Annotated in this window: 48 protein-coding genes and 1 pseudogene (1 of these 49 cut by a window edge); 7 read left to right on the forward strand and 42 right to left on the reverse strand. The window is 38.8% G+C overall.

What is annotated here, in order from left to right:
• From AC25Y5_RS11365 to AC25Y5_RS11415, 11 genes are all read right to left on the reverse strand, one after another.
• Positions 1-599: the 5' portion of a tetratricopeptide repeat protein gene (locus AC25Y5_RS11365; RefSeq protein ID WP_488140391.1), read on the reverse strand. Its footprint begins 373 nt before the window's first position; the window shows 599 of its 972 coding nt (coding positions 1-599); its start codon is at positions 597-599; its stop codon lies beyond the left edge, outside the window.
• 194 nt (positions 600-793) lie between these two features.
• Positions 794-1,402, reverse strand: coding sequence for a protein kinase family protein (locus tag AC25Y5_RS11370; protein WP_488140392.1), 609 nt, complete (start codon positions 1,400-1,402; stop codon positions 794-796).
• Between the two features lie 473 nt (positions 1,403-1,875).
• Complete coding sequence (locus AC25Y5_RS11375) at positions 1,876-2,643, reverse strand: 3-hydroxybutyrate dehydrogenase (RefSeq protein ID WP_488140393.1); 768 nt, start codon at positions 2,641-2,643, stop codon at positions 1,876-1,878.
• A gap of 48 nt (positions 2,644-2,691) precedes the next feature.
• Positions 2,692-4,020 (reverse strand): GntP family permease, encoded by a 1,329-nt coding sequence (locus AC25Y5_RS11380; RefSeq protein ID WP_488140394.1) that lies wholly within the window; start codon positions 4,018-4,020, stop codon positions 2,692-2,694.
• Between the two features lie 38 nt (positions 4,021-4,058).
• Positions 4,059-4,724 (reverse strand): 3-oxoacid CoA-transferase subunit B, encoded by a 666-nt coding sequence (locus AC25Y5_RS11385; protein WP_488140395.1) that lies wholly within the window; start codon positions 4,722-4,724, stop codon positions 4,059-4,061.
• Between the two features lie 19 nt (positions 4,725-4,743).
• Positions 4,744-5,436: a CoA transferase subunit A gene (locus AC25Y5_RS11390; protein WP_482100894.1), complete on the reverse strand. Its 693-nt coding sequence runs from the start codon at positions 5,434-5,436 to the stop codon at positions 4,744-4,746.
• Between the two features lie 230 nt (positions 5,437-5,666).
• A complete protein-coding gene (locus tag AC25Y5_RS11395; RefSeq protein WP_488140396.1) occupies positions 5,667-7,022 on the reverse strand; it encodes a sigma-54 interaction domain-containing protein in 1,356 nt (451 codons plus the stop codon).
• A gap of 377 nt (positions 7,023-7,399) precedes the next feature.
• Positions 7,400-7,840 (reverse strand): SRPBCC family protein, encoded by a 441-nt coding sequence (locus AC25Y5_RS11400; RefSeq protein WP_488140397.1) that lies wholly within the window; start codon positions 7,838-7,840, stop codon positions 7,400-7,402.
• 671 nt (positions 7,841-8,511) lie between these two features.
• Entirely contained in the window at positions 8,512-9,078 is a 567-nt protein-coding gene (locus AC25Y5_RS11405) for a 5' nucleotidase, NT5C type (RefSeq protein ID WP_488140398.1), read from the reverse strand.
• Position 9,079: 1 nt separating this feature from the next.
• Positions 9,080-10,192, reverse strand: a complete 1,113-nt coding sequence (ribD, locus tag AC25Y5_RS11410) for a bifunctional diaminohydroxyphosphoribosylaminopyrimidine deaminase/5-amino-6-(5-phosphoribosylamino)uracil reductase RibD (protein WP_488140399.1) — start codon at positions 10,190-10,192, stop codon at positions 9,080-9,082.
• Entirely contained in the window at positions 10,185-10,940 is a 756-nt protein-coding gene (locus AC25Y5_RS11415) for a GTP cyclohydrolase II (RefSeq protein WP_482100898.1), read from the reverse strand. Before AC25Y5_RS11415 ends, ribD begins: the two co-directional genes overlap by 8 nt.
• A 475-nt stretch (positions 10,941-11,415) precedes the next feature.
• Here AC25Y5_RS11415 and AC25Y5_RS11420 point away from each other — a divergent pair, with 475 nt between their 5' ends.
• Both AC25Y5_RS11420 and AC25Y5_RS11425 read left to right on the forward strand, forming a co-directional pair.
• The gene (locus tag AC25Y5_RS11420) at positions 11,416-11,751 is read left to right on the forward strand and encodes a 2Fe-2S iron-sulfur cluster-binding protein (protein ID WP_488140400.1); all 336 of its coding nucleotides are present in this window, start codon (positions 11,416-11,418) and stop codon (positions 11,749-11,751) included.
• 447 nt (positions 11,752-12,198) lie between these two features.
• Positions 12,199-13,143 (forward strand): 3-hydroxyacyl-CoA dehydrogenase family protein, encoded by a 945-nt coding sequence (locus AC25Y5_RS11425; protein WP_488140401.1) that lies wholly within the window; start codon positions 12,199-12,201, stop codon positions 13,141-13,143.
• A gap of 98 nt (positions 13,144-13,241) precedes the next feature.
• Here the strand turns inward: AC25Y5_RS11425 and AC25Y5_RS11430 are convergent, their stop codons facing one another.
• The 5 genes from AC25Y5_RS11430 to AC25Y5_RS11450 form a co-directional block, all read right to left on the reverse strand.
• Entirely contained in the window at positions 13,242-14,687 is a 1,446-nt protein-coding gene (locus AC25Y5_RS11430; RefSeq protein ID WP_488140402.1) for a GMC oxidoreductase, read from the reverse strand.
• Positions 14,688-14,924: 237 nt separating this feature from the next.
• On the reverse strand, positions 14,925-16,118 hold the full coding sequence (locus AC25Y5_RS11435) for a chromate transporter (protein ID WP_488140403.1): 1,194 nt from the start codon (positions 16,116-16,118) through the stop codon (positions 14,925-14,927).
• Between the two features lie 410 nt (positions 16,119-16,528).
• The gene (locus AC25Y5_RS11440) at positions 16,529-17,971 is read right to left on the reverse strand and encodes a VWA domain-containing protein (RefSeq protein WP_488140404.1); all 1,443 of its coding nucleotides are present in this window, start codon (positions 17,969-17,971) and stop codon (positions 16,529-16,531) included.
• Positions 17,972-17,986: 15 nt separating this feature from the next.
• Entirely contained in the window at positions 17,987-19,162 is a 1,176-nt protein-coding gene (locus tag AC25Y5_RS11445) for an AAA family ATPase (RefSeq protein ID WP_488140405.1), read from the reverse strand.
• 709 nt (positions 19,163-19,871) lie between these two features.
• Positions 19,872-20,087, reverse strand: a complete 216-nt coding sequence (locus AC25Y5_RS11450) for a hypothetical protein (RefSeq protein WP_488140406.1) — start codon at positions 20,085-20,087, stop codon at positions 19,872-19,874.
• A gap of 578 nt (positions 20,088-20,665) precedes the next feature.
• Between AC25Y5_RS11450 and AC25Y5_RS11455 the strand changes: the two genes are divergently transcribed.
• The gene (locus tag AC25Y5_RS11455) at positions 20,666-21,844 is read left to right on the forward strand and encodes a beta-ketoacyl synthase N-terminal-like domain-containing protein (RefSeq protein WP_488140407.1); all 1,179 of its coding nucleotides are present in this window, start codon (positions 20,666-20,668) and stop codon (positions 21,842-21,844) included.
• Between the two features lie 12 nt (positions 21,845-21,856).
• Complete coding sequence (locus tag AC25Y5_RS11460; RefSeq protein WP_488140408.1) at positions 21,857-24,253, forward strand: EAL domain-containing protein; 2,397 nt, start codon at positions 21,857-21,859, stop codon at positions 24,251-24,253.
• 472 nt (positions 24,254-24,725) lie between these two features.
• On the opposite strand, the pseudogene AC25Y5_RS11465 reads toward AC25Y5_RS11460, so the two are convergent.
• Together AC25Y5_RS11465 and AC25Y5_RS11470 are read right to left on the reverse strand one after the other, a co-directional pair.
• Positions 24,726-25,298, reverse strand: a pseudogene (locus AC25Y5_RS11465) (aldehyde dehydrogenase family protein); the annotation flags it as partial.
• A 38-nt stretch (positions 25,299-25,336) separates the two neighbouring features.
• Positions 25,337-26,785, reverse strand: a complete 1,449-nt coding sequence (locus AC25Y5_RS11470) for an RNA-guided endonuclease InsQ/TnpB family protein (protein WP_488140409.1) — start codon at positions 26,783-26,785, stop codon at positions 25,337-25,339.
• Positions 26,786-27,069: 284 nt separating this feature from the next.
• Here AC25Y5_RS11470 and AC25Y5_RS11475 point away from each other — a divergent pair, with 284 nt between their 5' ends.
• Positions 27,070-27,870, forward strand: coding sequence for an IclR family transcriptional regulator (locus AC25Y5_RS11475; protein ID WP_488140410.1), 801 nt, complete (start codon positions 27,070-27,072; stop codon positions 27,868-27,870).
• Between the two features lie 367 nt (positions 27,871-28,237).
• Here the strand turns inward: AC25Y5_RS11475 and AC25Y5_RS11480 are convergent, their stop codons facing one another.
• Positions 28,238-29,656, reverse strand: a complete 1,419-nt coding sequence (locus tag AC25Y5_RS11480; protein ID WP_488140411.1) for a purine-cytosine permease family protein — start codon at positions 29,654-29,656, stop codon at positions 28,238-28,240.
• Between the two features lie 964 nt (positions 29,657-30,620).
• A complete protein-coding gene (locus AC25Y5_RS11485; RefSeq protein WP_488140412.1) occupies positions 30,621-31,595 on the reverse strand; it encodes an NAD(P)H-dependent flavin oxidoreductase in 975 nt (324 codons plus the stop codon).
• 84 nt (positions 31,596-31,679) lie between these two features.
• Between AC25Y5_RS11485 and AC25Y5_RS11490 the strand changes: the two genes are divergently transcribed.
• Positions 31,680-32,207 (forward strand): gamma carbonic anhydrase family protein, encoded by a 528-nt coding sequence (locus tag AC25Y5_RS11490; protein ID WP_488140413.1) that lies wholly within the window; start codon positions 31,680-31,682, stop codon positions 32,205-32,207.
• A gap of 59 nt (positions 32,208-32,266) precedes the next feature.
• Here the strand turns inward: AC25Y5_RS11490 and paaX are convergent, their stop codons facing one another.
• The 14 genes from paaX to AC25Y5_RS11560 form a co-directional block, all read right to left on the reverse strand.
• Entirely contained in the window at positions 32,267-33,145 is an 879-nt protein-coding gene (paaX, locus tag AC25Y5_RS11495) for a phenylacetic acid degradation operon negative regulatory protein PaaX (RefSeq protein ID WP_488140414.1), read from the reverse strand.
• 86 nt (positions 33,146-33,231) lie between these two features.
• On the reverse strand, positions 33,232-34,008 hold the full coding sequence (locus AC25Y5_RS11500) for an enoyl-CoA hydratase-related protein (protein WP_488140415.1): 777 nt from the start codon (positions 34,006-34,008) through the stop codon (positions 33,232-33,234).
• 286 nt (positions 34,009-34,294) lie between these two features.
• Positions 34,295-35,500, reverse strand: coding sequence for a 3-oxoadipyl-CoA thiolase (locus AC25Y5_RS11505; protein ID WP_488140416.1), 1,206 nt, complete (start codon positions 35,498-35,500; stop codon positions 34,295-34,297).
• Positions 35,497-36,369: a 3-hydroxyacyl-CoA dehydrogenase gene (locus tag AC25Y5_RS11510; protein WP_488140417.1), complete on the reverse strand. Its 873-nt coding sequence runs from the start codon at positions 36,367-36,369 to the stop codon at positions 35,497-35,499. Before AC25Y5_RS11510 ends, AC25Y5_RS11505 begins: the two co-directional genes overlap by 4 nt.
• 337 nt (positions 36,370-36,706) lie before the next feature.
• Positions 36,707-38,224 (reverse strand): aldehyde dehydrogenase family protein, encoded by a 1,518-nt coding sequence (locus AC25Y5_RS11515; protein ID WP_488140418.1) that lies wholly within the window; start codon positions 38,222-38,224, stop codon positions 36,707-36,709.
• Positions 38,225-38,237: 13 nt separating this feature from the next.
• Positions 38,238-39,011 (reverse strand): enoyl-CoA hydratase-related protein, encoded by a 774-nt coding sequence (locus AC25Y5_RS11520; protein ID WP_482100956.1) that lies wholly within the window; start codon positions 39,009-39,011, stop codon positions 38,238-38,240.
• A 12-nt stretch (positions 39,012-39,023) separates the two neighbouring features.
• Positions 39,024-39,803 (reverse strand): enoyl-CoA hydratase/isomerase family protein, encoded by a 780-nt coding sequence (locus AC25Y5_RS11525; RefSeq protein WP_482100957.1) that lies wholly within the window; start codon positions 39,801-39,803, stop codon positions 39,024-39,026.
• Entirely contained in the window at positions 39,803-40,105 is a 303-nt protein-coding gene (locus AC25Y5_RS11530) for an EthD family reductase (RefSeq protein ID WP_482100958.1), read from the reverse strand. The genes AC25Y5_RS11525 and AC25Y5_RS11530 overlap by 1 nt, the downstream gene beginning before the upstream one ends.
• A 17-nt stretch (positions 40,106-40,122) precedes the next feature.
• The gene (gene paaD / locus AC25Y5_RS11535) at positions 40,123-40,623 is read right to left on the reverse strand and encodes a 1,2-phenylacetyl-CoA epoxidase subunit PaaD (protein WP_482100959.1); all 501 of its coding nucleotides are present in this window, start codon (positions 40,621-40,623) and stop codon (positions 40,123-40,125) included.
• A 25-nt stretch (positions 40,624-40,648) separates the two neighbouring features.
• On the reverse strand, positions 40,649-41,461 hold the full coding sequence (paaC, locus tag AC25Y5_RS11540) for a 1,2-phenylacetyl-CoA epoxidase subunit PaaC (RefSeq protein WP_488140419.1): 813 nt from the start codon (positions 41,459-41,461) through the stop codon (positions 40,649-40,651).
• The gene (gene paaB, locus AC25Y5_RS11545) at positions 41,458-41,805 is read right to left on the reverse strand and encodes a 1,2-phenylacetyl-CoA epoxidase subunit PaaB (RefSeq protein WP_488140420.1); all 348 of its coding nucleotides are present in this window, start codon (positions 41,803-41,805) and stop codon (positions 41,458-41,460) included. The genes paaC and paaB overlap by 4 nt, the downstream gene beginning before the upstream one ends.
• A gap of 18 nt (positions 41,806-41,823) precedes the next feature.
• Positions 41,824-42,729 (reverse strand): 1,2-phenylacetyl-CoA epoxidase subunit PaaA, encoded by a 906-nt coding sequence (gene paaA / locus AC25Y5_RS11550; protein ID WP_488140430.1) that lies wholly within the window; start codon positions 42,727-42,729, stop codon positions 41,824-41,826.
• A gap of 271 nt (positions 42,730-43,000) precedes the next feature.
• Positions 43,001-43,240, reverse strand: a complete 240-nt coding sequence (locus tag AC25Y5_RS11555) for a ferredoxin (RefSeq protein WP_482100962.1) — start codon at positions 43,238-43,240, stop codon at positions 43,001-43,003.
• A 43-nt stretch (positions 43,241-43,283) separates the two neighbouring features.
• Entirely contained in the window at positions 43,284-44,309 is a 1,026-nt protein-coding gene (locus AC25Y5_RS11560; RefSeq protein WP_488140421.1) for an NAD(P)/FAD-dependent oxidoreductase, read from the reverse strand.
• 393 nt (positions 44,310-44,702) lie between these two features.
• On the opposite strand from AC25Y5_RS11560, the gene AC25Y5_RS11565 reads away from it, so the two are divergent.
• Positions 44,703-45,152 carry a PaaI family thioesterase gene (locus tag AC25Y5_RS11565; protein WP_488140422.1) on the forward strand — a complete coding sequence of 150 codons (450 nt, stop codon included), beginning with the start codon at positions 44,703-44,705 and terminating at the stop codon, positions 45,150-45,152.
• Positions 45,153-45,302: 150 nt separating this feature from the next.
• Here AC25Y5_RS11565 and AC25Y5_RS11570 read toward each other — a convergent pair whose 3' ends face one another.
• From AC25Y5_RS11570 to AC25Y5_RS11605, 8 genes are all read right to left on the reverse strand, one after another.
• Complete coding sequence (locus AC25Y5_RS11570) at positions 45,303-46,481, reverse strand: ABC transporter substrate-binding protein (RefSeq protein ID WP_488140423.1); 1,179 nt, start codon at positions 46,479-46,481, stop codon at positions 45,303-45,305.
• Positions 46,482-46,496: 15 nt separating this feature from the next.
• Positions 46,497-47,237, reverse strand: a complete 741-nt coding sequence (locus AC25Y5_RS11575) for an ABC transporter ATP-binding protein (RefSeq protein WP_488140424.1) — start codon at positions 47,235-47,237, stop codon at positions 46,497-46,499.
• Entirely contained in the window at positions 47,234-48,019 is a 786-nt protein-coding gene (locus tag AC25Y5_RS11580; protein WP_482100967.1) for an ABC transporter ATP-binding protein, read from the reverse strand. The genes AC25Y5_RS11575 and AC25Y5_RS11580 overlap by 4 nt, the downstream gene beginning before the upstream one ends.
• A 16-nt stretch (positions 48,020-48,035) precedes the next feature.
• The gene (locus AC25Y5_RS11585; protein WP_488140425.1) at positions 48,036-49,067 is read right to left on the reverse strand and encodes a branched-chain amino acid ABC transporter permease; all 1,032 of its coding nucleotides are present in this window, start codon (positions 49,065-49,067) and stop codon (positions 48,036-48,038) included.
• A complete protein-coding gene (locus tag AC25Y5_RS11590) occupies positions 49,067-49,945 on the reverse strand; it encodes a branched-chain amino acid ABC transporter permease (RefSeq protein ID WP_482100969.1) in 879 nt (292 codons plus the stop codon). Before AC25Y5_RS11590 ends, AC25Y5_RS11585 begins: the two co-directional genes overlap by 1 nt.
• Before the next feature lie 30 nt (positions 49,946-49,975).
• On the reverse strand, positions 49,976-51,265 hold the full coding sequence (locus tag AC25Y5_RS11595) for a phenylacetate--CoA ligase family protein (protein WP_482101017.1): 1,290 nt from the start codon (positions 51,263-51,265) through the stop codon (positions 49,976-49,978).
• Between the two features lie 1,205 nt (positions 51,266-52,470).
• Complete coding sequence (locus AC25Y5_RS11600; protein ID WP_488140426.1) at positions 52,471-53,127, reverse strand: carboxymuconolactone decarboxylase family protein; 657 nt, start codon at positions 53,125-53,127, stop codon at positions 52,471-52,473.
• A gap of 213 nt (positions 53,128-53,340) precedes the next feature.
• A complete protein-coding gene (locus tag AC25Y5_RS11605) occupies positions 53,341-54,726 on the reverse strand; it encodes an LLM class flavin-dependent oxidoreductase (protein WP_488140427.1) in 1,386 nt (461 codons plus the stop codon).
• Positions 54,727-55,359: the final 633 nt, after the last annotated feature.

Genomic DNA, 55,359 nt, shown 5'->3' on the forward strand with positions numbered 1-55,359 from the left:
AGTGGTGCAACGTCGTCCTGTACAGCTATTTCCTTCAGTAAAGGAGCAAGATCTGATAAATCACTACCTTCAAGTGAAGCAAGTGCATACTGTTGTGTCATAGCATCCATCTTCATGAATTCGTCGAATTCGAAAGATTCCATTTTAAAACCCGGCTCATCAAGTGCATAGCGTTCTGACAAACGAGCATTCAATTCCCTTAGGTAATTGAATTTGTTGAGCATATTTGGCGGAACAATTCCTTCATCGAGCAGCGCATCAATGGTCATTTCGACTTCATCATATTCCTCTAGCTGAATACTGATTGTCAAATACAGTTCCATTGCATCGACGTAATCTGCAGTTCCACTATGAAGTAGCCTTGCCGCAATTTCCTTAGCTCGCCGAAATTCTTTTGTTTCGTAAAGGGCAACAGCGTAAGGTCCTAGAAATTCCGGATTATCAGGTTCATAAACAATTGCCTGATCAAATGCTTCAACCGCTTGTTCGTAGTCCTCTGTCTCAACGGCAACATGCCCTTTTTCAACAAGCTTTTCAAAAGTTCCCGGGAAGACGATTAGGTTTTCTTTTTTCCTGAGTCTTCCGTATTTCTTTCTCAATACGCTCACCTTCTTTCATCATTTCTCACTATATCATAGCGTTTTATAATTTAACATTAATTTCCGAAGTGTTTTGTAGAAACGTTATTTGTTTCACGGATAAACAAGGACGAAAATAGTGTCTTACACCTCTGTGGAGTAATGCGGTTTTCTCTACCAAGCACCTCATCCCAGTGCTTGCTAAGAATTGATCTTCATTGTTGAAAAAACGGGATGAATCGTTTCTTATATAGGAAAGCAATGATATTCAAGATCGAGCTAGGAATTTTCTTGCTACTGAAAAATTTGCGATAAAATTGGGGGTAAGCTTTTTTCAGGTTATTCCACTGCTGACAGTCTTTCTTTTGCCTATAACGTGCCACGTCAATGAGCTTTATTTCGTTATTTGAAGTGATGAAAATATTGCGCAAGTGAATGTCAGATGGATTTAAGCCCAAATTCGAAGCCAAGGATAGTGCGTGATCAATTTCATCGATATGCGCGGTTGTTATAACTTTTCCATGTGTTAGACATTCAAAAAGTGTATAACCATCAATATAGTCCATGACAAGATAATTTAATCCAGTCTCATAAATCGAAGGGAAATAAGGAGTATCTTGAAGTACTTTATAAATTTCAGCTTCTTCTTTTGCGATGTGTATATATATTGGAAAGAACACTTTAATTGATATATTTGATGATTTGATCCTGAATACAAATGCACTTCTTCCTGTTCCGATGTGTTCTAAAGATTTATCGTATCGAACCAGTTGATTTTTCTCGTTAATGATGACCGTATTTACAAGCTCTTGATAAGTAGTCAAATATTAACCTCCAATAATTTTATAGAATGACCAGGGCTAAGCGCTAGAGTTCGAAAGTGTAATATCACTATTTGTAGGATATCCTGAGCCTGATAGTTTATGATTAAGCCAAGAAAACTCGTAACTTCAGTTGTGGGAGGCTCATAGTGCTCATAAAAATAAAAAGAAACGCCATAACCATTACTTGGTTAAAGCGTCTCTAAAGAAACAAAAGACCTCACCAAATAAATGGTAAGGTCTCGCAAACAACGATTGTCGCCAATAAAGCCGAGGAACCAGTCCTGTGTTGACGACTTTACTGTATTAGCTACTCCCCTTAACGGAAATTGACTAGTTTAATTTGTAGTATCACTATAAATATAAACCACTTAAATGTCAATATTGAATATGTTATCAAGTTAGAAAGCAGCCGTTCTTCCTTTTAATCATAGAATAGTTACAAACACGCTTATTTTAGTTTACATCCCATTTATTTATTGAACCGTATATCCTCCATCTAGTACTACCGCTTGCCCAGTTATTCCTTTCGCGCCTTCACCTGATAAGAATAAAACCAGTTCTGCAATTTCTTTTACATCTAGAAGACGTTTTTGTGGAACCAAAGGATAAATCACTTCTTCAAGTACGGACTCAAAGGGAACATTTCTCAAACTCGCTAAGTCTTGAAGCTGATTGCGCACTAAAGGGGTATCTGCGTATCCTGGACAAATTGCATTAACAGTAATTCCATCTTCCGCTGTTTCCAATGCCGCCACTTTAGTCAAGCCAATAACACCATGCTTCGCGGAATTATAAGCAGCTTTCCCTGCAAATCCAACCAATCCATTGATGGAAGCCATGTTGAAGATTCTTCCGAATTTTTGTTTTCGCATATGCGGCAATACTAGTTTGATAGCCATAAACGGCGCAGTCAGCATTATCTTAATCAGTTGTTCAAATTTCTCTGTTGGGAAATCCTCTAACATCGCGACGTGTTGCATACCTGCATTATTGATTAATATATCTATGCGCCCAAACTGGGTGATTGTACGATCAATTGCTAGCTTTAAATCTTCTTCTATCGTCACATCACACTTTAACCCAACTACTCCATTTCCAAGTGATAAAGCTGCGTCTTTAACTTTATCTTCATTTATATCCGTAAGAACGACCGTGGCACCAGCTTTTGAAAACTCCTTCGCAATCTCAAAGCCAATTCCCTGTGCGGCACCGGTTATTAAAAGCACTTTTCCATTCTGCATATTAATTCCCCCTCATTAATATAGTCTCTAGTAAACATCTAATAACAATTAAATCCCAAATCCAAATGAAAATAATATAATGGCTATAACAACACCGATTGCCGGAACAATTACAGTTACTGCACCTACTGCCCCGTACGCAGCTTTGTGTGTCTCACCAGCAATTGACTGGATAGTCGTTACAACGTAACCGTTATGCGGAAGTGAATCGAGAGCACCGGATGAAATTGCGACAACCCTGTGCAAAGCTTCTGCATTTACACCCATATCCAGATAATGCGGAGCCAGTAGCGGTAGTGCAATTGCTTGACCACCTGATGATGAACCTGTCATCCCCGCAATAACAGATACTGCGATTGCCGCGCCAATTAAAGGCGATCCTGGAATATTGGTCATTGCATCTACAGCGTTTTGGAAAGCAGGCACATTCCTTGCCACTCCTCCGAAACCAACAACAGCAGCAGTATTACCTATTGCGACCATTGCCCCGAGTGTACCTGCAGAAACTGCCGCACCGAAATTGCTTGAAAATTTTCTACCTACAATGAAGGTAGCTATTATTCCTCCGAGGAGAGCGACTATTAGTGCAGATTGCTCAAGAGAATTGTGGAATACATAGGAAATTAACAATACAATTAGTAGTGGAATCATTGCCAAGAACGGATTGGGTAATGCGCGAGTCGTATCGAATGTCGGATCAGATTCCCTATCTACAAATAGTTCACCTTTATTCACCGCTTTGGTAATCATTCGTTTCAACCACCAATAACCAAACACAGCCATGAAAACAGCAACAATTATACTAACTTCCCATCCAGCATAAGGAGTCGTACCTAAAAACTCAATGGGAATCCAGTTTTGAATTTCTGGAGAACCAGCAGACGTCATTGTGAAAGTAACAGATCCTAGTGCAAGTGTTGCCGGGATGAATCTTCTAGGTAAATTAGCTTGTTTGAACAATGAGATAGCCATTGGATATACCGAGAAAGCAACTACGAACAAACTTACACCACCGTATGTTAGGATTGCACACGCAGCTACGATTGCTAAAACTGCAAATTTCATACCTAACTTTTCTACAAACCATTTAGCGACAGCATCTGCAGCCCCACTGTCTTCCATAACTTTACCAAACACGGCACCTAACAGGAACATTAAATACCATGACATGATAAATCCAGTAAAACCTGTCATATAGCTCGTGACGAAGTTTGCCTCCCCTTCACCAGCAAGCTGTGGGAATAACGACATGCCACTCATTAATGCAACAAACAATGCTGAAACGGGTCCAGCAATTAAAATGTTTACTCCTTTCATCGTTAATAAGATTAGCAGTCCCAATCCGCCGATAAGACCAATCATACCTAATACTCCCATGAACATTTCCCCCCAAAAACTTATATTAAGACGATTCTTTAATTTATTTGAACGTCTACTTTTACATTTTTCATAATCAGGTTAACTTCTGTAGTGTCAATGACGTCTTGGACAGTGAACCCTTCAAAAACTTCTTTTAGTTCCAATCCACCTGAAGTCACTTCCATTAGTGCACGCTCGGTAATGATTAGGTTTACTACTCCTTTTCCTGTAAGAGGTAGTTCACACATCTTTTTAATCTTTGCCGTGCCGTCTTTCGCGGTATGATCCATAATCACAATGATTTTTTTTGCGCCATGTACAAGATCCATTGCACCGCCCATCCCTTTAATCATCTTTCCTGGAATCATCCAGTTAGCGAGATCACCTTTTTCAGATACTTCCATAGCTCCTAAAATAGCAACATCAACGTGACCACCACGAATCATCGCAAACGATTCAGCACTTGTAAAAAATGCCGCCCCCGGAATACTTGTTACGGTTTCTTTCCCAGCATTTATTAAATCTGCATCGACTTGATCTTCCGTGGGGTATGGACCAATCCCCAAAAGTCCATTTTCAGATTGAAGGACGACAGTTTTATTCTCTGAAATAAAGTTCGCAACAAGTGTTGGCATACCTATACCGAGGTTCACATAATCGCCGTCTTTTAATTCTTTTTCAGCACGCATTGCAATTCGCTCTCTCATATTGATTTGACTCATGAACTTCAGTCCCCTTTCATTAGTAAGAACGTATCGTTAAACGTTCAATCCGTTTTTCTTGGTTTGCTTGAAGTAATCCTTTCACGTAAATACTAGGTGTATGAATCATATCCGGATCTAAATCACCGCTTTCTACAATTTCTTCTACTTCTGCAATTGTGAAATTTCCGGCAGCAGCCATCATCGGATTAAAGTTTTGAGCAGTCTTGTTATAAATTAAGTTTCCAAATGTATCTGCTTTAGCAGCGCGAATCAACGCGAAGTCTGCTTTTAATGCTTCTTCTAATACATACTCTTTGCCGTCATATAAACGAATTTCTTTGCCCTCCGCAACCGAAGTACCTACGCCAGCAGGTGTGAAAAACGCCGGAATCCCAGCTCCACCTGCACGTATTTTTTCTGCTAGCGTTCCTTGAGGCGTCAATTCAACCTCAATTTCCCCTGATAGAACTTGGCGTTCAAATTCCTTATTTTCACCAACGTATGATCCTATCATTTTCTTAATTTGTTTATTTTTCAAGAGAATCCCTAGTCCCCAATCGTCCACTCCACAGTTATTCGAAATAACCGTCAAATCTTTAACTCCACTCTTAGCAAGAGCAAGAATTAATTTCTCTGGAATACCAACTAGACCAAACCCCCCCACCATGACCGTTGCTCCATCTTGAATTTGCTGAACAGCTTCTTCTGCAGAAGCATAAATTTGTTTCATGTAATTTCCTCCTCACAAATTTGTATGAATGGTGAAGATTAAAACGCTTTCATTCATTTAAACAGATAATAAATATGCTTGCAAACCCTTATATTACGGGCATTCTAACCAATTCAAAAAACGCATTCCAGATATCCGGAATGCGTTCAGATAATTCAGTACACTACATACACTTCGCTCTTTTAGAAGTCCGTAAATCTGGACAAAATTCCGATTAACCGGAATCTAGGTCATAAGTTATATTTTTTAACTTTTTCATAGAATGTACTTTTACTTAATCCCAAAACGTTGGCTGCATCTCGTTTGTTTGGATGATGTTGCAATGTTTCAAATAAAATATCCCTCTCTAGTTTCTCTATTAATTCAGCTAATGTCTCAGAATTATTTGTATTAAATATTCGCTCCATTTTTACTTGTTGTGGCAATGCATTTGGTTCAATCGTCTCTCCATTCGTCAAATAGACTGCTGCTTGAATAACATTTTGCAGTTCACGAACATTTCCAGGCCAATGGTAGGCTTGCAAATAATCCATTGTTTTCGTGGCAATCAAAAGATTTCTTTTTCCTGCTTTAAGTAGAGCTTCATGGAATAAGTAATTTGTAATATCAAGAAAGTCCTCCATTCTTTCACGTAACGGGGGAACTTCAAGCGTAATCGCCTGTATTCGGTAATAAAGATCTTCCCGAAACTTTCCAGACTCAATCAAAGCTTTCAAAGGCTTATTTGTAGCTGCTATTATCCTAACATTTACTTTCCTCGTTTTATGTAATTCATGTGATTCTATTTCGCCATCATTTAAAACTCGCAATAATTTTGCCTGCACCGGAAGTGACATATCCCCTATGTCATCCAAAAACAAAGTTCCCCCATCTGCTAAATGGAATCGCCCACTCTTTTCAAGTTGAGTGGATTGTCCAGCATTTAAATCAGTGATACCGAATAGTTCTACTTCCAATAACTCGGGGGGGATTGCCGCGCAACTAATCTTTATTAATGGCTTTTCTGACCGATCAGAAAGCTGATGGATACTGTGAGCAAAAGACTCTTTTCCCGTTCCACTTTCTCCTTGGATGAGTATAGGAAGATTACTAGGAGCAATCATTTGAATAGTTTCCTTAATGGATCTGATTACTTGAGAAGATCCTTGAATTTCATTTAACCGATGAGCTGAACCGGAAGAAGCAATAGCTCCGAAATGAATTTTTTCAATTGTACTTTTCACATGAGAACTTAGATTATGCCATTCATTGAGGTCCCTAAATATCACACTTCCGAAAGCTCCTACAATTTCACCGTCTACAGTCAATGGCACTCTGTTTGCTAACATATAGGTTCCTTTAATGAAGTGAGGTGAAGCGATATGCTCTATGCCTGTTTTGATAACTTCATGCATTTGAGTATTTTCAATTACTTCGTCTACAGGTTTACCGATTGCATCTTCTCGCTCAACCTCTAAGAATTTACAATAATCTTCGTTGATATACATAATCCTTGAGTCTTTATCAACTACAACAAACCATTGAAATGCAGTTTCTAGTATTTGCGTAAGAACGGATTCAGGTAAATGTTCAGACAATGCTTTCATGGTATTCCCCTCCCTTGTTATTTAACAATTAATCTCACAAGCTTAAATAATTACATTGTTTCAATTAGCATTCAATCTACACTCTTTGTAGTTACTCTACAACCGAATTCATGCTTTAGAGCGACCATCTTTATACTTAAAACAGTCATAACCCCGTCCTGATAGCAAGACGAGGTTTAAATTAATTTATATTACTTCATTTAAAAATTTACTTTTTTACTCTTTATTCCAATAAGTTACTCTCTAAAAGATCACAAACGAGTACTTCTAAATCCCTCATTAAACTGGAGCTATATAGTAACTCACGATAAAAATTTGGTAGTTGAACGCAACGTGTTTTTTTACTTATTGGTAAAATATATTGTGCCGTTAAATACTTATTGGACTAATGAAGCTCTCAAATTAGTAATGTCATTTTCCAAATACCCCTTTAAACAAGTTAGCATGTAGACCCAACCTTCTTTTTGGCCAATCATTTTATTTACTATTTCTGGGTCATCCTCTTTTAAACCTGATTCATTTACTTCAATAATAGTACTCTTATCATCCAGCTCTTTTAATATAATTGTAACGACTGTTTCTTGACCATATTCGCCCCACGAAAAAACAATTTCCTTATCCCCATTGATTTCCAATACATTTATTACTACTTCCGCATTGTATTCATCATATCTCCAAGTAATTGTCTTGCCTTGCTCTACTCTTCCACTTCCCGATGAAAACCAATAATTAGACATTTTTTCAGGATCTACTATGGCTTCAAATACATCTTTAGCAGGTTTAAGTATTTTTAATTTCGTAATTAGTTGAGTATCCACACTACATCATCTCACTTTCGAAAATTTAATGATTCTTCTATATGTATTATAATCAAATATAGAAATAGTATACTTTTCCAACTCCTCAAAAACCCCTTTATTTATAGGCTTCTTCTGAAAATCCCTTATGCTGCCCTATTTCTTCAATCACGTTAAACACTTAACTTTAGCCTTTTCAATATAGGTCCCTCTTGCCGTTTTACTGAAATTTCAGTAAAAATTTTTTATAAACAGTATAAAGGAGTTTTTCTATTGGTCTACTATATTTTAGGGAAGTATGGAAGTTACTAAATTTTGATAATATAAAACTATTCTCCTAGTATACAATAGAATCAGCGAGCCTTCACTTATTAATTTCGAGAAATGGCTCGCTTCTAAAAATGTAGAGATTTTTCCAAACATTCCTTAAGCTGGGATAAGTGCTATGCGAGTGTTTATGATGTGATTAAATTCGATCCTAATTTGATTCGAGAAGGTGCTCTACAAGTTGCAGATTTAATCCCCATAATGAAATGCGCGTTCTTATATGAATTATCTAGCGAGGGCGCATTAGGCTAATAGCAACTTCATTAGAAATACAAACAAGCTCAACCTTTTGTGAATATGGCTGAGCTTTTGCTTTATCCTATGGGATTGTAGTGTGCTGTACCAATAGTGTCGTGCACCTGCTTTTATTCTTCAATTAGTAAATCGAATAGTTCAGACCAGTTCACGATTCGCTGAATATCTAAATGCGTATTGTAGGGTTGGCTCTTCGCGAATACGTTTAGGGGCCGATCGCTCAATGTCTCTAGAACTGCAGGCTTGTCATCGAAATAATAGTCAAGTTCTAAATCTTTAATGATATGAACCTTGTCTACATCATTCATTCCATAATAAAATCTATCTTTTTGAACCGGAAACTTATTTTCAATCATCCATTCCATTGTACGCTCGCCATGTTCTTTCGGCCTCGCCGTTATATAATAGATGTCATGTCCTTCACTAGCCAGCCTTTGCAATGTTTCCACAGCATCAGGATACGGCGGGCATGATGTATAATAGATTTCATCTAGCGAACTGCTCCACATCTCGCTGCCTTGTTCAGCTGTCATGTCAAAAAGCTCGTGAATTTCAACCTTTTCCAGTGCATGAAAGAGATCTACATTCACATTCCGATTTAACTTTTTATTGTATATTTGAAAAGCATGTTCTCTAAGATTGATCAATGTATCATCAATATCAAAACCGAATTTCATATTAATCTCCCTCAGCTTGTCTATTAGTATATTTCGGATAGCCAGTGAACTTGAAATCGTTACCTATTTGAGTAACGTGGAGATCTTCCAAATCGACAGCATCACGCATTAGTTCAATTCCTGTTCCTTCAAGGAATGTAGGTGCATGGGCACCTCCAACTAGTTTGGGTGCGATATATATCTCCACTTTGTCGACGAGCTGATTTTCCAGGAATGCAGCGTGAATCGAACCTCCCCCCTCGATTAGTACAGAAGAAACAAGCTTTTCACCGAGAATCCGAATGACATCATTCGGGTCCACCTGCTTGATTCCTGAGGTGGGATAAATCGAAACTCCTTGTTCTTCCAGACTCTTCTTGGCATCTTGATTATACTTATTTGCAGTGAAAATCCACGTTTCTGCCTGCCCATCTGTTATAACCTTTGAATCTAATGGAATTCGCAGCGAGGAGTCTAAAATGATTCGTATCGGATTTCTTCCATTCGGAATCCTCGTCGTCAATTCGGGATCATCCTCGATTACGGTATTTACACCAACTAAAATAGCCATATTTTCATTTCGCAATACATGTACATCGTTTCTCGCCTCAGGTGATGTAATCCATTTGCTGTCGGCTGTATGCGTAGCAATTTTCCCATCTAGTGTGCTTCCAGCTTTCATCGTTAGGAATGGCTTCTGTTCGACGATGAATTTGTTAAATACTTCATTCATCTTTCGAGACTTCTCTTCCAATACACCCACAACCACTTCAATTCCTGCATCTTCCAAAATCTTTACACCGTTGCCGGCAACAACTGGATTCGGATCTAGTGTGGCAATGACTACTTTCTTAATTCCCGCTTCAACAATCGCTATTGCACAAGGGCCCGTCCGCCCGTAATGCGAGCATGGCTCAAGGGTGACATAAATCGTTCCACCTTTTGCCTTCTCGCCAGCCATACGGATAGCATGGATTTCAGCATGCGGTTCACCAGCCTTCAAATGTGTACCGATACCAACTATTCGATTTTCATTGATAATAACCGAACCGACAAGTGGATTCGGATTAGTCTGCCCTTTCATCGCACGTGCATTCTCTAGGGCCAAATTCATGTAAATTTCATGGTTAGTCATGCGTAGATGTCCCTTCTTCCTCCATATGCCCAGAACGTCGAATCTTTGTCTGCAAATACTTCTCATTGAACTCTGATTTATCGCCCCATAATGGTTCTCGTCCAGATATAGGAAGACCGGCATTTTGCAGTGCTTCCATTTTCTTTGGATTATTCGTCATAAGCTTTACAGGTTTTGATCGGAGTTTCTTTAGAACGCGAATTGCATCCTCGTAATTTCTAGAATCATCGACAAATCCAAGGCTTTCGTTTGCTTCCACTGTATCGTAACCATTCTCCTGAAGTACATATGCCATTGCTTTGCTGAATAAACCAATTCCACGGCCTTCATGGTTCGCCAAATAAAACAATGCACCTGTCCCATGATCCACAATATTCTTCATTGACTGCTTCAATTGATAACCGCAATCGCATCTTTTACTACCAAATATATCTCCCGTATGACAAATTGAATGCATCCTAATCAGCGCATCATCCGCTTCTTCAAAATCCCCGTATACAAGCACACTTGACTGCTGAAACTCCGCCAAATTGGCAGACGACAGTTGGTCAATGATTTCTTGATAATTTTCCGTAACTTGGCATCGATTAAGCCAGCAATACCATTGAAAAACAACCGTTTCTCCAAAAATATTCACAGGCAGTTTAATAGGTCCTACTAAGTAGATAGCACCTTCATCTGTTTCAATCAATTGAATTTTTTCTTTTAGGACATCAATAACTTTCGATTCCAGTTTCGCATGTAGCATAAAATCATTCCTTTTATTTATATTTGGATTTTAGTGTGAATTGATCTGTAAATAACATACCTCATTATATTAACCATTCGATTCATATGATACCTGTAATTGTACAACACTTACTTTATCTCGCATAGTTTGTTCAATTATTTCGTCATCTCTGTTCACCATTTTTGCAGGCGTATAATCGATATCTTTTTCCCTTCATATGAACAAACAAATATATTCACATAAAGATATTTATTCTATACAACTTAACATTCCCCTGTGAATAGCGTCAACCATACAAGACCTCTATCAGGATTTAGCTTTTGGGGTTATAAAAGTACTTCTTGTAATCAATGTCCTAAACTCTTTTAACACTTGTTTCATCGTTTCGATATAAGATCTTTTATTTCATGTCTTAAGAAGGTGTAGTTAGAGAATAACTATAGTATAGACCATTTTAAATTTATCATTTTCTTTTTAATTGAGGAGGTATAAAATGCCTGACGTAACTGTTTTTGGTGATAGAACTTTTGAAGTCGAAATAGGGAGAAAGTTAGTATTAGCACTAGAAGATAACGGTATAAATATCCTACACCGGTGCGGAGGCAAAGCTGTATGTACGACTTGCAGAGTAGAGATTTTGGAAGGTGATTACTTAGAGATAACCAAAAAGGAAAAGAAGGCCTTTGCGGATAAAGGAATTGATGATCATTTATTTGATGATTGTTTGCGTTTATCTTGCCAAATTCTTGTAAGTGGAGATATTACTGTTCGACCAATCATGACAATAGAAAACACCGGAAAAGCCGTTGGTGAAAGGCCAGCCGACTAATTCGAATTCCAGTTTTCATTTAAACTATTACGTCTGCAGATTAGCCGTTTACTTGCAATGAACTACTGAGTACCAATCATAATCACAGTTATAAAGGGTTTTAGTGGACACCATAGGCTTGTCTTTTCAAACATTTTGTTGCTTTTAATATCTAACCACAGCGCCAGGTGACCAGACCTGATTCTTGATTAGTATGCTCCAAGCTTCTAGTGATTTCTCAATGCGAACACCATTCTGTATTCAAGAGCTATTTAAACTTCCGTTTTTGTATGATACTCTTTTGGTGTGCCATTATAAAACTTCTTCTCATTGCTAGTCTGCTAACTTCAATGATACACGAATTTTTACAATGGCCATTTTCCACCTTAATTAAGTCGGCTTTGTTGACTTTACAAAGAGCCTTCCGGAAGTAATGAAATGAATGATTAATTGAGGGAGGTTTTTATTATGGCAGAGAAAGTCACTGTATTAGGCGCAGGTACAATGGGTCATGGAATTGCTCAGTTATACGCACAAGCAGGCTATAATGTATATATGTATGATATTAAAGACGAGTTTTTGGAAACTGCAATGACACGAATCTCTGATAACTTGGACATGTTAATCCAAGAAAATTCGATTACAGCATCTGTGAAAGAAAATACATTAAAACGAATATCTACATCTACTGATTTAAAAGAGGCCGTTAGCGAAACCCGATTTGTCACTGAAGCAGTATCTGAAAATCTAACCATTAAATTCGACTTATTTAAGCAGTTAGAGGAAGTCATAGAAGACGATACGATTATTGCATCCAATACATCTACGTTTTCCATTCAGCAACTATCAGAAGGCGTTCAAAAGACAGACCGTCTAATCATTACTCACTTCTTCAATCCAGCACATTTAGTTCCACTTGTAGAAGTCGTAAAAGGTCCAAAAACTTCACAAGATATCATTGATCGTACAGTAGAAGTTTTGAAAAATATCGGTAAGAAACCGATTGTCTTGAAAAAAGATATTCCCGGCCTAATTGCAAATCGCCTACAAGCTGCTTTAGTCCGTGAAGCATTCTTTCTTTTAGACAACGGTATTGCGGACGCAGAAGATATTGACTTAGCTATCACTGCTGGGCCTGGATTCAGATGGGCATTCATTGGACCATTAGAAACTGCAGATTTTGGTGGACTAGATATTTGGAAGAGCGTAGTTGAGAACCTGGCACCAGTTCTATCCAAAGAAGAGAAAGTCCCACTATTTGTTGAAGAAAAAGTTCAAAGTGGGAACCTCGGAACTAAAGCAGGTAATGGCTTATTCACTTATTCAGGTAACGATGAAGTTCAAAGAAGAATTAATGAACGTGATGTAAACTTCATTAGACTAGCTAATATTAAAAATAACAACAATAAATAATTTCGTCATCAGTGATTAAACTAAATCAAATATCTTGAAACAAAAATTAAAGGGAGCTGTCCTGTATACATACTCCCTTTTTAAGATTAAAAACTTATTTAACTTGATTGACGAACAATATGATCTGCTAGCCTTATAGCTAAAGCTACATTAGGGAGGACAGGGCCAGCTGCGGTCAGTGAAGGAAGAACACTGTTGTCAGCTACAAATAAACCTTTCACACCATGTATTTGACCGTGGCGATTTGTAGCTGAAGTATTTGGATCCTCACCCATTCTGCAAGTGGAAGCCTCGTGCATATCACTCCCTGGCGGACGAAGAGTTAGAGTTGAAGTATCTAAAGTAACGCCCATCGCAGCAGCAGATCGGATAATTCCTTGTTTGACTTGTTCAGCTACTTGACGGTCCTTATTACTTAATGAATATTGAACTTGTTGTAATGGTACACCAAATTCATCCTTTGCAGACGGATCAATGTACACTCTATTCTCAGCCCGAGGCTCAACCCTTCCAAAGGCAGCGTATGCGATCCCAAGAGTATCTTTTAGCACTTTGTCTTCAAATTGCTGGTACGAAAAATATTGGTCTGGACCCAATATTTGAATTTGATATGGAGACTCGCTTGTTTCAAATTTCAAAATAGATAAATTTCCAAGTTTATCAGAAAACTTACTCCGACTTATTGTTCCAACCGCGATGATGGACACATGCCCTGTTAAATATCGACCAATAGCAGGTCCCTGAATTCCAGAATTAAGCAATAAACGTGGAGTCTCTAAAGTACTTGCAGATACGACAACATTCTTTGCTCGAATAATATGAGCTTTCTTATCCTGGGAAAACACTTCTACTCCACTTGTTTTACCATTTTTAACAATTACTTGAGAGACAAAGGCATTTACAGCGAGATCATAGGGTCGATCAAAAAGGGCTGAAGCTAATGCATTGATAGAGCTGAACCAAGGGTTTGAATGGACTTCTCCTTGCCTGGAAGGTGTCATGTCAAAAGCAACTGGCATATCATTGGCTTCAAGTATTCCACCCGCATGGAGCCTCTTTAAAAGCGTATTTTGCATCGATGAACCTTTCGCATAATCGGTTGTAACATGCATTAATTTCTCGGCCATCCCTAGATATGCATTCAATTCCCGAGTGTTAATCGGCCATTTATTGAGCTCTTCTTGAATTGGCCGAGGAGTCGCCGCGTTCCAAAATAATGACCTTCCCCCAAGTGCATATACCATTCTCGCTCCCGGAAATTGAGGCAAACGCTCACCTATAACTGTTGAATTATCAGGAAGAAGTACATCTCTGGCAGTATTAACGTTTTGCGTGGGAATGTTTAAAGAATGGGAATGAAATAACTTATCTCCCATTTCAAGAATCCCAATTTTTTTTGCCCCTTTATTTTTCCACAGTTCACAAAGCCTTTGTAAGGTTGCTCCACCACCGGGGCCACTCCCCACAATGAGGACATCATAATTTGTCCCTGACATTTCCTCAAGTGTTTTTGTTGGAATCCAATTATTTTTATACTTCACCACGGGTACAACCACTCTCCCCTTCATAGACATCCTTTTAAGATATGCATGGACGTTTGTCCTATATGACAAGTTATATCGATTGCTATTTCGGAGCATTATCGGAGATGTACATAATCAAACAGCAAAAAATCGTCCGTTTAACTAAGCAATTAGTTAACAGACGATTTTCTTTATTGTTATTTTTTAATATATAAACTGGAACTTTATTTTGCTATTTTTTGTTTATGGACCCGCATATTATATTAAAGATAATAATGAACCCCCCATTGCTCCAGTAACTACAATGACCCAAGGCGGAAGCTTCCAAAAGGCAAGCATACTGAACAAAATTGCAGCTAAAGCAAAATCAATCGGTGCTAAGATTGAACTTGTCCATATCGGGAAATAAAAAGCAGAGATTAGTATCCCGATAACTGCAGCATTTACGCCCATTATTGCGCCTTTAATTTTAGGATTACTTCTTAAGCTATCCCAAAATGGTAATGCACCTAAAATTAGAAGGAAAGCAGGTAGGAATACTGCAAACGTCGCAACCAAACCACCCTGCCAACCTTTCATAACGGTTCCTAAATAAGCTGCAAATGTAAATAGCGGACCGGGTACCGCTTGTGTTGCACCATAGCCTGCTAAAAATGCTTCTTCGCTTATCCAGCCAGTTGGAACAAGTTCTTGTTCCAATAAAGGCAAAACGACATGACCGCCACCGAAAACTAAAGCACCCGATCGATAAAAACTATCGAACATAGCCACCCAGAAAGATCCAGTTACTTCTCTGATAACTGGTAAAAGAAATAACAATCCGAAAAACAACAGTAGACAAATCACCGAAATACTTTTAGCGATTGGAAATTTCGAACTAGCTTCTTCAATTTCATCATGTTGTTTAAACAATAAGAATCCAAAGAGTGCAGCTAGTAAAATCACACCTACTTGAGTAAAAGCTGTTTGCCAAAGAAGTGTACCGATTAGTGCAAATAGAGCAATGGCTTTTCTTTTTAAATCAGGCGTCAAATTTTTCGCCATACCTATAATGGCATGTGCAACTACCGCTACTGCCACAATTTTTAACCCATGAATCCATCCGGCATTTCCTACATCAAATCCAGTGAGCAGTAAAGCAAAAAGTATAAGTACTATAACTGAAGGGAGTGTAAATCCAATAAAAGATATAATTCCACCAAGTATTCCTGCTCGCATCACACCTATCCCGATTCCTACTTGGCTACTGGCCGGACCAGGTAAGAACTGAGCTAAAGCAACTAAATCCGCATAACTCTTTTCATCCATCCATTTTCTTCTTCGTACGTATTCTTCATGAAAATACCCTAAATGAGCGGTTGGTCCACCGAAAGAGGTCAAACCAAGTCGTGTTGAAACTAAGAATATTTCCAAAAGTGATTTGAATCCCCTGTTTGGGTTAGTTTTTTTCATCGTTAGCTCCTTATTGTTAGTCTTTTATTTCTATGTAGAGGTCATATGCTTACTTTCTAGCTTCTATTAGGACAAGTTTCCTTTATCAGTTGTTGAGTAATAATTTATCCTCCAAGCTGTTACTAAATAGCGGTTTCCAACAACATAAATATAGCATTCTAAATAGTATATTCCAGGTATAATCTAGATAATTTACAATCTCTTAACATGAATTTAATTCTAGACATTCGGTTTAAAACGCAAAAAAAGGATCACGTCATTATGACGGAACCCTTGATTGTCCAATATATTTTACTATTTACCTTGCAATCCTTTACCAATGTACTGATAAATTTCTGCATTTACATCGATTTGTAGATATTCCGCTTCGTTTAGACGGTTAGATATCGACATACATGAGCTCTGCTAGTTCATATTTCAAAAGCAGTAAAACTACCTGCTTCATCAAAACCATCAACTCGAACAACCTTGTCTGAAAATTGTTCCACTATTTTCATACTGCTTCCTAGCACTAGCGAAAGCACGTTGAAATTCTTTTCTTTTTTCTTTTTTTTGAATGCTAATAGAAATGAATCACTTAAAGTGTCTTCACCATCCGTAACAAAAACGATATCGGCTTGTTTAAACCGACTTTCGTTGATTACATTCATTGCTAGATCAAGCGGAAGTGCAAAATTCGTTCCTCCACCCAAAAAGGTCCGAGCCAAACCAACCATATCTGATCCTTTAATTTTCCCTTTCTCATATTTATGAATTTCTGCACGAGTAGAGAATAATATCAAACAAAAATCCCTTCGCTGCTTTCTCGCAATCGACATGAGGGCTAATATAAATCCTTTGGATTGTGTATCCAGTTTGTACATACTGCCTGACTGATCTAGACAAAGTACGATTGGGCCCTTCTCCAATACCTCACGCCCTTTCTGTTCATATTGCATGGTCTCACCTTCTACTAAGCGACGAAGAAAATCATTCTTCGATATTGGATGCATGTATAAGCAAAATTCCATCGGGAGTAACCTCTCGATTTCATTACCTAACGTAACTCCCCTTCTTCCCACAGACTCCCTATGTATGGTTTTCTGCTTTTTACGAGCTATCTGTTTGAATCTGCCTGCCCACTGCGCTATTTCTTTCATCTTTTTATCAGAAGTCATTTTTTCAGCTAATGCTAGTTGGTCGCGTAAAGGAACCTTTTTTAATTCTGCATCACCACTCCCTGCACTGCAGCCGCCAAGCAACGATTTCAGACTGTCTTTCACTTGTCTTGTTTCTTGCATGGCTTGAGCCAATGCATGTGAAAAGCTATGATTGTTTTTTTGAAGCATCTGCTGAAGTTTTTCATTAAGATTAGTCATCACTTCTGAAAAACTCTCTTCTGATTCCCGACTTCTACTTTCTATATCTGCTTGCCAATACTGCTTTTGAAGTTGCCTCTGCATTACGTAAGCTTCCTGCATCAGTTTTTGAAAATCGTCATCTTCCTCTTTTTGGTCAGCCAGCCATTGATTCGTCTGCTCTCCGAATTTCACCGTACCGATAGCTGACAACAAATCATCCAATCGGGTGAAACTTCGGTAGTGTACAAAGGATTCATCCACCATAATTCTTTCCATGAGTGTTTTATTCACCTTAAGAACACCATCTACGTCCCCTGCCAAAATTTCAGGTTTCATCTTATATAAGGAAGCCCAAATATCAGCAAGTAGCGGTTCGAACATTGGCAACGCACCTTCATTTCTAACCTTTTGAAGACCCAGAGACATGTCAAAAATTTCTTTGAAGCGTCTTTTATCGAATGCGTCTGTATTCAAGACTGAACGATTATCATTGTGACTTTTACGCCCCTTCACAAAGAACACTCCTTATCACATATTAAAAAAGGTGCCAGTAGACCCTCTCTTATCATTTTGAGGATCGAAATACCACGGTTCTAAAACACTATCTAGGATTTCATGTTCCATCGAGGTCACTTTATCAAATAAGAGGTCGATATCAGCTTTCCGACTTTGATTGTGACTTTGTAGGTTCTTCAAATCAGCCACTAAAGCTTTCATTTTTTGAGTTGCTTCCATTCCAGCTTCCGGTGAATGATCCTGCAGTATGGCGTAGAATACTTCATTTGCTTCCTTTTGTATGGAATGGAGGGCCTGAGTAACTATATCTTGTGAATGGTTGCGAATAATGGTAGACACGGTATCTTTTTGGTCCACCGTTTCCCAAAGGGCATTTTCAAGGATCACAATATCATCTATCCTTACTATTTGCCTTTGGTTTATCAACGCCTTCGCTTGAAGAACCGATAGCGATTGCTTAAACCGTCTGTCAGAAGGGCGTATCCCCTCGTCACGCAAATTATTTCGAATTTCCGAAAGTGTTTCATACACTTCATCCGGTATCGTAACCATATCCGTAAGAAACTGAAGTTGAATCAATTCTTCCATCGTCAAGGAGGGCATGACCTGATTTTGACCGCTCCCCTTCATCATAGAAACAAAATTCGTTTCATTGGCAATGTAATCTAGCTCGAATCGAAGTAGAAACCTGTCGAAAAGAGCTTCCAGCCCCTCTCCCTCTTCAGGATATTCATTTGAAGCTCCAATAACTGACATTAAAGGAACCTTTACTGGCGTTCCATTATTATAGAAGAGACGTTCATTGATAAGCGTCAGCAAACTATTCAAGATTGCCGAGTTTGCTTTGAATATTTCGTCAAGAAAAACTAAATTGGCTTCCGGCATTTTAGTTGCTGTATTCCTCTTGTAAACGCCTTGCTCAAGGTCTTTTAACGACAAAGGACCAAACAATTCTTCCGGTGTACTGAATCTCGTCAGCAACCACTGGAAGTATTCTGTTCCTTTAACGATTTTTGCTAACTCAAACGACAATGCGGATTTCGCAGTCCCGGCAGGTCCAATCATAAGCATATGCTGTCTAGAGAGCAGAGCGACAAGAATCCCCTCAACTTCTTTCTCTCGTTCGAAAAACTTTGTATTGAGTGCCTGTCTTATTTCCTCTAACTTTTTCAAATTAGTTATTGTCATTTTATATAACTCCTAACTTTGGAATGTAAAAAAATGAATTCGGCTTCTAACGCACAATGTTACGCTTTATTAACACTTGTCCCATTTCTCTCTGAAAGATTCCTTCTTTACATTACAGTTTGATGGATACACAATCATTTTAATCATCCGATTAACCTATTTTTATCATAGATGTCTTTGCATCAAATATTCTTTTAGGTAAAGTCATACCACTGTTGAACAGCTCGTTCAACAAATTGGGATAAATAAGTAAACTAGACTTCCCCTAATTTTCGCTCTCTCCAATAAATTATCCCGCTAAATATGGAAGGTAAGTATCATTAACCATGTCAATTAATCATTTTCAATCAAAAAAAAGAGAGGTAAGTATAAATACTTCCTCCCTTTTTCTTGAATATAATGATTAGGTTTTAAGTTGCTAGCGAACTTCCGGCACCCGAAGTCCGGATAGTGATTCAATTTTTCACGGCGCCTAATCGTCACCCTTTTTCTAACTTTAGGTTATCATTTGAGGCACCTGATAACCATCTGCCTTCCATTGAATAAAACTTATTCAAGGCAGTTGTTCAACATTATTATATGCATTGTAACTTGAATTATGCATGACTTTGGGTCGCTTTTCTAATTTCAGTAAATATTTTTGATTACTTAGCTTCCAATCAAAATAGCGCTAATTTCTCCTAAAAGAAATCAGCACTTCATTCGTCTGCTATAAGTCTCGTGACGCTTTTGGCGGTTGGCATACGTCACATTTACGTTGGTTATTATTATTAAATTTCGTAAATGTTTTTTCAAAGTTGCTACCACATGCACATTTAAATAGTAACTTTTGAGAAAAACCATGATATTCTGTCGTTAACAACTTACTCTCCGAATTTTTCTCAACAAACTCATTTATTTTACCGATCGTCCATCGTTTAATCATTCTCTAATACCTCCATATTTTATCGCTTAGCGGAGGCTTTTTTGGCATCCGTTCAATTATGAGTAAAAGTTATAATTATCCTAAGTTCCTCATTATAACATGAGCTGGCTCACAATCAAACAGATGGAAAGGGTCTTATTTAACTTACTTGACCCTTTAGTAGAATAGCACTTTCGATTCTTGTAAAAACCTACCCAAAAACGGAATGAATATTTTGAATATATTTTTAAAACAGACCTACTCGTATTATAAAAAAAGCATTCAATATTTTTCATCATCAATCGAATTTTATGCAACCCACTGAAACACAAAACGAAAGCTTTTTTGTTTCTATTTCATTTTATTTCAGCACTCCTTCAGGTTTTTTCAAACAAAAAAAGCCCATATCACCCTTAGTGAGAACAATCGGCTCTTAAAATATATATCACGTAAATAATACGTAAATATCCAATGTGCATGTTACAATTTTATGAAGAAATATTTGAATTATCATAACAAGTCTCTAGACCCGAGAAAATAGACTTCACCTTATTTTGTCGTATATAATAAAATAAAGTCGAAATTTGCAGGTGATTTAGTTGGACGATATCGTAATAACAGGGTATGGCATTAAAGCTCCTGGCGTTGATGATAAACTTAGTTTTTTAAATGTATTGGATAAAGGTATTTGTACACAGAGCCTTTTAAAAAATGATAATCAGCCTCATACTAATATCGTTGCGGGTATAATAGAGGACAGTTTTTTAGAGATAAATGGGAAAAACCACAAACGATATCCGCGTTCTGTAAGAATGGCGATTGCTGCTGCAATGGATGCATCTAAAATGTCGAATTTAGATTATTTTAAGCCACACCGTGTTGCTGTAATTATGGGAACAGCTGCTGGCGCAATTCTTGAAATTGAACAATACGCTGCTGCGGGTCTTGATTTGAAAATTTTCCCAATTCATGGCGTTTCAATTGTTGACACACACACTCTTTCTGTATCTGTTGCTGAAGCATTAGGAACGCGCGGACCTACCTTCACATTAACAACAGGATGTACCGCCAGTATTGATGCGGTTTTGATGGGTAAACTCTTGCTTGAGAATGGGACTGTAGATGCTTGCATAGTTGGAGGAACAGATGCCCCTTTAGGCCAATGGACAATCAATGGCTTTAAAAAGATAAGATCACTCTCAACCGAGCCGACTATCGAACAAGCTGGAGTCCCATTTTCAACGGAGCATCGCGGCTTTGTTTTAGCCGAGGGGGCTGGTGTAATCGTTCTAGAGCGGAGACAATCTGCACAAGCGCGCGGACAAAGAATATGCGGTAAAATTGAACGCGTCATTTCAAGAAATGAAGGGAAAAAACTATTAAGCTCTGATGAAACTGGTAGACATATGCTCGAAGTTTTTCAAGAAGCCGTTGGAAATACTAAACCAAGCTATGTGAACAGTCAGGCACTTGGTATAAAAACTAATGATCAGATAGAGCGATTTATCCTTACGGAAACCTTTGGTACGGACGTTCCAATCACTTCAATAAAAGGAATGATTGGACATACATTTGGTGCAATGGGAGCAATGCAAATCATTTCATCCCTGCTTTCAATGGAATATGGATTTATTCCTCCTACAATTAAAACAAATGGGAATGGATTTGAAGACGTACCGATTGTTTATCAAACTAGATATCAAGCTGTAGAGTCCGTATGTATAACTACCCATGGGAGTAGCGGGAATAATGCTTGTCTATTATTGACACATGCATAGGAGGCTCATTATATGTTTTTTCTTTTTTTAATTTTGCTAACTTGTATCCCCTTATGTATTGGAATTACGATACTTGTTTTATTCAAAAATAATAATCTATCAAAAATCATTTTTATATTTCTCCTCTTAGCCTCATTCTGGCAATTTGATGTTGCATTCTTATATTCGTATGATTTGTTCAAAAAAGAGACTATTGAATTCTTTTTCAAACTCTTTCGATTTGGCTCTATCATGATAACGCCTACGCTTTTCTATGTAGGGTATACAATTGTTCAAGAGATGTTATCAAATGACTTGAAAAAAAAGTGGCGTTTTTTTGTAAATCGTACTACCGTCCTATTATTCTATGGATTGTCTTTTCTAGTATACATAAGCGGATGGAGCGATAAAGGGATTAGTGGATTAGAACTTGTAAATTATGGTTCTAATATGTTTTACTTCCCTATTTACGGAGAACTATCATGGTTTTATAATTCCAATGTTCTTCTTTTTATAGTTAGTATGATTATCTGTTTTTTAATTAGTTTACATGTTCAAGATAAGAGTGTGCGATCATTTTTAGTTTACTTTAATATCATTACCTCAATTGCATACGCAATTGGCATCTTAAATATGTTCCCTTCGACAAGATTGTACCCAAGTTCGATTGCGATCTTGGTCTTTGCTATTTCTCTATTAATTCTTACGAGCCGAATGTATCTAGAATTAGTAAACAATATGAATAAAAAACTATCTGATCAAAAGAAGTTTCTATTCCAAGTCATAGATTTAAACCCAAACTATATTTATGCTCTCGACGAAAGTGATCGATATACACTTGTGAATCAATCATATGCACAGTTAATGGGCATGAGAATTCAAGATATGATTGGGAAAACAGACTATGACATACATCATGATACACGTGTAGTGAAACAAAACGTCAATCAAGAAAAGAATATGCACAAACATTCGGAAAAACTCTTCATTAGAGAAGAAGCCGTAACAGCCAATTCAGGAGATACCATCTGGTTACAAACTGTTAAAATACCAATAAACACCAATGATAGTTCAGTGCTACTTGCTGTATCTACAGACATTACGGAACGAATAAAATATGAAGATACGATCAAGCTCCAAGCAAATCATGATGCTTTAACAGGATTACCGAATCGAAGAATGTTTAATGAGAACTTAACTAACCTTTTAGAAAAAGCTAAAACCGAGACAAGTCAGAATGCAATAATGTTTCTTGATTTAGATCGATTTAAATACATCAATGACACACTTGGACATGACGTCGGTGATCTCTTATTAATAGAAGTATCAAGACGTATTGAAAACTTAATAAAGAAAAAACATAATTCTGCAGGGTTTTATCGTCTCGGTGGCGATGAATTCACCATTTTACTTCCTCATTATAAGGCGAAAGATAGTGAAGACTTTGCCAAGGAATTATTGGGAGAATTCAGAAACAGCTTTTTAATCGACGGTAGCAATTACCACATTACTCCAAGCATTGGAATTAGCCTCTTTCCAAATGATGGGGATGACGCTAATACATTAATAAAACATGCAGATACCGCAATGTACTATGTGAAAGATAGAGGGAAAAATAACTATCAATTGTTTACATCGGAAATGCATCAAGTTTTTTACAGAAAAATGATGATTGAAAAACAATTAAGAACCGCTCTAGATAATGAAGAATTTGAACTTTATTATCAGCCTATTATGGATTTGGAAACAAATGAAATCATGGGAATGGAATCTCTTATACGTTGGAATAACAAAACACTTGGACAAGTTACACCTGATGAATTTATTTCAATTGCAGAAGAGACAGGAATGATTATTCCAATAGGCCACTGGGTACTGAATACAGCAATTGAACAAAATGCTCTTTGGCAAAAAGAAGCATGCAAGCCATTAAGAGTAGGTATCAATGTATCTGTCAGGCAATTAATCGATCCAAACTTTCTAGAGAAGGTGAAAAACGCAATTGAGAACAATGCACTTGATGCGACCTATATCGTGTTAGAGATTACTGAAAGTATTGCGATGTATGCAGAGGCGATGAGTGAAAAGTTAGATGCATTAAAAGAACTTGGTATAAGTCTATCCATGGATGACTTTGGAACAGGATACTCATCACTCGCCTATCTGAATAAATATCCACTTGATTCATTGAAAATCGATAAATCATTTGTTATTGGAATGAATCGAGACGATGAGAACAAAGCCATTGTAAAAACGATTATAGCCGTAGCAAAAGAACTCGATTTGAAAGTCATAGCTGAAGGTGTAGAAGGACAAGAAGAATATCAATTCTTAAATGAGATTGGCTGTGATTACGCTCAAGGCTATTACTTCAGCCCACCACTCCCTGCAATCGATTTCAAAGAAAAATGGCTTACATCGGGCGACTGACCCATTGGAATGCTAACGATACATTTTTGACATGAAACACTTGTAAATGGTTTTATATCAACGTAAAAATGACTATCCAATCGATATACAATTGGATAGTCATTTTTATTTTTCCCTCGGCATAGGAATTGGTGAGGCCTTGAAGTTATCGTACCTTTTCCTTTTCCTATTGCTTTTTGTTAACTATAAAGCTTTTACTAGTAGATTATTTTTCTCTAGTTCCTTTAAGTGTACAAGTTAGATGCGATAGTATCAAAACGTGAGCTACACCGTCTAAAACAACCTGTTGGTAAACATTATATCTTTGGCAAAGGTCTAAAAATTGAAACTAAACGACCAGTCTCCGGTACAATTCCGTCAACTGGTCGTATAATTAAATGTTTTCTTATTTTTTTCAAAAGTTGTAGGCAGCTCCATGTTCCACAATGCTTTTTGTATTAAGTAGATATTCTATCTTCATTAACGCTTACTCTTACTGTTTGATTGTAATATTCGTTAATTCAGAGTAGAAGTCAAAGCTATGCGCGCCACCCTCACGCCCTAAACCGCTCTGTTTCATACCGCCGAATGGTGTACGTAGATTACGTAAGAACCAAGTGTTAATCCAGACCATACCAACTTCAATTTGTGTCGATACTCGGGTAGCACGTTTAATATCAGAGGTCCAAACACTAGCACTTAGTCCATAGGGTGTATCATTCACTTGCTTCAATACTTCTTCTTCGGTATCGAATGGGATTACCGTTACGACTGGGCCAAAAATTTCCTCACGTACACATCGTGAATCTTTTCCTAACCCTGAAATGATTGTTGGCTCTACGAAAAACCCTTTTTCCAATCCTTCAGGAGTTTTCCCACCAGTTAAGAATGTGCCCCCCTCTTCCTTGGCAATTTCTAAATAGCTTACTACTTTTTCAAAATGTTCTTCACTTACCAATGCCCCAACTTTTGTATCTGGATCAAATGGATCGCCTACTTTTAATTCCTTGGTTCTTGCTACAAATTTCTCTATGAATTCATCGTAAATAGGTCGCTCAATATGAACCTCCCACGACTGAAGTCACGGGTTTCAGGGGGTTGGTGCTATCGCACATTGACCACTTGAGGCTGGGAACACACAGCCGCTATACCGTTAGCGAATGCTTTCGGCACTACTTTTCTTAGGATGTTTGCTGCACCATTCACATCCGCATTTATTAAAAAATTATTTTTAGTACGGTAAATACCGCGTTTTAATCTTTTCCCACTGAATATTTGTTTGACATTATTCCCCGATTTGTAGGTTGGAATAATGTCATCATCTAGAAAACTAGCCTGCGATGTGTAGCTTTCTTCAGTTAGAATTACTGAAATACCCTCGGCATTCGCTTTGTAAGTAATTAATTCTATTAACAATGAGTGAGGTACTTGAACGAAATTTTGATTATTTCTTTTCCCTAATTCGATTTTTTGTTTCCAACCCACATTTTTACCGATGATAATCGTATCAATGTTATTTTCCACCGCTATTTTCACGATATTGAAACTAACTTTATGGAAAAAGTCTTTGATTTGTCTGTGTCTTGCGGAATCTAATTTCACTAACTTCTTGGAATGGAAGTTCCCTTCTTTTGATTTTTTCCCGTTACGAAGAGCCGCGTAGTAGTAAGCGCGCATTTTGTTGAACCACTGATTGATAGATTTAACTTTACCACCTTTAAAAAGGACCGGAACATTTTCTGTATTAAAAACTAGTGCCGCAACGTTATCGAGTCCTAAATCAATGCTCATGCATCGTTCCGTTTTGTCGGATATTTGTTTTTCCAACTCGATTAAGAACACTAATTCAACAGTAAAACAATTGTGCTTGGGTATGATTCTCACTTGTTGAAACCTACCGTTGAAATTTGCTAACTTACCAATATTTATTTTTCTTTTAGTTTTTGGGAAGCTTAGATATTTACCATCTTTAATTTTGCAAATTTGATTCGATAGGGTTGATTCTTTTCTGCTTCCTTTTGGTAGGTAACCAGGAATAGAAGGTCTTCCTGTATATTTCCCTGGATTCTTTTTGAAGTCTTTCAAACTTGCGAAAAAACTAGTCCAATTTTGCACGACATTTCTAATAACCTGTTGATTTATCTGACCTGGCAACGAATAATAATCCTTTTGTTTAATCGTCTTAAGCAAACAATCAAGAAAATTATAACCTAAGAAGGACTTTTCTTTTGAAGGCAGCTCAAATAGATTTACCTTTATTTCTTTATGTTCGTCTCTTGGTTTCATTTGTTCTTTTTCTAATTTCTTGCTATACGCTTTTTGTTGATTTACATTCATTCCATCAATGTTATCAAGGATTGTGTTCATTACTTCTTGTTGTAAAGGTTGTAATACTCCTTCGTTTTTTAAAGCAGTATAAACTTGCCTGATAAAGAAGTTTGTCTTGTTATATAGGTTATTACTATTTAGACAAAGTTCATCGAAATAGGTATACATTTTATGGCCATTTTTAATGTTGATTTGAAAAGTTCGATATTCCTTATTCGGCTCCATAGTTTGTCACCTACCTCCTTTAAGAATATTATATAAAATGGAACATATGTTCTTATAATGATAGCACTTTAGAACAAAAAAAGAAAGCCAATTCATCCCGCGACTGAAGTCACGGGTGTTCTTGGCTTAATCATAAACAAACCTCTCCCTGATTAATAAAAATATAACCGATCAGTTATATAATTTACTTAGAGTAAATGTATACATCAAGCATCTTTCGCTGATATAATTATAAATTATATCGTTCCTTTATACGGAACAAAAATATTGGAGGGTAAAAAGCCATGTCAGAAAATAAAGGTAGTCCACAAATTCTAACTTCTGTCAGAAATGCACTACGTATACTCAAAAGTTTTTCAACCTTTGAACCGACGAAAAGAGTTAACGAGCTTTCCAAATCCTTAGGTTTAGGAAAAAGCACCGTAAGTAGACTACTTTCAACGCTTGCTAGTGAAGGTTTCGTAACAAAAGACGAGAAGACCAATGCTTACCGTTTAGGGTTATCCGTTCTCACCTTGGGTGGAATTATCACAAATGATTTAGAGATTCATAAGGAGGCCACACCTGTTCTGTCCAAATTAGTTAATGATACGGGTGAAACAGCGCATTTAGCCATATTAGATGAACTTGAAACGATTTATATTCATAAGGAAGAGTGCAATCATCCTGTTCGCATCCTGACTCATCTTGGCAGAAGAAATCCGTCCTATTGTACAAGTTCAGGTAAGGTCCTACTTGCTTTTAGTGAATCCAACATTGTAGAAAAAGTGATTGAAGAAGGACTGGTTGCCCATATGAATAACACCCTTACGAATCCCGATCAATTACGAAACGAGCTTGAAACCATTCGCCAGCAGGGATTTGCAGTCAGTACAGAGGAGCTAACGGAGGGAACGAGATCGGTTGCAGCCCCAATCCGTGACTATACTGGCCAGATTGTGAGTGCCGTTGCTGTAGTCGGTCCCATCCAACGAATGACAGACGATAAAATCAATCAAATTGCTAAAAAAGTGATGGAAGCAGGGAATGAAGCATCGGAACGACTTGGGTATGATGAACGGTATTTCAAACATTTACGGAGCTGATTTTGGGGTGTGATTGGATAGAGGCTTGTTATGTAGCAAATACACTTTACCTACTGGATGTAAGTCCATCAAAAACTTTAACTTTTACATGGTATTCAGCACTCCCTAAAACGAGAGAATGGAAAAGTTGAAATCGATAACAGCACACAAAAAGAATTTTGTATTATAAAATCACGCAGGAAATAGAATTATACCGATTTTCAAGCTCACTTGTCCCTTAAGCATATACCTTATATGGTTTTAACGGAAAATTTGAGTAAATAGTAAAAAAACCAATATTTAAGAAAATGGTCATAAACAAAAAAACGCACCCGGAGCGCTAAGCTGACAGGTGCGGCAATTCATTGGTGGAACTCATCATGTTTTCTCAGGCAATCCAATCCTCTTTCGGAATATCATGCGCTTCTCTCTTCATATAATAACGGCCTTTTGTCGCTATTCCCAGGATGACGGTCAGAATTGCCGCCAAAAATGCTGCGAAAAACGCTGCCGTACTTTGGAGGAATGTGCCCATATAGCCGAGCGCCGCAATCGTCCCCAGTACAGTAGGCACGGTCAACGCTACAACACCGACCGGATTCCATTTATACAAATTTTTCTGTCTTGATTCATAATAACCTGGTCCGATTTTAAGCCATTTCTTAAGAATCAGTGCATCTGTTACTAGAATCGACGCCCAACTCATTAATGCGACGCCTTGGAAAGTCATTGCCATACCGAGATGGTCGACAATACCGCCGAGCATCAGGATCATTGCAGCAACTGCAGCCACCACGACCCAAAAGCGACGCCCAGGCTTAAAGCCGAACATGTTTTCAAAAAAGTTCGACAGGGACAGCGAGCTGCTGTAAATATTGGTAATGTTGATGCGAATTTGTGTGAGCACTGTAAACAGCACACCGCCGAGCCCTAACAGGACAACGATGTAAACACCCGGGTTTGCTTCGCCAAGTGTGACACCGAACCAAATACCGAGGCCGCCCATCACGCCAAAACAAAATATTTGCGGAATAAAACCGATGGCGATTGAACCGATTTTTAAATCTTTCGGTTTCAGGAAACGCGCGTAATCCGAGGCGATTAACGCGGTTAGCCCCATTATGCCGTGCTGCATTCCTATACATAACAGCAATGCGGCTCCGCCGATTTGGACGCCTTCAGGAATATAGGTCCAAAAATTGCCCGCGTATTGCGACGGGTAGTTGGACGCAACGACAATCGCTGCAATCAGAAAGATGAAAAAAATGGGCAATGACCATTTCTGTAGTTTGTCCAATTGTTTAATGCCAAACCAGTTTAATGGAATGACCAATGAACCAAAGACGACAATTAAGAGCCATACAGGGATGGCGGGGAAATATGCATGGACCGCAGTGACTAGAATCATGCCTTCAAATGCACAATACATGATAAAATTCGATGCGTAGATTAATGAGGTTAACGAGGCCCCGATGTAACCGAATCCTCCGCGGGATAATAAATTGACATTCATGCCGGATTTTGCCGACAAATAAACGATGATGCTTCCAAGGATTCCTGCGACAATAATAGCGTAGATTGCCGAGATGATGGCATTGGCCGCTCCAAATTTCAGTGCCAGGACGCTTCCCGTCTGGAAATAGAATATGGCAGTTGCAATGCCGAATGTGATATTGGTGATACTTAGCCATCCCATTTTACGTTCTTCACGTGGGACTCGGTCAAATGTATAGTCACCAGTTTTTTCTTCTTTGGGGCTTAAGCCTTTTTCTTCTAAATCTAGATCTGCGGATATATCAGATCGCATTCAATCAAGTCCTTTCAGTATTCATTTGTAGTTTATCTTTGTCAAAGGGAACGTTAGAAAGGGTTGGACTGCATGTCTTATCGGGGAAAAGACAGTTTGCAAGCTACGGGGACATCAAGATTCTGTTGATTCACCTGAGACAAAAAAAGATGTGATTGCTTCCACCCAGATGACTACTGGAGCGGATAAAATCACTCTACTTTCAATTTTATCATAATTTAATTTTAATATACGAATTCTACCTCCGACTCATTCCAAATACCTATGTTAATTTCGTTCACAATTCAGTTAATAATACCTGTCAAAGGCTCATTCTAATAAGTTGAATCTAATTAACGATTTCAGCAAAATAGTTAACACTGATTATCCACATGAGATACTCATCTTTCGGATAGGTAATTTTCTATCTATTTTAGACAACTTAATCTGTCGGAACAAATTCTCATTGATTTTGCATGGTCTATTAGTTTTTTTATATTCAGTTTTCGTCTATTCAATGTGTATAATATGTAAAAATCTTTTCAAAACATGCATTACTCCAACCACATACTTTAACGAATTACGGTAAGCCATTCTCGGAGCTTTTAATTGTCTTGTCCATCTCCCCCCTCTATTTCATGTATATAAAAACACCGACTGATATTCCCGTCGGTGCATGTTGTACTTACATATTAATAGCTGCTGAGCTTCGGTTATTCTAGTAGGATTACCTGGTTTGTAACCTCAACTAAACAAATTCATTTTTCTCCATGACGCGGATTCGTGTTTAATCGGTTCGGATCTTTTACCTTCATTCAATTTCAGATATCCCTATATCTATCTACAACAGTATTTTTCATTTTTCTGATTTCTGCAAGAGCTTGACCGATACGAGTGCTAGACATACTAAATTAATTGATGAATCTATACGAAAAATACAGTACTAATGGTGTTAACCCGGTCGATTAGGTATTGCTTTACTTGCCTAATCGTTTTTATTTTTTGGTATTTTTCTGAATTCACCTAGTGAATTATTCATTCTATTTTCCGCTTCTCCCATCATACTATTTAGTAAATCTTTAACAGTCGGAATGTTTTCGATCAATCCGGAAATTTGGCCGCTATTGATAAAACCATTTTCCATATCGCCTTCAATTGCACCTTTAACATGTTGTTTTTCCGACGTCATATCACCATATTGCTCAATTGTCATTCCTGATTTCTCCAACTCATTAAGTTTCAAAGCATAAGGTGTCTTTAATACCCGCCTCAGCATTCCAACACTACGTCCAATAAGTAACGTTTCTGTATCACTTGCTTTCACAAGGTTCTGCTTGTACGTGTCATGGAACGGCGCCTCCTTCGTCGCGATTAAACGCGTACCAATCTGCACACCACTTGCGCCTAACATTAGCGCAGCTGCCAATCCTTTTCCATCACCGATTCCACCCGCAGCAATTACCGGTACTTTAACACTTTTCACTATTTGCGGTATTAGCGTGAATGTCGTCAGCTCCAAAGTTGAGTTGATGCCAGCTGCTTCAAATCCCTCTGCCACTAATATATCCGCCCCGGCCGCTTCCGCTTTTTGGGCATGCTTCACTGAAGCTACGAGGGCAATGACTATCACACCCCGTTTATGTAGTTCTGGAATATAGGGCGCTGGATTTCCTGCCGATAGCGAAACAACAGCAATGTTATGTTTGGATACAAGGTTAATAAGTTCCTTTACATATGGTGAAACATTGATTGCGATATTGATTGCGAAATTTTTATCCGTTAGTTTTTTTGTTTCAACTATTATTTCTTCTACTTCTTCCGGAGTCATTGTTCCGCATCCTATTGTACCTAGACCCCCAGCCTCTGAAACAGCTGCCGTCAGTTGTGCATTACTAATGTTGCCCATTCCACCTTGAATAATCGGAAAATCAATCTGAAGCATTTCACAAACGTATATCATTTTTCATCCACTCCTATGTAAATATGTTATAGTATATGGAGTTAAAAAACAATTATGATACTTTAAAAAATGGGGGTAATATTTATGATAATTACGTATAAAGGGAAAAAACCAGTTCTCGATCCAACAGTTTTCGTCGCACCAGGTGCTAAAGTTATCGGGGAAGTTCAGGTTGGGCTAGAATCTACCATTTGGTTTAATACAGTCCTACGAGGGGATGAAGGGTCTATTACAATAGGCAATAGATGTAGCATTCAGGACAATTCAACAATCCATTTATATGAGGGCGCTCCAGTTATTATAGATGACGAAGTGACCGTTGGACATAATGTAATCCTGCATGGCTGCAACGTTGGAAAACGGTCAATAATTGGCATGGGATCTACAATTCTAGACCATGCCGAAATTGGTGAAGAGTGTATTATTGGCGCGAATACATTAATCCCACCCGGAAAGAAAATACCTCCGCGCTCACTGGTTGTCGGTTCTCCCGGGAAAGTAGTAAGGGAATTGAACGAAAAAGATTTCGAAATTATTCAACTGTCGATTGATTCATATGTTCAAAAAGGCTATGAATACCGAGAGATTTTCAAAAACAGTGAAAATGAGTAAAAAAACTGGGTAGCCTTTAGGCACCCAGTTTTTTTTATGAAGATAATTGTCGATAGTTATTAGTCAATAATGAGTGGGTGGTCATCTGCATCATAAGATTTATCTTTCCTGCGCATGTCATTATCTTCTTGAAATACATCTTCGAAAAATTGGTTAGCCGATTGGGCCAATAGCTTATAATATTGTTCAAACAAATGAGCGGCATGATTACCGTTCCATATTTCCGGAAGCAACTCTTTCGGTAGCCCAGGATCTATAAAAAGGAACTTACGATATTCATGGACAAGGTTTGTCCTCTCTACGAAGCACTCTGCATTCGTCATTTGCCCATTATTTATTAGGCTTTGATGAACAATATACTTATTGCTGTACGTCGAAATGAATTCCTGATACTTCCCTTCAATTTCTGAAAGTGGCCAGCTTTTTTCAACAAGCGCTCTGTCTGCTTGCGGTCCTTTATATTCGGATAGGAATAAATCCACGTAAGCTTGGATGTTATATTTATCAATGAGTAGTCTTACTTCTACCCCAAGGTCATTCGGTGTAATCCAGCAACCATTTGAAAAGCTCCCTAGTCCACTCCATAAAAGTTCCTTACGCAGTTCATCACGAATCTGTCTTTTTTCTTCCGGAATCGCGTACATCAATATACGCCATTTCCCATCCCATTCGTGTGGCATCAATTTAAATATTCGGGCAGCTGCCTCTTCAATTCGTATTTCTCCACGAGGTGTCAAGAAATAATAGCTTTTATTCCCTTTTTTTTCCGAATTAAGCCATCCTTGCTTCATCATTCTGGAAACGGCAACTCGAACGGATTGTTCATTATGTCCAAACTCTTTCAGTAATCTAATCAGGCTACCAATCCAGATATTATTTCCGTAATGACGAATATAATCTCCATATATCGTAAAAATCATTGATTGTGCATTCGCCAATTAACCTCACTCTTTCTTTTTCGAACATAAAAATGTAATATGATTTTTCCTATTCCCATTATATCGTTTTATCAATAAAAGAAAACTTATTTACCCAAAAATAGCGGACTTCTTTTTTCACTGAATGCAAGGAGAGCTTCCGTTCGATCTTCGGTCGGGATTATTAATTCGTAGGCTTTCGATTCAATTGCAAGTCCCGTCTGCAAATCCGTGTTCATCCCTTGTGTAATTGCATACTTCGCTTGCCTAATTGCAACCGGACCATTTTTCATCATATCGTAAGCTAGTTGTTCACAAGCTGCAAGAAGTTCTTCCTTTTTCACAACTTTCAAAATAATACCGAGCCCTAGAGCTTCTTCTGCAGTAATTCTTCTTGCAGTGAAGATTAACTCTTTCGCTTTCATTTCTCCTACAAGTCTTGGAAGGCGTTGCGTCCCGCCAGCACCTGGAATAATGGCCCAGCTCGTTTCAGTCAGCCCCATTTTCACACCCTCGACCGCTATTGAAAAGTCACATGATAACATCAACTCAAAACCGCCGCCAAGTGCATAGCCGTTCACTGCAGCAATTGTCGGCTGTGGCAGACTCGCAATGCTGTTGAACGCATCTCTAATTGCTTTGACGTTTCTCCTAACCTCTGTTTCATTTAGTGTCTTACGTTCTTTCAAATCAGCGCCTGCACTAAATGATTTTTCACCTGCTCCAGTAAAAATAACCACTTTCACCTCTTGATCTAACGAAATAGAATCCGTTACCTCTTGAAGCTGATGTAGTGTTTCGTAATTAAAGCAATTCAATGCTTCTTCACGGTTAACAGTCACATATGCAATATTGTATTCTTTTTTATATAAAATAGTTGTCATTTTTCCATCTCCTTTATAATAAACAAAAGCGCAAGCGCCAGGTCGAGGGCGACAGGCATAAGACAGACCGGCGAAAAGGCGTTCTTTGCCTCGCAAACCGGTATGACTTAAGATCCGAGCACTTAGGCGCTGGAGTCTAGACCTGAAAAATCACCTTCCGCAGGTTATCCACAGTACGAGATTTTATCATTTCCTAGTGTAAAAAAACTGTCCAACTCCTGCCGTAGCTCATCCTTTCCTTTTCAAGAAGAGCACCGGCCCTTGAAGGACAGCTATTTTCAACTAATTATTCCGTTACATTCTCAATAATTGCCGCAATTCCCTGGCCTACCCCGATACACATCGTTGCTAGTCCATATTTAACGTCCTGTTTTTTCATTTCATATAAAAGTGTAGTAAGAATTCTGGCCCCACTAGCACCTAATGGATGTCCAAATGCGATTGCGCCACCATTGACGTTTACTTTTTTATCGTCTAGTTCTAACTGGCGTATACACTCAAGCGATTGAGAAGCAAAAGCCTCATTTAATTCAACAAGTCCAATATCATTTGTTGTCAGCCCTGCTCGTTCCAATGCTTTTCTTGAAGCATATATCGGACCAAGCCCCATTACAGCAGGTTCAAGTCCCGCTGTTGCCCCAATAACATATTTAGCTAGCGGCTTAAGGTTTAGTTCTTTCGCTTTCTCAGCACTCATAAGAAGCAAAGCAGACGCACCGTCATTGACACCCGAAGCGTTGCCTGCTGTAACGGTGCCACCTTCAAATATCGGTTTCAGTTTACTTAGCTTTTCAAGCGTCGTGTCCGCCCTTGGATGTTCATCCCGATCCACAGTGATTTCGTTACCTTTCCGATCTTTATAGACAACCGGAACAATTTCTTCAGCGAAACGATTTTCTTCCATTGCTCTTTTCGCACGTTGTTGGCTTTCATAAGCAAATAAATCCTGATTTTCTCGCGTTATCGCATATCGTTGTGCGACGTTTTCAGCTGTCTGCGGCATTGAATCTACGCCATACATTTCTTTCAGCTTATTATTCGTAAAGCGCCAACCGATTGTTGTATCTTGTAGTTCCATATTGCCACGTGGAAATGCTTTATCAGGTTTTGACATGACAAGGGGTGCACGCGTCATGCTTTCTGTTCCGCCGGCAATGTAAATATCGCCATCACCAACCGCGATTGCTCTTGCAGCGAAAATGACAGCATCAAGCCCTGAACCACAAAGACGGTTAATCGTCGTGCCCGCCACTTCGACAGGAAGATCCGCTAACAAGCCGGACATTCGAGCTACATTACGGTTATCTTCCCCAGCTTGATTAGCGTTTCCGAATATAACTTCTTCAATTTTCTCTGTCGGCAGGTTGGGATTCCGTTCGACTAGTGCCTTAATAACAACCGCTCCCAAATCATCCGGACGTACGTCTTTCAACGCGCCATTATATCTACCGATGGGTGTACGGACAGCATCTACTATGACTACTTCTCTCATTTCGTAACCACCTCTTCTACAATTGTATAGTCGTATACGCCTTTACCACTTTTTCGACCAAGGCGGCCCGCTTTTACATATTGCTCCAATAGAGGCGCGGGGCGGTACTTCTCTCCAAGCTTTTCGTGTAAATATTTCAAGTTATTCAGACGCGCATCAAGTCCAACCAAATCCACGAGTTCAAATGGTCCCATGGGGTAATTTAAACCAAGCTTAATTGCTTTATCAATTTCTTCTGGTGTTCCAAGCCCTTCTTGTAGCATGTAAAATGCTTCGTTACCTACTAGTGCACTAATTCGGCTTGTGACGAACCCCGGAAATTCATTAATAACAACAGTTTCTTTGCCCATATTCACGGCTACTTGTCTGATAATATCCGCCGTTTCATCACTTGTTTCCAAACCGCGAACAATTTCAACAAGTGGCATTTTATGTACAGGATTGAAAAAGTGCATTGCGATTGTTTTTTCTGGACGTTTACCGAAAGAAGCAATTTCTGTCGGACTCATCGTCGATGTATTCGTTGCAAAATAACACTCTTTTGAAGCGTGTTCTTCTATTTCTTCAAACACTTGTTTTTTAATCGATGCTAGTTCAGGTACGGCTTCAATAATTAAATCCGCGTTTCCTGCAACTTTTGCAAGATTGTTTTCATAGCTTAAATTTTGGCGCGCCTTTTCAGCTGTATCCGCTGAGATTTTTCCATACTTAAGTCCTTTTTCAAAAATAACTTCAATTTCATTCTTTGCATTTTGAAGTGCAGTCTCGTTAATATCAACAATCGTAACTGAATACCCACCAAGTGCTCCAACATAGGCAATCCCTCTACCCATCACGCCGGAACCGACAACAACTATACGATTAATCATCAGTACCCTCCTTTTTATGATGAAAGAATACGGACAAGAGATAACACATCCCTGTCCGTCATTTTTTATAGATCATTATAAGTTTTCAATATGGAACAATGTCTAGCTCCAGGCGCAAGCCGCTCGGGTCATAAGCAATCAAGCTATGTAGCAAAGTACGCCACGTCGCTGGATTGACTTATGCCTGTCGCGGCTATACTACGCCTTGCGCTTTTATTGTCTAGCTTCAGGCGCAAGCCCGCTCGGGTCATAAGCAATCAAGCTATGTGGCAAAGTGCGCCACGTCGCTGGATTGACTTATGCCTGTCGCGGCTAAACTGCGCCTTGCGCTTTTCAATTATAGTCCGAATGGATTTACTGGACGGCTGCCGAAGTACGACATGATGCTTTTCGTTTCAGTGTAAAGATCAAGCGATCCGACTGATAGTTCACGGCCAAATCCGGATTGTTTATAGCCACCGAATGGTGTACCTGGGAATGCAGAGAATGGTGTATTAATCATAACGATTCCCGCTTGAATTTGATTTGCAACACGTGTTGTAGTTGCATCATTTGTTGACCAAATAGAAGAAGCTAGACCAAATTCTGAGTCATTCGCTAATGCAATTGCCTCTTTTTCGGTTTTAAACTTCGATACTACAACAACTGGTCCGAAGATTTCTTCACGCACAACCTTCATTTCTTGTGTTACGTTCCCAATAATTGTCGGCGCATACCAATACCCGTTTTCAAAGCCTTCTGGTTTCAATTCTTTCCCACCAGTAAGGATTTCCGCACCTTCATCAATCGCAGATTGAACATACATTTTCACTGTGTCCAACTGTCCTTGATCGATAACCGCGCCCATATGTGTTCCTTTATCAAATGGATCTCCAATTGCTAGTTTTTCTGTTTTAGCAATAAACTTCTCAACGAACTCATCGTACACATTTTCATGAATATAGATACGCGTACGTGCATCACAAGATTGACCTGTGTTATTGAATGCACCATAGAGTGAACCATCAACGGCCGCCTCAATGTCTGCATCTTCAAAAACAAGGCTTGGAGATTTCCCACCAAGTTCTAGTGTTACGCGTTTTACAGTTCCTGCTGCTCTTGCCATAATGTCTTTTCCGATTGGTGTAGAACCCGTGAACGCAACTTTATTCACTAAATCATGTTCTACCAAGTAGTTACCAATTTCAGAACCAGATCCTGGTAAAATGTTAACAACGCCGGCTGGAACGCCTGCTTCGAAACAAATTTCCCCAAGAATAATAGCTGTAAGCGGCGTTAGTGACGCCGGTTTAATAACAACCGAGCAACCTGCTGCAATCGCCGGAGCAATTTTCCAAGCGGCCATCATAAGTGGGTAGTTCCAAGGAATAATCTGCGCACATACACCAAGTGGTTCTTTTTCTGTGTAGTTATGGAATTGACCAGGTACGTTGTTTACAGAGCCACCGTGTCCAACAATTGCGCCCGCGTAAAATTCAAAGTCTTCAATTGCTTGTGAAATCTGCCCTTTAGCAGCTGCAAGTGATTTACCTGTATTCAAAATTTCAAGTTCCACCAGCTCATTAAAGCGTGAGCCCATAATTGCTGCAATTTTGTTGAGTACACGTGCACGACGTCCTGAAGGCGTTATTTTCCATTTTCCATTATCAAATGAATCTCTGGCAGCTTGAACAGCTCTTTCAGCATCTTCTTGTGTTGCTTTTGCTACTTCCGCAAGAAGTTCACCCGTCGCAGGATTGTAAATTTTTGTGCGTTCGCCATTGCTACTTTCGACTTGTTCACCGTTAATGAAAAGTTTGTAAAAGTCACGTTTCATTGATTCTTGCTCTATTTTTCCTTCTTGAATTGTCGTCATTGGTTTATTCCTCCTATTGTCCTGTATAAACAGGTTTGCGTTTTTCCATAAATGCAGTAACACCTTCACGATGATCAGTTGTTAAACCAGCTATACGCTGCCCTTGTGCTTCTTGTTCAAGATAATCTTCAAAAGATAATTCCGTAACTGCTTTCAAGGATCGTTTTATCAAGCCTATTGCTTTTGTTGGCAGAGCGGCAAGATGCGCTGCAAATGTGGTTATATCTTCTTCCCATGTTTCAGATGAAATAAGTCGATTCGCAAGACCCATTTCTACTGCCTTATCGGCTGGTACTTTTTCTCCTAAAACTGCTAGTTCCAACGCTTTGGAATGTCCTACAAGTTGTGTCAAATAATAGAGATTACCAGAATCAGGAATAAGACCGACATGTACAAAAGCGTTCAAAAAACTTGCACGTTCCGAAATAAGTCTGAAGTCACACGCAAGTGCGAGGCTAAATCCGGCTCCAGCTGCAACTCCATTTACAGCTGCAATAATCGGTTTTTCACATTGTCTAATTTGATTAACCATCGGACCATAATGGTCTCTTAGTACTTGACCATGGTCCATGTTTTCATCGACTTCTGATAAATCCTGTCCGGAACAAAATGCCCGTCCTTCACCCGTTATGACAATACAACGAACTGCGTCATCATTGGAAGCGGCTTTGACTGCATCTTTCACTTCTCGGTTCATCTGTGCGATAAACGCATTCAGTTTGTCTGGCCTATTTAAATAGAGCCATGCAATTCCATTTTCAACTTCATAACGAATTGTCTCAAACATTGAGCTACCTCCTTACTTACCCTGGAAATCTGGTTTTCTTTTCTCAACAAATGCGTTCATACCTTCTTTTTGATCCTGTGAAGCGAATAGTAGATAGAAATTTTTCCGTTCATATTGCATTCCTTCATTTAAAGGAGAGTCCACTGCTTTATTTACCGAATCTTTAATGAGGCGTACCGATAGTGGCGGCTGTTTAGCAAGCCGACTTGCAAATTTCAACGTTTCTTCCATTAATAGTTCAGGGGCAACGATTTTGTTGATGACTCCGTGTTTCAGAGCCGTTTCCGCAGAAATCCGCTCCCCTGTCCATAGCCATTCCAGTGCTTTCGTACGACCAGCAAGTTTCGTCAACCTCTGTGTACCTCCTGCACCTGGCATGACGCCAAGGCCAACCTCTGGAAATGAAAATTCTGTGCCGCTTGCTGAGATTAATAGATCACAGCAAAGGGCAAGTTCGAACCCTCCGCCCATTACGAAGCCTTTTACTGCACCGATGATTGGCTTTTTAATGAGAGCTAATCGGTCCCAATCGGCAAATTGATTCAAAAGCTCAAGGCTGATTGGATTATCATTAGCCATCTCATCAATGTCAGCTCCAGCTGAAAATGCGCGTCCTTTTCCAGTCAACACGATGATTCTTACAGTATCGTCACGATCAAATTCTTCCATCGCAATGACTACTTCACTAATCAGTTTCCGATTCAATGAATTTAACTGACGGGGCCGATTCAGACAAATGACCGCAATGTCGTTTCCCTCTATTGAAGTTTCAATGAATTCGAAACTGGTCATTATGCATCCTCACCAATCATTAATGTGACAAGATTACCTGCAAACCCCATTAAGTCCTTACCAGACGCTTTCCCTTCAGGTGAACGTAAGCCCTGCTGTAATGCTTCTAAATTGTCATAGTACATCTCACATGTTAGGTAGTATTTTCCTTCGCCACCCATTGGAGACCCAGTTACTTTAGTTACCTTCATTTCACGAAGTCCAGGAATTTTCGCTGTAATTGGTGCATGAACATTGAAGTAATGATCATCAAATTCCTCTTTGTTTTCAGGGTGTTTGTATAACGCAATTAGTTTAGCCATTTAATATTCTCCTCACTTTACATTAGTGTCGAAACAGGTTTCATTGCCTCAAATACGTTTTTACAGCTCTTACAATACAAAATACTTCTGCACGCAGTCGGCCCAAAAATATTTTCCATTGTCACATATGTAGATCCACAATATGCGCAATCAACATGCCATGAACCATCTTCTTCAAAATGGCGGGGTGGTGGAGCTATTCCGAACGCTCGCAGATTCACATGCCCTTCTTCTGTAATACGGTCTGACGTCCAAGGTGGATGAAAGACGATTTCTACTTCGACTTCTTCCACTTCAGGAAGTTGTTTTATAGCATTTGCCGTATTTTTTTTAATAATGTCGAGAGCCGGGCATCCTAAAAACGTCGGAAGTAGAACTACTTTTACGTTATTTCCTTCAGTAGTGACTTCTTCAACCATACCAAGGTCAATAATGCTAACTGAGTCAATTTCAGGATCTTTCACTGTCATGAGCACTTCTAGTACACGCTCCGTTGTTAATTCTAAAGTTGTAGTCATTAAGATCGCCTCTTTCCTTTTTCAGTTACCAGGTAGCCGCCGGATCTAACTTGTAAACTTCTGAAAGTGTAAGCAGTGCTTCATCCAAATCTTCTGTATGCTCGCCATTCCGTCCATTATTCGTTGGTTTTTCAGGAATCGTCGGTAGATCCATTTGTAGAGCAACAAACACTGGTTCGATGCTTGCTATCCAGTTTTCTTTCAACTTTTCCTCATTGTCTATCAGTTTATATTTTTCAATTGCTTGTTCTTGATTTCCAAAAGAGAATACATCTCCAAAGTCCTTCATAACGAGAGCAATTGCATCATTCATTTTCTTTTTTGCAACATCGGTAGAACTCAATAATTGCTTAAACCAAGTTTCCCAATGTAACCTGTGATAATAAAGTTCCATTTTCACTTTTACTGCAGCTTCAGCAAGTGGTCTATACGAGCTTTGGCATAAAGAATCGACTTTCATTTTTTTTGCTTGTGTGTAAAAATAACTTCTTACAACTTGATATGCCCAATCATACTGGGGCGTTTCCATATAATAGCCATCACCGTTTACTCGCTCAGTCAAAATGCTGTTTCTTCTTTCATGTGCCGGTCGCAAATGAGCCAGATCATCCGCTTCTCCCACTCCCAAATCTTCTAGAAGCTTGTAGAACATTGCTGCATGCCCCATACTGTCTTGGCTAATTGAAGAAGAAGCGACGTCTTCCTCAATGTGAGGAGCGAGCCCTAGCCACTCAGATCCACGATAAGAGTACAAGAAATCATCATCCGCTAATTGGAATAACAAACTTGTTATCGCTTCTTTGTTTTCCGCGGTCAATACGTTTTCGATAGTGCTCATTTCTGATCTCCTCCCCATGACAAGATTTCTTTTTCATCCAACATTCCCTGTTCGTAGTGACGCCACTTTTTCTTTAAGTAGCCGTATCCTTTTGTCGTACGATAATCTTTATTGTTAAGTCTGCCGAGTGTCATTTTCTCTTCAGCGTCCAACCTTCTAACGTGCTTCCGATTCACAACCCAAATGTCGGCAACCGGTTCGCGGCGCATGAAATTTTCTTGCGCCAACATGATGGCCATTTCTTCATTTGGAGCCAGCAAGCTGAATTGGTGCTGGAATGACGAACTCGGCGTCCGTTTACTAAATACTTCATATTCTTGATAAAATGTATTCTCTTGTGCCATTTTCCCCAACTCCTATCTTTAGTTGATTGTCGCGCTTAGTGCATCACGAACCCATGCACTATGTTCATATGAAGATCGGCGCAAGTTCAGGCGTGCTTGTGAACGGGGCCCTTTATTTTTAATAATTCTCTTAAACTCTTCCCAATCTGGTTGTTGATACGACCATAACTCATTTTCTTTATCGTAGTGGAAAGTCGGATCTGGAATTGTTAAGCCAAGCGATAAAATACGCGGAATGTATTTATCAAAAAAGAGTTGCCTGAAATCCTCATTTGTTTTCGTACGGATTTTATATTTGATGGTTAAGTCTTGTTTAGATGAACCCGTTGTTTCTTTGCTTGCCGGTCCGAAGAACATCAGTAATGCCTCCCACCAGCGATTAAGAGCGTCTTGAATCATTGCCTTTTGATCTTCCGTACCTTCTGCCAACGCCATGATGATTGACTCACCATGCTGTGCATGAAATACTTCTTCAGCACAAATGCGTTGCAACGCCCTTGCGTAGGGTCCATATGAAGCCCCTAGCATATCAGTCTGTGTAATAATAGCTGCTCCATCAACAAGCCAGCCTACGAGGCCTGCATCTGCCCATGTTCTCGTTTCCATGTGGAATACATTATGAAATTTCAAGTCCTCATTGAATAAGTCCTGCATTATATCTCCACGATTTTTGCCATATGGTACTAGTAAGTCTTCAGTAACTCGAAGTAGCAGCTGGCCATGGCCCATTTCGTCCTGTACTTTTGCCATAATGCCAAGCTTTCTATTAAGAGAAGGGGCTTTCGGTACCCATTCTTTCTCAGGAAGCGCTCCCATTATTTCGCTAATACCGTGCATCGAAACCAGTTTAATCAATGTCTGTCTGTATTCTTCAGGCATCCAATCATCTGCTTCGATCTTATCCCCTGCCTCAATACGTTGCATAAAATGTGCTACCTTTTCCTCATCAGCCGTAATCTGTAAAGTCGTCAATTTAAATCCCCCTTTATTTGAGTATATAATCTCACCGCTTCGTATAACAAGATTTTAACGATGACTTCGTATATCGTTATATATAAGGTCAGTATAGTGCATAGATATTCAAAAAGCAAATGTATTCTGATAAATTTAAATTTTATTTTTGACTGTCAAATTTTGAATTTTAAGTAGTCCGTTAACATGCGAATAGACTAGTGATGAAATCGAATTAACTCTCTTATGCTTCCTCTAGTACAATTGGGTGTTGCGATACTTTAATTGAATCAGTAGGGCAGCCTTCCAATGCATCTTCTAGATCATCGTATAGATCTTCATCAACTTCAGAACACCCTTCGTTATCATCTAGATGTACAAACGCAAGTCCTTCATCGTTATAATCAAAAATGTCTGGCGCACTCGCCCCACACGCTCCGCAGGCAATACAAGTTTCCTGATCAACAATCGTATATTTAGCCATTCCATTCGTCCCCTCCTTATACTGTTCGCAACACGCCTATCATTTATTGACCGACTTTAACTTTCTTGTTTTCTGTTTGTTCCATAAGCGTTGTACTGTGAGTTGCTTGTACTTTCGCTGTTGGATCGATGTAAACCTTAGCATTGCTGACTGCTGTCGGAGCCTCGCCAAATCCACTTGCAATCAACTTTACTTTCCCTTCATACGTGCAAATATCACCGGCTGCATAAATGCCCTCTATATTCGTTTCCATTTTTGAGTTGACGACAATACTATTTTTCACGATTTCAAGGCCCCATTCGCTAATTGGACCGAGTGATGAAACGAACCCGTAGTTTACGATAACGTCGTCTACATCAATTACTTCTTCTTGATCGCCCTTCACTTTTTCAAGGACAACCTGTTCTATATTATTTGCACCAATAAATTCTATAGGCACGAACGGAGTCTTGACTTCAACGGATGAGTTCATTAAATTTTCTACACTTGCCTCATGAGCACGGAATTTATCGCGTCTGTGTACAAGCGTCACTTTTTTTGCAATTGGCTCTAGCATTAATGACCAGTCAACAGCTGAGTCGCCACCTCCAAAAATTTGTACATTCTTCCCTGCAAACTGTTGTAAATCCTTTATGAAGTAATGCAAGTTCTTACCTTCGAACTTTTCTGCTGAGTCCAGATTAAGTTTTTTGGGCTGAAACGCGCCATTACCCGCCGTAATAATTATAGTCTTTGAAAAATGAATTGCGCGATTCGTTGTCAGTTTAAAAGTTCCATCAACTTGTTTCTCTACTTGCTGAACGTCCTGTTCAAGTGTGATCGTCGGCTCGAATTGAGACATTTGATTTACTAAATTATCAATGAGTTCCTGACCACTAATTTTCGGAAATCCAGCAATATCATAAATATACTTTTCAGGATATAAAGCAGAGAGCTGGCCACCAAGTTGTGGCAGGCTTTCAATAACGTTCACAGACATTTTTCTCATACCGGCGTAAAATGCGGTAAATAATCCTACAGGGCCTCCACCAATAACTGTCACATCAAAGACTTTTTGTTCGTTACTCATAACTAAACTCCTCTTTTCCGATTATCTGATTTCACTTGCCAACGTGTTGGTTAACATTCCGACGGTGTGTACCAGTTCAATAGTATAACTGAATTTGAACGTTACGATTATTTCTTGTTATACAAAGTACTTTAATACATAATTAATTCAGTGTCAACAATAATTTCTGAAAACTCTTAGTTTAACACCATTTTCACGTAACTTTCAGAATTTTATTCACTTTCTGAATTATATATGGTACGATTTTGACTAGTTGTATATCTATTTTTTATATACCGTTTAGTTTATGTTTTATAATAATTGAGTATTTCCGTAGAGATTTTCATCTTTTAAGTACCTAATTAAGCAGTAATTTCCAAAAAAATATATTGAATTAATGAGAGGTGTGGCAAAATGACAACACGCATTGACGATTTCGCTGTTCACGAACAACACTATGATGAAATTCGCACTATTATGGAGCAGGAGCCATACGCACAGTTTATCGGCATGAAGCTGAAAGATTTTGGTCCCGGTACGGCTACAGCGGAACTAGTTCCTAACGAGAATATGTTAAACTCGCACAATACGGTTCACGGTGCAGTATTGTTTTCATTAGCTGATTACGTTTTTGCTGTTGCAAGTAACTCATATGGAAAAACTGCAGTCGGAGTTACAACGACAATGAATTTTATGTCGGCTGCTCTTCCCGGCGAAACAATTACTGCTGTCGCCCGCGAAGATAAACGAAACCACCGCCTTGCCTGGTATACTATTGATATCAGTAATGGAAAAGAACTTGTTGCAACGATGCAAGCAATGGTATATCGAAAAAAAGAGTATTTCATTCAAATAGAAGAGTAAGTGAAAAAGAGGCTAGTTTTTCAAAGAAGCCTAATTAAATATAACAAGTACAAAACACCCCCCGCATCGGTTTTAATCGATGCGGGGGGTGCTTTCTATTAAGAGGATACGTCATAGATGTAGGTGTATTTTTTTCTAAGATCCTAATTATTAGTTAAGTAGCGTCCACTTACCATCCTTAACAACAGCCATAACTAAGCTATCTGCTGTTAAACCGTTATGATCTTTAGCAGTTAGGTTGTAAATTCCTGTTGTACCAATCCATTTCGTAACGTCATTTTCCAAATAATCACGAATCGATTCGCGATCCGTAGCCCCATTTTTCAACGCCTCGATGACAAGCATTAAGTTATCATAGCCGTAAGAACCGAAGTTTGTTGGCTCACTGCTAAATTTATCTAAGTAATCTTTATAAAAAGTAGAAATCACGTCAAATTGGATATCATCCTCCGCAATCTGATCCGGGAAGAGTAACTTACCTGTTGGAATAACAACCCCTTCAGCCGCATCTTCAGCTAGTGTGATAAAGTTTTGGTTGGCAATTCCATGACTTCCTATAATCGGTAAATCAATACCTAAATCACGTGTGTTTTTAGCGACAACTGCCGGACCTGGGTTTGTTCCCCATACGACAATTGCTTCTGCTTTCGCACTGTTAATTTTTGTGAGTTGTGCACTCATATCTGGATCTTGAGTGTTGTAACTTTCTTTTGCAACAATATCAACGTCATATTCCTTTGCTAGTGCTTCCATCTGTTCGAGTCCACTTGAACCAAATGCATTTGAGTCAATAATAGTTCCAACCTTACTGATTCCCTGCTCTTTTAAATACATATAAACGCGCTCAACCGCATGTCTGTCAGATTGTGGCGTTTTGAACACCCACTTTGCTTCTTCGACTGGCTCAACGATATGTGTACTTGCTGCAGCTGAAATCATCGGTACTTGTTGCTGCATCGCAATCCCTTTAATCGCCAGACTTTCACCGCTTCCAGATGAACCTAGAAGCACAAGAACCTTTTCATCATTGACTAAACGATTCGCTTCCTGTGTTGCCTTCTCCTGGCTAGATTCATCGTCAGCTAAAATAATTTTCAACGGTACTCCATTGATACCGCCTTCACTATTAATCTTGTCTTCAATTAATTTAGTTGCATTCCATTCTGGCTCGCCAAGTGGACTATTCGGTCCAGTTTTCGAGTAAATAGCTCCAATTTTATACTCAGTGACTTCGCCAGAGCTTTCTTCATTGTCTGACCCCCCGCTACATGCTGCAAGGATCAATACAGTCATTATAGTCAATAGCGATGTTAAAAATAACTTTTTCATTTTTTATCCCCCATTTTAGTGTACTGTTTGACCTAGGTATGCTTCTTTTACTTCAGGGTCATTTAACAATTCTTTAGAGCTCCCGCTATTTACAATCCCTCCGTGTGAAATTACATAACCACGGTCGGCAATTTTTAAAGAGGCCGTAACATTCTGTTCTATTAATAATATGGTCGTGCCGAATTCAGCACGTAAATCCCGAACGAGTTCAAGCACATCTTTCGCAATAAGCGGGGCCAATCCTAGCGTAGGCTCATCGAGAAGTAGTAATTCAGGCTCCGACATAACACCTCGTGCAATAGCAAGCATCTGCTGCTGCCCGCCGGACATCGTTCCACCTAATTGGTCTTTCCTCTCCTCTAATATAGGGAATAATCCGAAAACTCTTTCGATATTTTTTTCAATATTTTTCATTTTGGTCTTCTTACGATGATGATAGGCACCTAGATATAGGTTGTCCAAGACAGTCATCGTTGAAAATACTTGCCGATGTTCTGGTACGTGCACAAGATGTCTCCCAACGACTTTTTCTGCTTCCATTCCAGTTATGTCATTCCCCTGGTATATTATTTTTCCATTAGTCGGCTTTAAAATCCCTGAAATCGTTTGTAATAAGGTTGTTTTACCGGCACCGTTCGCACCAAGCAATGCAACGATTTCTCCTTTATCAACGGATAAAGAGACGCCCTTTAATGCTTGGATAGGCCCATAACTAACAGATATATCGACTACGTCCATTAATTTATTTTTGCTCATATCGCCTCCTCCACCTTTTCGATTTCATCTATATCAGCTCCTAAGTAGGCAGTGATAACTGCTTCATTCTCTTGAATTTCCTTTGGGGTTCCCTCGGCTATTTTTGTCCCTTGATCCAAAACAATAATTTTCTCACAAATGCTCATAACAAGATCCATGTCATGCTCGACAACTAAAACTGTCACGCCCGTATCGCGCACTCTTATAATTAATTCGCTCATTTCTTGAGTCTCTTTATGATTCAATCCAGCCGCAATTTCATCCAGTAATAGTAATTTCGGGTTTGTCGCAAACGCTCTTGCGAATTCAAGCAGACGTAACTTTCCGAGTGATAAACTAGCCGCCTTCTGATCATAGAGATCCTCAAGACCAAAGAACTCCAAATAACTCATTGCTTTGTCGTATACTTGCTTCTCTTCTCTCTTTGAACCGAGAAGTAGTGACATCATTCCAAGAATATCCGTCTTCGTTTGCACATGCTGACCAACCATTACATTCTCGATGACTGTCATACTTTTAAATACCTGTATGTTTTGAAAGGTACGTGAAATACCTAATGGCGCAACTTGAAATGCTGGAAGTTTTTCGATTCTTTTCCCCAAAAATGTAATACTTCCAGTAGTGGGTGGAAAAATCGAAGAAATCATATTAAACATTGTACTTTTCCCCGCGCCGTTTGGACCGATCAATCCAACAATTTGTCCTTCTTCAACCGTAAATGAAACTTCATTATTGGCGACGACTCCACCAAACTTTTTCGTAATAGCGTCAACCTTCAACAATCAAATCGCCTCACTTTCATGAAACTTCCCTTTTTGCCCCTAGTTTAATCCTTTGTTTTTTACTCGATTGTTTCGACAAATTTGATTCAACCCAATCAGCAATAGTTGGGAACAAGCCGCGTGGTACAAAAATGACAACAAGCATTAATATCAAGCCGTAAATGACATGTTCAAAGTCACTGGTAATGAAAGGAAACTGTTCACCAAGCATATGAACGATAATACCTACAACTCGGATTAGAATTGTTCCGATTAACGCTCCCCATACACTGCCACTTCCTCCTAGTACGACCATTGCTAAAAAAAGAATTGATGCATCGAATGTAAACGCTGCTGGTGAAATACTGTAACTCATATGTGCAAATAGCCAGCCCGCAAGTCCGGCAAACATAGCACTTAAAATGAAGATTTGCATTTTATATTTCCCTGTATTCACACCCATCGAACTTGAGGCAATTTCACTGTCATGAATTGATCGTAGCGCTCTCCCTACTCTCGAATGAACAATATTTAAAGAAAGAATTAAGACGATGATGACGAAAAACCAAACGAGGTAATAATAGGGAATTCCTTGATTAATCGTGTAACCAAATAATTTTAGTTGCGGTATTCCATAAAACCCTGAAGCACCCTTTGTTACGTCACGCCATTCTACCAGTAGCGTATGGACGATTATTCCAAGTGCAAGCGTCGCCATTGCAAGATAGTAGCCGCTTAATCGTGACATAGTATGACCCATGACATAGGCCAGCAATCCAGGAATAAGAAGTGCGAATGGCAAACTTACCCATGGACTCCACCCCATTGTCGCCGTCAATACTGACGTCGTATATGCGCCAACACCGTAAAACGCAGCTTGTCCAAGTGAAATTTGACCTGCATATCCCATCAATAACCCGAGTCCAATCGCGATAATAGCGTAAATGCCAGCGAATGTTGCATGTGTTAAATAGAATGACTGTGTGACCACAAATGGGAATCCAATAATCACCAAAGCAAAGAGTAGCACACCCATCCATTTTGTTTGTTGAACCCCTTGTAACTTCATCACAATCCTCCTTTTCCAACGCTTTTTTCACCTAAAATACCACTAGGGCGAATTAGTAAGATTAACAGAATCGCCGAAAAAGTAATCGCATCTTTCATTCCTGAGCTGATGTAACCAGCACCTAGGGATTCCAATAAGCCAATCAACAATCCACCAATAACAGCTCCTGGGGCACTTCCAAGCCCGCCCAAAATTGCTGCCGAGAAACCTTTTATACCGAGCATTGTACCCATATCATAGGCTGGGAACATAATTGGGGCGATAGCAAGACCCGCCAATGCGCCGAGCGCTGCGCTTAAAGCGAATGAAAGCGCTGACATTTTTTTAGGGCTGATTCCCATCAATCGTGCTGCCAATGGATTTACTGATGACGCTCGGAACGCTTTACCTACCATTGTTTTATCAAGTAAAAGATATAATAGTACAACTACTAAAAGCATTATTACGATAACCCAAATTGCTTGTGGTGTAATTGTAGCTCCTGCAATGTTAACCGGATTATTTTCTGTAAACGGAGCAACTCGCAATTGATCCTTCCCCCAAATGATACTAGCGATTCCACGAAAAAATATGGCCGTTCCAATCGTTAATATAATCAGACTAATGGCATTTGCTCCCTTAGCCCTCCTAATTAGAACAAACTCCATTCCCCAGCCTATCATCGAAACAAAGATGATAGTCACAATAAAACCGAGCCAGTAGGGCATACCGGCAGACGATAAAGAAAACATCGTCAAACCACCCAACATTACAAATTCTCCTTGAGCTAAATTAATAACCTTTGTCACACTATAAATAGTAACGAAACCGAGAGCGACAATGGCATAAATACTGCCAATTGTCATCCCAGTTAACGTAAACTGTAAAAGGTCCCCCATCACACACACACCCCTTTTTAGTTTTGCTAATTAAACACTAACTAGGCATTTCTCCCGTTTATCGACAACTCTGATAGCCTTTCCTTCCGAACGTGGAATCGTTTTTGGTGGATTCACAACAATATCTACGGATATGAGACAAGTATTTTTCATCTGGTGTTGAATTTTTCTCTTTAATAAAGTAATTCTTTCGTGTTTTAAATCTTCACCAATTTCATTATAAAGAGATGTATCACACTCAACATGTAGTACTACAGCATCCATAGCACCTTTACGGACTAAATGGATCTGATACACTGGCGTGAGTTCACTAACTTGGAGAAGTTCCCTTTCCATTTCCGACGGGAAAACGTTTACACCGCGAATAATCATCATATCGTCCGTTCGTCCTTTGACACGTGACATTCTCGTCGTAGTTCTTCCACATTTACATTTCTCACGAGTGATAGAAGCAATATCTCCCGTACGGTAGCGGATAATTGGCAGCGCTTCCTTTTGAAGACTGGTAAAGACGAGCTCCCCACTTTCTCCATCCGCAACAGGTTGAAGCGTATCTACATCAATTACTTCTACATAGAAATGATCCTCTGCTATATGAAGACCGTCCTGCTCTTCATGACACTCAATTGCTACGCCAGGTCCCATAATTTCACTTAAACCATATATATCTACTGCTTTAAAGTTTAGTTTTTTCTCGAGAGTAGCACGCATTTCTTCCGACCATGCTTCCGCTCCGAGAATGCCATATTCAAGATTGGTCTCACGTGGGTCAATCCCCATATCTTCCATCTTTTCAACGATGCTCAGAATGTATGAAGGCGTTCCACAAATACCTCTTGGCTTCAGATCATTAATTAGTGTAATTTGGCGTTCTGTATTTCCACCGGAAATTGGAACTGTCGCAACGCCAAGTTCATCTGCACCTTGGTGAAGTCCCAGACCACCCGTAAATAATCCATAACCATATGCGTTATGAAATACATCCGATTTCCTTCCACCAGCCGTAACGATTGCTCTTGCAACAATAGTTCCCCAATTTTTTAAATCCTTTTCGGTATAACCAACGATTGTCGGTTTGCCACTTGTCCCGGATGAACCATGAATCCGATTAATATTTTCTATTGGCTCAGCGAATAATCCATATGGATATGTATCACGAAAATCTTTCTTGACCGTAAATGGCAGTTTTACAATGTCATCAATAGTTTGAATATCCTCGGGTTTTACACCAAGCTCATCAAACTTCTTTTTGTAAAAATCAACATTACCATATACCTTTTTCACTGTCTCTTTAAGACCAGTTAACTGCCACTCTTCCATTTGTTCGCGTGAGGCTGTTTCAATTTCCGGATTATACAAAATACTTCCCCCTTTTAGATAATTAATATTTCTAGGTCATTCCAATATAACTAAAAATAAACGCTTAGTTAGAATTCTGTAATGCAACAATAGATTAATACAAAGTTCAGACAATGTCAATTTAAATTTCTGAACATTCACAAACTGAATTTCTTTCTTATCGCAAAAAAGTAATGGTACAAAATCCCAACTCAAATCAAAATCACCTTCAACTAAAGGGAAATTTAATATAGATTGTTTTGTATTTTTAAAATTAAATGGTTTTTTGATACCAGCTAAAGCGCAAATTATTAATACTAATATGGTTTCATCAATCATCATTTCAAGAATAAAAGAGAGAAACGAGAATTATTTAAACTAATCAATTCTGTCCAATTGCCCTTGCCTTTATCACTAATCGATGTTGCTATGGTACAGATATATTCAACAAAACAGCAGAGAAAAAAAGTGATTTGTAGACAAGGCTAATGATTTTTTCATACATTTTGGGCGTAAGCTATTTGGTGCTAACGTATGTAGTAACGTGCGAGGCATTAGAAACTTTTTATAAAGATGTCCGTGAAAGGAAAATGAGGTCTGTTTTTTTAATATCAAGTATTTACAGCGGATTATAATCGAAAACTTAAGCGGATTTGACTTTGAATTAAGTGACGCGGATTGACATTTGAACACAACGACCGTAAGCGTAAAATAGGTTCTTTCCATCTGTGATATAACTACAAATATATTCTGTAATATTATAAAAAAGTAATATAAGAGGTATTTGTTTATGGATGAATTCACCACATTACTTAACGAATTCTTGGTTTGTACGGGTGCGGACATATCTTCAGTTTCCAGTTATTTTGTTACATCTACCCGATATCAATCATTGTTTCATTATACTAAAATGTTAGGGTACAAAAAATGGATTTCGCACCAATGACTGAAACCCTAATTTCTCGAAATCCCAGTTATGTAATCGGTTTGCGACTGATTTAATGATGTCGCAGGAGGACTTGTAAATTTGTGAAATATACACACGCGAAAAAAAAGATGGCAATTGCTGGTCTTTGCAAGTCAATATTTTTTATTAGTGTAAATACAAAACAGGTCACTTAGTGCGACCTGTTTTTGCCGTTCAATAAAGCAATGAAACACTAAGAACCTTGATTTTATATCTATATTTATGAATCAAATGCATTTAATGCGTTTACACTATGAGCCAAGGCTGAACCCGCTTTTAATGCAGTTGCAACCATAATCGATTCTGCTATTTCTTCCATAGTTGCGTCAGCTCCCTTTGCACCCTTCGTATGAATGTCAATACAGTACGGGCATCCCGTTGTATGTGCAACAGCAACAGCAATCAATTCTTTCTCTTTTACACTTAATAAACTTTCTTTCATTGTTTTTGTATCAAAATCAAGAAATGACTTAAATACATCTCCATTTAGCTTTGAGAATTCTTTTAATCTATTAAAATATGACGCTTTATATAATTCATCGTCTTCATTTTGATCGTATGCGTTTAATGCATTCACTCCATGTGCAAGTGCAGAGCCTGCCTTTAGGGCCGTTGCGACCATGATGGCTTCAGACATTTCTTCTTTGGTAACATCTTCTGTTTTTGCTGCTGTCACATGAACTTCTATACAATATGGACAACCTGTTGTATGAGCAACAGCAATGGCAATTAATTCTTTTAACTTTTTCGTGAGCTTTCCCTCTGATAGTGCGAGTTTGTCGAACTGTGCAAAAGCTTTGAAAGTGTCTGGTACAAGGTCACTTAATTCTCCAAGACGGTTAAAATACGATTTTCTATACAATTCTTCTCTGCTCAAAATTTCTTCCCCCTAATTAATATCTTTTATTGTTTTTTCCGACATTTTTCTTTAACTTCAAAATGGTGTAATTCTTTTCTCACAATCTTTTTAGCGCAAATAGATTCAATCACTTTTTTGCCTCATGACCTTTTTGGAAATCAGTTTTTATAAAACCTGTATTATGTTCATTTGTATACATTAGGAATTCTTTCGAATACCCTCAACATTTTTTCATTGATCAACCGGTTGCAGCTTACGTGAAAAGCGTTTTCCCGCGTGATGTTCTGGTAGCTGGTCACCGGCTTCGAATAGATTCGCCCGCATAGTCGTCGCTTCAGACTGCTTCCGTACGAGTCCTCTTTCTTGCAAAACAGGCACGACTAGTTCGGCGAAATCTTTGAATGATCCAGGTTTGACCGCATACGTAATATTGAACCCATCCACATCCGCCTCATTTACCCAACGTTCCATTTCGTCTGCTATTTTTTCAGGTGTCCCGACTACAACAGGACCGATTCCTCCAATTCCTACAAATTCTGCGATTTCTTTGATTGACCACTTTTTATCCGGATCCACCTTCGTGAAGATTTCAACCCTTGAACGCATAGAATCATTTTCGACAAATTGCAAGTCCTCATCCAAATCATATTCTGACAAATCAATTCCAGTCCATCCGCTGAACAGACTCATTGCACCCTCAAGGCTTATATATTTCTTGTAATCATTGTACTTTTCTTCCGCCTCTTCTTGTGTCCGTCCAACAATCGGTGTGAACAGGCTGAAGATTTTTATTTCATCCCTCTTTCTTCCAAATGTCTCGGCTTGGCTACGGATTTTTTCTACGTATTTTTTGGCAATGTCAGCTGTTGGCATGGAAATATAAATACCTTCCGCATGTTCAGCCGCAAAAGCAGCCCCTCTTGGTGATAATCCCGCTTGAAAAATGACTGGTGTGCGCTGTGGAGACGGTTCGCAAAGGTGTGCACCTGGAACAGAGAAGTGCTTTCCTTGATGGTTGATGTCATGCACTTTTTCCGGATCAATATACACTTTACGTTTCGGGTCTCTCACAACAGCATCCTCTTCCCAGCTCTGTTCCCATAATTTATAACACACCTCCAAATATTCTTCGGCAATGTCATACCGCGCACTATGATCGATTTGTTTATCGAGCCCCATGTTTAAAGCTGCGCTCTTCAAGTAAGACGTGACAATATTCCAACCAACCCTTCCTTTTGTCAAATGGTCCAATGTCGACATGCGGCGTGCAAATGTGTAGGGATGTTCATGTGTAACGGAAGCCGTCACGCCAAATCCAAGATTTTTTGTCACCGCAGCCATTGCTGGCACAACCAAGAGTGGATCATTGACAGGTGATTGCACTGCTTGGCGTAATGAAGCATCCCTTGTACCTTCGTACACATCGTAAGGGCCTAACACGTCTGCTAAAAAGATTGAGTCAAATTGTGCAGCTTCCAATAGTTTCGCAAGCTCTATCCAATAGTCGATGTCTGTATATCGATGAGCTTCACTATCAGGATGCGACCATAATCCTGGCGATTGATTGCTCGGGCAGTTCATTTCAAAGGCGTTTAATAGAATTCGTTTTTTTGTCATTTCATATTCCTCCTAAGTGATATTGAACCAAATGTAAACCAAAATAAAAAGCTCTCTTTTAAGAATAAAATTCTTAAATCGAGAGCCGCTAGTTGTCTAGTAGGCTTACAAATTCATCTATTGCCTCGTTTGAATTCGCTAGAAATCAGATTATATGACTTCTTCTATCAACGACCATTAGCACATAATCGTAAAAACCAGGTATCGATTGTATTATAAACACCTCTGTTTACGGTGAAATCACCTAGTATTTGGTCTATTATCGATTCTCAACTAAAGTGTACCCTTTGGTAATAGCCTTCTACTAGTTTTTTCTATAATGGAGAAATAAGTATTTCCAAATTACCAAAACCTTTACAAATCTATTCTGATACTTGTAAACTGTATATTAGATTCTAATTACTTTTACTAAAAGAGTCAAGGGTTATGATGTAATATTTTGAATTTTATAATCAATTTAACTTCACTTACATACTCACTACAAACTGTTCCCATCTATTTTCTGAAAGAAATAATTTTTTTAAAAATTACACTAAAAATATACACAGATTATCGTTATCGGTTAAAGTGACACAGATTACTATTAATATGGTTCTAAGTCAAATGTTGGGGTGATGTGATTTGCACGTCACC

The sequence above is a fragment of the Sporosarcina sp. Y1011 genome, assembly GCF_057669885.1.

Excerpts from the sequence above, each read along its gene's own strand:
- AC25Y5_RS11605 (WP_488140427.1), bottom strand. The coding sequence starts at position 54,726 with ATGACAAAAAAACGAATTCTATTAAACGCCTTTGAAATGAACTGCCCG.
- AC25Y5_RS11565 (WP_488140422.1), top strand. The coding sequence starts at position 44,703 with ATGACAACACGCATTGACGATTTCGCTGTTCACGAACAACACTATGAT.
- AC25Y5_RS11470 (WP_488140409.1), bottom strand. The coding sequence starts at position 26,785 with ATGGAGCCGAATAAGGAATATCGAACTTTTCAAATCAACATTAAAAAT.
- paaD (WP_482100959.1), bottom strand. The coding sequence starts at position 40,623 with ATGACTACAACTTTAGAATTAACAACGGAGCGTGTACTAGAAGTGCTC.
- AC25Y5_RS11405 (WP_488140398.1), bottom strand. The coding sequence starts at position 9,078 with ATGAAATTCGGTTTTGATATTGATGATACATTGATCAATCTTAGAGAA.
- AC25Y5_RS11525 (WP_482100957.1), bottom strand. The coding sequence starts at position 39,803 with ATGACCAGTTTCGAATTCATTGAAACTTCAATAGAGGGAAACGACATT.
- AC25Y5_RS11505 (WP_488140416.1), bottom strand. The coding sequence starts at position 35,500 with ATGAGAGAAGTAGTCATAGTAGATGCTGTCCGTACACCCATCGGTAGA.
- AC25Y5_RS11415 (WP_482100898.1), bottom strand. The coding sequence starts at position 10,940 with ATGCTACATGCGAAACTGGAATCGAAAGTTATTGATGTCCTAAAAGAA.
- AC25Y5_RS11490 (WP_488140413.1), top strand. The coding sequence starts at position 31,680 with ATGATAATTACGTATAAAGGGAAAAAACCAGTTCTCGATCCAACAGTT.
- AC25Y5_RS11575 (WP_488140424.1), bottom strand. The coding sequence starts at position 47,237 with ATGAGCAAAAATAAATTAATGGACGTAGTCGATATATCTGTTAGTTAT.
- AC25Y5_RS11585 (WP_488140425.1), bottom strand. The coding sequence starts at position 49,067 with ATGAAGTTACAAGGGGTTCAACAAACAAAATGGATGGGTGTGCTACTC.
- AC25Y5_RS11515 (WP_488140418.1), bottom strand. The coding sequence starts at position 38,224 with ATGACGACAATTCAAGAAGGAAAAATAGAGCAAGAATCAATGAAACGT.
- AC25Y5_RS11595 (WP_482101017.1), bottom strand. The coding sequence starts at position 51,265 with ATGGAAGAGTGGCAGTTAACTGGTCTTAAAGAGACAGTGAAAAAGGTA.
- AC25Y5_RS11380 (WP_488140394.1), bottom strand. The coding sequence starts at position 4,020 with ATGGGAGTATTAGGTATGATTGGTCTTATCGGCGGATTGGGACTGCTA.
- AC25Y5_RS11590 (WP_482100969.1), bottom strand. The coding sequence starts at position 49,945 with ATGGGGGACCTTTTACAGTTTACGTTAACTGGGATGACAATTGGCAGT.
- AC25Y5_RS11475 (WP_488140410.1), top strand. The coding sequence starts at position 27,070 with ATGTCAGAAAATAAAGGTAGTCCACAAATTCTAACTTCTGTCAGAAAT.
- AC25Y5_RS11560 (WP_488140421.1), bottom strand. The coding sequence starts at position 44,309 with ATGAGTAACGAACAAAAAGTCTTTGATGTGACAGTTATTGGTGGAGGC.
- AC25Y5_RS11485 (WP_488140412.1), bottom strand. The coding sequence starts at position 31,595 with ATGATATACGTTTGTGAAATGCTTCAGATTGATTTTCCGATTATTCAA.
- AC25Y5_RS11385 (WP_488140395.1), bottom strand. The coding sequence starts at position 4,724 with ATGAGTCAAATCAATATGAGAGAGCGAATTGCAATGCGTGCTGAAAAA.
- AC25Y5_RS11445 (WP_488140405.1), bottom strand. The coding sequence starts at position 19,162 with ATGACAATAACTAATTTGAAAAAGTTAGAGGAAATAAGACAGGCACTC.
- AC25Y5_RS11510 (WP_488140417.1), bottom strand. The coding sequence starts at position 36,369 with ATGATTAATCGTATAGTTGTTGTCGGTTCCGGCGTGATGGGTAGAGGG.
- AC25Y5_RS11555 (WP_482100962.1), bottom strand. The coding sequence starts at position 43,240 with ATGGCTAAATATACGATTGTTGATCAGGAAACTTGTATTGCCTGCGGA.
- AC25Y5_RS11520 (WP_482100956.1), bottom strand. The coding sequence starts at position 39,011 with ATGTTTGAGACAATTCGTTATGAAGTTGAAAATGGAATTGCATGGCTC.
- paaA (WP_488140430.1), bottom strand. The coding sequence starts at position 42,729 with ATGCAACGTATTGAGGCAGGGGATAAGATCGAAGCAGATGATTGGATG.
- AC25Y5_RS11530 (WP_482100958.1), bottom strand. The coding sequence starts at position 40,105 with ATGGCTAAACTAATTGCGTTATACAAACACCCTGAAAACAAAGAGGAA.
- AC25Y5_RS11435 (WP_488140403.1), bottom strand. The coding sequence starts at position 16,118 with ATGAAAAAAACTAACCCAAACAGGGGATTCAAATCACTTTTGGAAATA.
- paaB (WP_488140420.1), bottom strand. The coding sequence starts at position 41,805 with ATGGCACAAGAGAATACATTTTATCAAGAATATGAAGTATTTAGTAAA.
- AC25Y5_RS11570 (WP_488140423.1), bottom strand. The coding sequence starts at position 46,481 with ATGAAAAAGTTATTTTTAACATCGCTATTGACTATAATGACTGTATTG.
- paaC (WP_488140419.1), bottom strand. The coding sequence starts at position 41,461 with ATGAGCACTATCGAAAACGTATTGACCGCGGAAAACAAAGAAGCGATA.
- AC25Y5_RS11450 (WP_488140406.1), bottom strand. The coding sequence starts at position 20,087 with ATGATTAAACGATGGACGATCGGTAAAATAAATGAGTTTGTTGAGAAA.
- AC25Y5_RS11480 (WP_488140411.1), bottom strand. The coding sequence starts at position 29,656 with ATGCGATCTGATATATCCGCAGATCTAGATTTAGAAGAAAAAGGCTTA.
- AC25Y5_RS11390 (WP_482100894.1), bottom strand. The coding sequence starts at position 5,436 with ATGAAACAAATTTATGCTTCTGCAGAAGAAGCTGTTCAGCAAATTCAA.
- AC25Y5_RS11500 (WP_488140415.1), bottom strand. The coding sequence starts at position 34,008 with ATGACAACTATTTTATATAAAAAAGAATACAATATTGCATATGTGACT.
- AC25Y5_RS11420 (WP_488140400.1), top strand. The coding sequence starts at position 11,416 with ATGCCTGACGTAACTGTTTTTGGTGATAGAACTTTTGAAGTCGAAATA.
- AC25Y5_RS11425 (WP_488140401.1), top strand. The coding sequence starts at position 12,199 with ATGGCAGAGAAAGTCACTGTATTAGGCGCAGGTACAATGGGTCATGGA.
- ribD (WP_488140399.1), bottom strand. The coding sequence starts at position 10,192 with ATGACTAACCATGAAATTTACATGAATTTGGCCCTAGAGAATGCACGT.
- AC25Y5_RS11460 (WP_488140408.1), top strand. The coding sequence starts at position 21,857 with ATGTTTTTTCTTTTTTTAATTTTGCTAACTTGTATCCCCTTATGTATT.
- AC25Y5_RS11375 (WP_488140393.1), bottom strand. The coding sequence starts at position 2,643 with ATGCAGAATGGAAAAGTGCTTTTAATAACCGGTGCCGCACAGGGAATT.
- AC25Y5_RS11395 (WP_488140396.1), bottom strand. The coding sequence starts at position 7,022 with ATGAAAGCATTGTCTGAACATTTACCTGAATCCGTTCTTACGCAAATA.